Raw genomic sequence first — 56,286 nt, 5'->3', positions numbered from 1 at the left:
CTTTCGCTGAGAGAACAGAGAGATCTGATGGGGCTGATGGATTTGTCCATGAGGCGCATGGCTTAGGGTCTGGGCTCGGATTTTGATTGTGGTTATTTGATTGCATTCACAACGTCCTCAGCACAGTCACTTGCGCCCGGGCCTCGCCTTCAATGAATCGCTTCATGACCGCCCCTGCTTCGATCTCGACGATGAAAAGGTTAGACGATTACTGGCCCTTTCTCACAGCCTAGCCCCAAAGAGGGCGTAAGATCGCCCCTCATCGCGTGGCATAGCAGCATAGTGAGAATTTACTCCCTCGCTATCATCTATCACGCGCCTCCAAGGCAAACATGTCCATAAATCTTGATGAGCTACTGAAAACCGTAGACGACGAACAATCATTCATCGGCTTCATTGAAGCTCTAGGTATGGATTTTGCCGAGGAGCGTTTGCTGCGGGAGACCTCTCCGCCGTCTCCCTATGGACCGGGGGCGCTGGGGTGGGAAAACGGCTCTATTAATACCTTTCTTGATGCTGCCGCAGCGTGGGGGACTGCCAGCTCACGCAGTTCCCCTCTGAGTCCAAATAGACCAAATGTATGGCAACGCTGTGCGGCAATTTTGCTGGCCGGTAAATTTTATGAATGAGCCCAGCTATTGCTGTTCGAAGGACCACGACCGAACGAAGGCTGGCGGTAGTGAAAAGTCCACTATCGACTCATACTGTTTTAAACCGCAGGTCTTGAACTGCTCGGCGGTGTTTTCACACAGCCTGGGACGATTGCTGCCTCCCGCGAAGGGCTGCAATCGGCCAAGAACGGACTTTTTGGGCTACCCCTCGCTCCGGTAGACACCTGCATGAGACGCTTCGACCTCAGTAGACCTATTCCTGCCGTGCGGCGTAACTCACTTGCAATAGACACGCTCAGTGCGAATCGAGTAGTGTCTCAGACGAATTAGCTTAATCGTTATGCACAATTTGATTCCGGAAAATGAGTGAAGAGACTAGAAATTGGTATATCTATATTTTGAAGCTTGAACTGAACTCATGGTACGTTGGCACAGCTAAGGGGTTGAGATCAAGGCTGCGAAGCCATGGTAAGAAAAGTCCTTATTCTACATTAAAGAAAAAGGGCGTTTTCAAATATATGGAGAGCGGCCTCACGGGAAAGAGAAAAGCAACTCATTTACATGCGGCTTTTCGATCAGTTGGCGATTGTTTCTGGGTTACAGAGATTGAAAATACTATCACCGTAGCCTTGGGGCAAAAGTATGGTTTCGATAAAGTTAGGGGTGGTTCCATAATTCATTCTTGGAATTGCGAGCTAAGTGACATCGAGGTGGAAGATCTAATTCGACGATTTAGCTGCAGTGATATTAGGTTTAAATACAAGCTAAACGAAATAAATTTAACTCAAGAAAAGCCATTTGTCTTCCCGCTTACTCGGCGAAAGAATACGTAGCAAGGCATTCAAGCACGCTCGCTGGGAGGCGCTTTCAGCTCGCCAGCCCAGCCCCAGTGAAACTGTCCGCTTTTGGCCGATAGCGGTCTCGTCTGGGACGCAGAAAACGACCAAAGCCCGGAAATAGCGCTGAGCGGAGGCTGACTGTCCCCGCCCTAAGTTATGGCAGAAAGGAGGTATAATCGCACGCTGTCTATTATAGGGTTGGCCTAATAATCACCTGCCTCGCCTGCTATCAGGTGGCAATCCTCGTGCAAGATGCCTCGCAACCGTTTGGAAGGTTTCTTCCTGACTTTTTAGCAATGCAGCGAAGTCAAAATAGTTTACCGTGAAGTTCCCGGCATGCCATTGGCCTTCAAGGTAGTCCTTAAAAGCCGCTGTCTTCTTGTACCTGTCGGATATAGCAAAAGAGGCTGCAAATTTTGAAACCTCTTCCCGGGTAGCCTCATCAAAAATCGGAGTGTCGGTGGACATGGCGTCAAGGAAAGCGAACGAACCTGCCCAATACCTGATGTGATAGATCCCGATGGATGTAGCCCTAAAATAGAAATCTTCAGGGTCTTCGCTGTCCTGGACGTGAATTTCTCTGTAGTGACCATGCGGTGTTTCAATGAGTCTGCGCTTCGCCAGTCCTTTCAGCGACTTCGCGATTTGATCGCTGACGAAACCTTGAGTTGCGACTTCAGCACCGATTATCCTCCCGCTTACGAAGCCGTCATTGTCAGCCACCCCTTGGCTCGAAGCTAGATAGGCGACAATCAGCGATGCTAGAAAGTGCTCACGGGGGTCTGCCATGCTCTGAATATCAAAAAGGTTGCAGGCGACAAAAGACGACTGTGCGTTGAAATATGCGTATTCACCCAGCAAAGCGTGTTTGGTGAACTCGTGCAACGGTATTCGATAGTTTCCTCGTTCTTCCTCAATGTTGACGATCTTCTGCGAGTCGACGTTAGGGCTCCCAAAAAAGCCAGTGATCAACTCAATCACCGAGCGGGTATTGCCACCAGTGATGTTGCTGAGAAATGTTTTGATCTGATCGTTTGCCCGTATCGAGCGGAGCGTCGCGTTTAAGAAGGCCACAACGCTTGTGAGGTGCACCCTGATGTCAGTCAAGGTCGCCGGAGCAACGCTGCCTTCCGCGACACGGCCAGCAAATATCAGACGTTTCTGCACTACCTCATCAGCAGGGGGCGGAGAGATCGTCAACACTTTGTTTTGATACCCGGACAGCGCACCCGTCGTCTTCGAGAGAAAGAATGTGCTCGGACGTAAGGCCACAAAAACAAGCAGATTGCGCGTCGAAGCGAATTCCTGCGCGATTAAGAAGGTTTCCTGCTGTACTTCGAACGACCGCTGATCAGCATTGTCGAGGACTAAAATTATCTGTTTTCCTCGCCCTCTTGATAAGTGACCTAACGATGCTCGCAGGTGCATATCCGTTTTCTTGGTCAAGTCGATTAAAAAACTGGCGCGTTCATCGTCATATTTGGCGCGATTGGTTTCCTTAAATCGACCAGGCGTTGTTTTATCGAAATCGAGCAAGTCACGATGATAAATGGACTCAACAAAAGAGGCTTCGTAGATATCTAATGCGTAACTTTCTTTCAGGGCGCGCGGTATTTCTGATAATAAAAAGTCTTTGACTGAAGTGCTGAGTGTCGCCTTGTTCCCTAGATTGAGGTTCAGAAAATACGTCTGAGCCCGTTCTGATATGCTCAGGCTTTCGTAAAGGTTTTCAAAAAATGAGGTTTTGCCGACCCCAACATCACCGATGATCACAATCGGTCTTGATCCAGCCGCGGCTACTGATGGGTCGCTAAATTGCAAATTGCCCCCATCCACCACCGCTATTTCGTCAAAGGCGGAAGGCGCCACCCCGACTTCTCCAGCACGCCGGTAACGGGCCTGGATAACCTTCCTGCTCAGCAGCAGGTGGCGGTTATTCGCTTCCAGCTTGATGTAGCATTCCTTGTAAAAGTCTGTCTTGAGCTCTGGGTTGTCCTCGATCTCTTCCAGCAAGAGCGACGATAAGGATCGCAAGTTTTCCTGAAACTGGTTTCGGTACCTGTATTTGAGTGGTTCAGGTATTACCGTCGATGCTTTTGGCGGGATGCGGGGATGACGATGATGGTCCAATTCACGATAGGCTCGATTTTCGGAAATGCCTTCTGGAGACATCAGTTTCCAGAGCATCGCAAAATTCGCTACATAGGAATCGAAGCCGTTGAAGATGTAGCACTCGCCATCCAAAGGTTGGTAACCAGGGGATATCGCTTGAAAGATAGCCAACTGCGGCCCATTGCAGACGATTGCGATGGAAGCACCACTGATCGCACAGTAGGGAATTACTTGTTTGACAGCGGCTTCGAATATTTTTGAAGAAAGAATCAAGGAGGGCATCTTGCGTAGCAGATTACCGCCAATCGAAGGGAAATCGAAATAAGCCGATTCGCGTTTAGCCTCTAGTATGGCTTTCGCTGGTTTTCCAAAAATGTAGTCTGCACGACCGCCCAGCTCGTCAGTCTTCTCTACGGTCACGTTGGGGTGTGCCCATCCGAGGCACTCGAAGATCAACCTATCTATGAACTGAAATCTGTTCTGTGCTTCGTTCCAGTGAGGGCTGTCAGCTGGGAGCTCCGCAAGGATTCGTTTTAGGTTCTCCAACCCTTCAGACATTTCGATAAGCGCCTGCATCAAGCCTCCATGCTGTGGGTACTCAAAGTCCGATCATATCGAATCGTCGAGGCGTTTCAATAGAAATTGCTGCCCGGAACTGGGTCCAAATACTTTTTCCTAGAGTGTGACGGCTTGGGTCGATCTTGGGCCGGTGTCAATAGCTACCACCGCATGGGCAGCTTTCGACCCAAAGCAGCCGGTGGCGATAGACAGAAATCGGCCAGAAGCGTGCCTTGGGTGGCACATGGCGATATATTCCGGGCATAGCAGTCCACCTTCCTTCACGATACTCGCTAAAGACAATGGTCAGGAAAGACATGAACTTCACCGACGAATTAGTAGCCGCCTTCCCGGCAAGCAATCCGGTACCTCCAGTATTACGACAAACCATGGAATTTCTGGAAGCACTAGGCTGCGTCCGTCACTATAGGACCGGGGGCCGCTACATGACTTTGCATCCCGAACCTGAATACAACAACAGCGCTATCACTGCCTTTCACGTTCCTGACTCCGCCGATACTGCTCGATGGACGGCCTGCGAAGATCCTAGAGTAAACGAGCGACTATCAATATTCCTCAGGACTGGTGGCGATGGATCGTGGGCAGGGTTGTGGCTGGACGACCACGATCAGCAGCGAATCGTCCATCTTGGCTCGGGCTCGGGATCAGACATGCTCTGCGTCCTGACCAATAGTACGCAAGACCTGATTCGCTTACTGGCCATCGGTTACAACGAGCACTGCTGGCCAGAGGAGTTTACGAGAACACCGGCCGAACTGCGGGAGCAGCAATACGCGGATGATTACTACCCAGCACCACCTAGGGCATTGCGGGCGTACGTGGAACGCACGCTTGGCCTCAGCGTCCCGGCGCGCGCATCAGATCTCATCTCAAGCACAACAAGCATGGACGCTCATGAATCCAGTGATCCTTTCTGGAACTGGCTCAAACAGGTAAGAAATGATTGAAAGGTCCCGTCACGATCTCGACCACCAGAAGGTCAGAGAATCGCAGGGTTTTTCATCAAGCCTTGGATTAATTGGCCGCTCGCAACGGGCGTAGACCAGCAAAAAAATCGACATTAGACACGTAATCGCGAGCTGCCTAATCCAAGCTTCGAAGCCACGATAGGGGAAAGATATGGCAGGAGGGAACATCATCTGCGGCACCTTCCAAAGTGCTGACAAATCCGGATCAGCCTTGGAGGCTGTGTTAGAGGCACTCCCGTTGCAGGCTCACGAACTGGTCGAAAACGTTAAACAGCAACTCGATACAGCAGAATTTGTCCTCATAGAGGTTGAACAGGCGAAAGGCTTGCTTCCATTCTTACAGGTCTATCAGGCTCAATTGATCGCTGAGATCGGGCATGATGATTGGGCTCGCGCAACGCAGGAGGAAGAGTCTTCGCTTGAACCTGTCGCGGCAAAGTGGGGATCAGGTAAGGGATGGAGGCTTCACTGTGTGCGAGATCTCGTAGGTGCCTGTGAAAATTCGGTGGTAGAGATGGAACCAGTCTGCATCACGTTTGGTTAACTGCTTCCAGCTCGTTTTCACACAACCCGGGTCGATAGCAGCCCTTTGCCAAAGGCAGCCACCGACCAACAGCACCCCTTGGGCTCCTTCCGCGTTGCGGGTTCAACAAAGGTGAGACCGCTCAGCGAGGATATCCAGGGGTAAAGCATGGTCCTTAGGCCGATGCTTACAGACCGACCGCTAACGGCCAGAAGCGGTCAATCGGATAAGCTACACCGAAGTCCTGTCAGAGATTACTTACATGCTGATTGAGTGCCAAAGGTGCGGTCAAGGTTACGTTCGAGCAATGCGGGTTCGCTCTACAAAAATTTTGCTGTGGGTGTGCGAAGAATGCGAAGCGACGTGGACGAGTCAGGCTAAGGTAAATGTCTGTAAATTTGAAGATTACGGAACGTTAATGGTCGGCATTGGCTGCAGTTGTTTATGGTCAGACTTGGAGCCACAGTGAAAAGTTAGTTATCGAGTACTTACGGTCAAATGCCCGCTTTGAGTCGAAATCAGCCTACTGACACAAACAGGCCTCGCAACGTTTCCCTATTCCTCTTATCCTGTCTCGGACTCGTATTACCGCGGCTGCTGACCCCGGTACCCACGAGGAAATCATCATGGAAAGAACCAGAGCCTGGAGACGCCAGCAAGTCCGCAAACACGGCAAGAACCAGGCAGCACAACCACTTGTGCTCAAGCCAGAAAAAAATTGGAAGCTGCTGTACAGACGTGCTCAAAAGTTGAAGAGGGCGCGCCAGCTCGGCATGTGCTATCCCGTTCGCACCACCCGCCAATTACTGGACCAATAATGACCAACCTTCTGTTCATTTGTAGTCGTAATCAATGGCGCAGTCCTACTGCGGAAATTCTGTGGCGCCGCCGACCGGGCTTCGAAGCCCGCTCGGCAGGCACCAGCTCAAATGCACGCAGGCCGGTCGGCCCGGCGGATATACGCTGGGCTGATGTCATATTCGTCATGGAACGTAAGCACCAGCAGCGCCTCCAGGCGGAGTATTCACGTCTGCTTGAACACAAGCGGCTGTACGTCCTGGATATTCCCGACGACTACCGCTACATGGACTCTGAACTGATCTCCATCTTGGAAGACACCGTGGCGCCCTACCTCAAGGGCTAGCCTTAACGCCCATGGAATTTCTCCCTGAGCATTGTTATAGGCATACCTGCGTGGCGGCGCAGTCGACGACAATGTCACGCAACTGCTCACTAAAATCAGCCAAGGCGAGGGTGCCGATGATCAAAGTAATCCACCACTCTGAAGTTGAGGCCCTGTTGAGCATGGCACAAGAGGCCGGGCTGGAACTAACCGGGTTATCGGTTTACTGCCGGGATCTAGGGCTGCGCCCTGCCGAACTTCTGAATGCTCTCTCGATCGAAGTTGCCCGACGATTTGTTCTGGGGGAAATGCCGTATGAGGTTGGCGATGACATGATGAACGGTCTGTTCACTGCCATTTTCGATGTAGGTATGGAGGAGGCGATGCCGCAGCCAGCATTCAACATCTATCTGGCTTTTGATGAGGGAGAGTATCAGCACTTGGGGTAATCGGAACACATAGCCCCATCTGAACGACACATACGACCGTACCTGGCGGAGATACTGCGAAGGTTGGTCGACACCGCATGACCGCTTGGGCGGAAAACGGCCAGTGTCCAACGACAGCCGTCGGCCAGAAGCGGTCATTACCGCCCCTCGATAGAACTCTTGAGCCAACCTATCCGTCTAGTGCAGTCTCGATCTTTTCAGCTTGGGTTCCTGCTTGTGGGCAGACGACGGGACGTTCCTCGCAACGCCTTCGGTTCTGCCAACGGACCTAAAGGCGGATGCGACAGGTTCAGGCCGCTCACTTTTTCAGCTGCGCAATATCTTTAGTCGGATAGATGACCTCCCTAGTATCTAGATTGCGAATTTCGGACTTGATGGTGATGCTCAACATCTCGCGCCCCGGAGGTCCGATGATGTCGTCTCTGGTAGAGAAGTCCACGACGTAACGCTGGCCCGCGCGGAACTCGACATCGCGAGCACCGAAACCGCACTTGGCGCCGCCGGTACCCAGCGCGTTCATCGATACCCAACACCAGTCCAGCGTGTGCTTGCCCGGTGTCAGACGAAGCGCCTGCATTCCGGAAATGTCGAGAATTGACCTGCGTCCAGCACCAGGCAACGGAGTGTTATCCACTTGCGTTGCCAGCAACAGCCTGTGGAACGGCACCCCGATGGAGCGAAATTGGGTGGTCGCGAAGTACACGACAGGGGCGTCGGCGGCATTATCTGAAAGGTCGTAAGGAGTCATCGTCTCCGGGACCCACTCGCCCTGATAATCCTTATAGTGATAGTTGGAGCAAGCGGTGGAGAGAGCGGCGGCCAGCAAGACAGCGGATAGTTTGAAATACGAAATGAGACGCGACGATTGCATTTGTCTTCCTGGTTGAATGCTTACATGCCACGAAATAAAAAGCAGTGGTTATGAAGGGCTGAGAGAGGTGTCATTATGCCATCGCCCTGATTCTGATCAAGACATCACTCAGATTCGAGGTAGTGCTAATTCCTCTGAAAAACCACGACTATTGCGGTCGACAATCTCAAGGTCGTCAGAGCAAATACAATCCTGCTGTATCCTATTCGTGCAACTTGGTGGGCGCTACGATCGGGTCATCACACACTCCTTACCGCTTTAGCCGTCTCTGCCTATTTCGCTTGCATGAAGATGCAGCCCAACGGATAGGCATTCCCAGCCCGTTCAAACCCGACTGAACTGTGAAGCCCTCACGGGGACTGAACTTAACACCCCTTGAAGGAGCCAGCCCCATGAACAGCGATCAACTCAATCAACACGACGCCGAGCGCCTTCACCAGCGAGTGGCGACTGAACTGGGCATTACTGCCGAAGAGTTGACCACCTGGATGATCAACGATATCGAGCGCGTGACCGAGGGCGGTAAGGACGTCGGGCACATGGTGGTCTTTCGCGAGTCGACCCCTGCGCAGATTCTCGACAAGGTTCAGCACAAGCAAAGCCATTTCACGGCCATGACTGGCGTGATTGATCTGAGCTAAGTGCAGCGGGCTTTGATGCTCAAAGCCCGCAGACTCAATAGCCCGCCCCCGTACCCGCGCCTGTCACGATCGCAATCCCGGAACTGGTGCCCAGGCGTGTTGCGCCAGCTTCGATCATCGCTCTGGCCGTGGCCACGTCACGCACTCCGCCAGACGCCTTGACGCCGATGTCGGGGCCTACCACGCGGCGCATCAGTGCCACATCCTCAAGCGTCGCGCCACTGCGGCTGAAGCCGGTGGAGGTCTTGACGAATGCCACGCCCAATTCGCGGCAGATCTCGCAGGCGCGCACCTTCTGCGCTTCATCGAGCAGGCAGGTTTCCAGGATCACCTTGAGCGGCACCTTGCCACAGGCCTGCAACACCGCGGCGATATCGTCGCGGACCTCATCGAACAGGCCGTCCTTGAGCCAGCCGATGTTCAGTACCATGTCGATTTCCTGCGCTCCGGCGGCGATCGTCAGGGCTGCTTCCGACGCTTTGCTGGCACTCAGCCCGGCGCCCAGCGGAAAGCCCACCACCGCGCAGACCTTTACGGCAGACCCGGCCAGTTGTCGAGCGGCAAAAGGCACCTGGCTGGAGTTCACGCACACCGAGTAGAAACCGTGTTCTCGGGCTTCGGCGCAAAGTGTGGCAATCTGCTCTCGGCTGGCATCCGCGGCCAGCAAGGTGTGATCGATGGCTTGGGCCAGTGCAGCGGGTTCGAGTGAATTCATCAAAGTATTCCTGTCATCATTAAAAACACTTGGGTGGATACCCGTAAGTTATAAAATTAACACTTGGTGTTACTCTAGCGACACCAACAACGGATTGCCGGGATGCCCGTGGACGTCAAGAAAACCGACCGCATCAAACAGATTCAACAGGCCCTTCAGGATCAGAAAGCCATCCATCTGCGGGAGATGGCGGCGCTGCTCGAGGTGTCCGAAATGACCTTGCGTCGCGACCTCAGCCGGCACCCCGGGCAGTTAAGGCTGCTGGGCGGCTACATCACCCGCGCCCACGATGATCCTGAACCGGGGGATTACCGGGTCAGCGAGCAGGACACCCGCCATGTCGAGGAGAAGCGCCGCATCGGCAAGCTGGCCGCCGCTTTCATCAGTCCTGGCGACACGGTTTTTTTCGACTGTGGCACGACGATCCCTTTCGTGGTCGACTTCATCCCCGACGAGCTGGAGTTCACCGCGGTGTGCAACTCGCTCAACGTGCTGCTCAAGCTGCAGCAGAAACCCAACTGCAGCATCGTCCTGTGCGGCGGTGTATTCCACCGCAAGAACCAGGTGTTCGAGAGCCACGCCGAAACCAGCATTCTCGATGGTGTGCGCCTGACCTGGGCCTTTGTCTCGGCGGCCGGGGTCAGCCTGGATTGCGGCGTCACCTGCTTCAATTTTCACGAGGTGGAGGTCAAGCAGAAGGTCATGCGCCAGGCTCGGCAAAGTCTGTTGCTGGCCGATCATTCCAAATTCGATGCCGTACGCACTGCGCATTTCGGTGCCTTGAGCGATTTCCATTGCGTGGTCAGCGATAAGAAAATCCCGCGTAGCTACCGCGAGGCCATCGAGGCTGGCGGGGCGCAGCTTGTAATCTAGAGGCATCACGGTTGCAGCGCCCGGCGTTCGGCTGCGTTCAGGTAACCGGTGGTCACGCTGAACTCGGCGCTGGCACCGGGCGCGAGGCTGCGCACGTTGCCTTTGGCGAGTTCGGCGCGGTAGCCCTCCGGTTCACAGGTGGCCGGCAAGATGAAGGCCGCCACCTGCTGATCGGTGTTATGCAGGATCCAGCGCGCGGCATGTTCAAATTGCCGGGGGCTGTAGCGGGTGTAGAACGCCGCGCCGTCGGGATGATCAAGGAAGAAGTGCGCCTGTCCCTGGGCGTCGCTGCGCACATCGTCGAAGAAGCAGACGATCTCCGGGTCATACAGCGCAGGCGAGTCGAGCACCTTAAGGCGAGTCGGGTCCTGGCTGAGTTCGGCGATGTAGGCGCTCCAGGCCGGCGTCGGCCGCACATGGGCCGGCACGCTGGCGCGCACCCTTGTGCGCTCGCAGCCCAGCGGCTGGGTGAGGAGGGCGTCGTCGACGTAGGCGTAGTTCATGTGCGCCATGTACATCAGGTCCATGGCCTTGCCGGCCAGATTGACCACCTGCATGCCGATCTCGAACAGCCCGCTGGCCGGGCGCAGGGTCACGCTCGGGCTGGCCCGGTAATGGTCGCCGAAGCCCTGGACGTATTCACAGGTGCCGCCGAGGCGCAGATAAGCGCCGTGCTCGTCTTCGCCTGTTTGCAGCCAGGCATCGTCCATCGGTGCGCAGGGCATTTCGCCGTGCAGCGCGTGATCATCCTCGGGCCCCGGGCAACCGTTGCGCAACAGGCCGCTGTGAAACATGAAGCAGCCGTAGGTGCCGATCACGCTGGCACTGGGCCGCGGCTGGGTGAACATATTGAGCATGGTCAAATCAACGCCGTCGAATTCGGCCGACCAGATCATTTGCCCTTGCCAGGGCAGGATCACCAGTTTGCCGCGGCTGTTTTCCAGTGACAGCGCCTTGACGCCGCTGGGGTAGGTCCAGGCACGCACGCTGAAATTCGCTGATTCGAGCAGCAGCCTGCTGGTCTGGTCCCAGAGCTGTGGGTAGAGCGGCAGGCGCAACGTTTCGCTACTCATTGCACCACCGCCGTGGCCGAGCCACCCAGCACCGGTTGCGGCTGACGCATGCAGTGCACCGCGTACATCACGATGACCACGAAGCACAGCAGCGGCACGCTATAGGCAATCTGCATGTTGCCGCCATTGGCATCGCTGAGCAGGCCCTGGAAGATCGGCATCACGCCACCGCCGACGATGCTCATCACCAGCAACGAGCCGCCGACACCGGTGTCCTCGCCGAGCCCATCAATGGTCAGACCATAGATGGTCGGCCAGCAAGGCCCGAGAAACACACTGACCCCCACGGCGGCATACACCGCGGTGATGTTCGGCACCAGAATGGTGTAGGCCAGCAGCACGATGCACAGCACGCCATACACCGCGAGGACTTTGGCGGGGTGCATTTTGCGCATCAGCAGGTTGGCGATCATCTTGCCGATAAAATAGGCGGCAAAGGTGGTCAGCAGGAACCACGAGGCACTGCGCTCGTTCATGCCGCCCATTTGCATGGCCAGGCGAATAGTGAAGCTCCACACCCCGACCTGCGCGCCGACGTAGAGGAACTGCGCCAGTACACCGAAGCAGAAGCGCGGATTGCGCCGCAGGCGGCCCAGGCTCTGACCGATGCTCGTCCGCGGTTCGCTGACGGTGCTGTTGCCCTTGCACGCGGGAAAGCGGGTGATGGCGATCAGAATGAACATCAATATGAGTACCGCAATCATCCATTTGTATGGCAGCAGGGTCGACTGGATCATTTGCAATTGCTGTACAGCCGCCTCGCTGGCGCTCATCTGGGCCAACTGTTCCCGCGTGGCGTCGGTATCCTTGAACATCACGAAGCTGCCGACGTACACCCCGGTCATGGCGCCGAATGGGTGGAAGGTTTGCGAGATGTTCAGGCGCCGTGTGCCGGTTTCCCGCGGCCCCATCAGTGTCGAATAGGTGTTGCACGCGGTCTCGAGAAACGACAGGCCGGCGGCGATGACGAACAGCGCCATCAGGAACATGCCGTACTTGGCGGTCGACGCCGCCGGAAAGAACAGGGCGCAGCCGAACAGGTACAGCATCAGGCCGATGAGGATGGTGGTCTTGTAGCTGAAGCGGCGCACCACCAGTGCCGCCGGAATGGCGACGAAAAAGTAGCCCAGGTAGAACGCCGACTGAACGAAAGCGGTCTGGAAATCGCTGAGCATGAAGGCTTTCTTGAAGTGCGCGATCAGCACGTCGTTCATGCTCGCGGCCGCCGCCCAAAGGGCGAAGATACTGCAGAGCAGGAGGAAGGCGAACCACGGCGTGCGGTTCAGGTAGAACCCGTCCGGGGTTTGTTGCAGCGCAGGCTTATTCATTATTGTTCTCCGCGAGATGCTGGTGAGTGTCAGTTGGCCGATGCATCGAGGAATCGCGCAAACGTGGACGCATCGGGGTAAGAAGATTGCGTGCCAAGGCCGGTGACCGAGCAGGCGGAGTAGGCCACCGCCTGCTGCATGGCCTGGCGAATATTGCCGCCCTGGCTCCAGTGTCGGGCGAAGCAGCCAATGAAGGCGTCACCGGCACCGGTGGTGTCACGCGCCTGAACCTTGACCCCTGGCACCTGCCACTCGCCTTCGGCGCCGACGTACAGCGCCCCTTGTTCGCCCAGGGTAACGATGACGTGGCGTACGCCCTGCGCGACCAATTGGCGCGCAGCCTGAGCCGCTTCCTCGGCGCACGTGACCGGCTGGCCGCTGATCAGTGCCAGTTCGCTCTCGTTGGGGATCAGGAAATCCAGCTGCGCCAGGTGCTCGCGGCTCAGGCCGGCCAAGGCTGGGGCGGGGTTGAGCAGCACCGGGATGGCATGCCGGTGAGCGAAGGCGATGGCGTGGTAAACGGTCGCCAGCTCGACTTCCAGTTGCAGCACAATCAAAGCGCAATCGCGCAGCTGCGCCTCGGCACGGTCGATATCAGCCGGGCTCAGGTGGGCATTGGCACCTTTGACGATGAGGATGCTGTTGTGAGAGTCCTCCTGGACGAAGATCGGCGCCACGCCGCTGGACACGCCCGGCACCCGTTCGACGAAGCGTGTATCAATGCCCAGCCGTTGAAAATTGGCGAGGGTGGTATCGGCAAAAGCATCGTCGCCGACCTTGCTGAGCATCAGCACGTCGGCGCCCAGCAGCGCCGCAGCAGCGGCCTGATTGGCACCCTTGCCGCCGCAGCCCATGGCAAAACGCGGTGCTTCGAGCGTTTCGCCCTGGGCGGGCATGCGTTCGATGTAAGTGATCAGGTCGACCATGTTGCTGCCGATGACTGCAATCTTGCTCATTGTTATTTTGACCTCAACAGCGCCGACGGAAGCTTCGGCGGCTTTTATTTTTGTTATTTAAATAACATTTTCTGTGAGGATTCAATCTTTATTTTTTGATGTGAGCGTGCGCTATCAAAACGCCTGCAGGGCGTTTCGGTGGTCGTTCCGGATCGGAGAAAGGGGGGGTGTGTTTCAAGTATGGCGGTGAAGCAGGGGTTCGAACCTGTCCGATATAGGACTCGGAAGGAAAAGGTTGTCTAAATTAGTGCAATCTTGGACGTTTTAGTCGGATGCACCTGAGCGCTTTTTAAGTCGTCAACAATTTCTTGGATACATCTGACCGACAGCTTTTGGTCGACTCTTCTGAACATGTCGTTTTTCTTCGAAATCGTCAGTAGGCTGGCCAGGAAACTTTGGCGGTGCACGTCACGTTTTCATATCACTGCTTTTCGCGCAAATACAGCGCGGAGAAACATTCTGCTGGTGAACCGATTATTGATCCGATCAGCCAGCGACCACGCACGTTCTGTCCGATCCGTTATCGGCTGCCCAAGCAGCTGTCAGCATTGATCCTTGGTCTGATTCACCGAAGTGCAAAGTGAGCCAGAACAAGGGGCTACGAAATTGGGCATACTCCCTGCAAATAAACGATCCATCGGGGCCGTAGTACGTCATCTTCCAGATCCGCAAGCGGTGCAGCCAGGACGGCAGGAACAGGATCTGACAATCAGAAAAGCTTGTGGACGCGTGTGCTGCCTGACCTTGTGGCATGAGGCTATTAGCCCATTTGTGCTATTGATCGTATTAGGTTTCAGTACTCAAATGTGCCATAGAGAAGCGCATCTCTAAATCAAAAATCATGCAGCTGACTTAGGGTCGCTGTTTGCCTGGTCACGGTTTAGGGCCGCGGCAGTGTACCTTGAGTGCCGATAATAAAGCGTTAAAGCGGTAGGGTATTGTGACGTTCATGCGGCCTTTACAGGCTCGCATTACCTGCTAAAACTATGGAGCATTTATGAAAGACAACATGAAGAAAGTGCGTTCGCGAAATATTGGAATCGCCTTGGCGCTCGCATTGGGCGTTGCATTCAGCGGCACTGCAAGTGCGTTTACATTTGAACACGGGTGGAGTTGCCAGAATAAATGGTATCAAATGGGACTTATTGAACTGATTTCGTGCGGCGGTGGCGGCGAAGGTTGAGTTTTTTACGATACACGCTATATGCGGTAAAAATAACATGTGCTTCAAGCCTTACATGCCGGTGAAGATGCGGTCACACGACCGCATCTTCACGCCGCATCATCGTGTCGATGATGCTGGAAGACGGCGAGCAAATTGGACGGTTCAAGGTGCGAGGCCTGATGCGGGAACTGGAGTTGGTCAGCGAACAGCCTGAATCACACGCCTACAAACCAGCGACGGTTGAGCGGTCTTATATTCCGAACATCTTGAGTCGAGAGTTTGATGTGCCGGTGCCGAATCGGGTCTGGTGACATCACCTACATCTGGGCTCAAGGGAAGTGGCTGTCGTTGTGGATCTCTTAATATTAGAAATAATTGCCGAGTAGTCATTTTCTGGAGATATCAAGTCATAACCGATTAAAAAAACGCCCATCGAACTCTCCTTGGGAGGCTAAATGCCACCGGCTGGAGAGCCGTAGCCTACGTCCTTGGCATTGCCACCCTTAATTTCTGCTCTGTCCCAACAGATTTCCGGGGTCGTCCTTACGTAACGCTGCAAGGTGGAGTCAATCAATTCATGGAACCCCAGTTTTCATTTGAAGATGCAAAAGACCCTACTATAGCTCAGTTGCAAAAGGGTAGTCGCATTACTCTGGCCTGCACCGGCAGGGGCGACATTGCCAAGACGCCTATTTCTGAAGACTGCCAGTTCGTACGCTGAACAATCTGAATCTGAATCGGGATCGGAAGCACCGCACTATCATTAAGCTGTGCTCGACTGGCCCCCCCCCCGTGCGCTCGGTTTAGCAGCGCTGAAGCTGACCCGACCCCAACGATATTTCCAGTCAGCGCAGTCAATCGCCGTCGAATGTAGCGCGAGCATGCAGCATGGGAATTGGAAAACAGGGAAAACGACCTCCCTGTTCCGTCAGCGTGGGAATCTTAGTATCATGCTAGCCCTTGCGAAAACCTTAAAAGGAATTAAGTATGTCATTTGAAGCCTACCTACAAATCGAAGGTATTCCCGGAGAAACGCTCTCCGAAGGTTACGAAAACTGGATTGAGCTACAGGATTTCGACCTCTCGGCCAGTCAGACAGCGTCCGCTACAGCTACGTCCGCTGGCGGTGCAACTTCTGGTCGCGCTTACTTAAGTGATTTGCTTGTCCGCAAACCTGTAGATAACGCTACCCCCAAACTTCATGAGGCTTGCTGTAGTGGAAAACATTTTAAGCAGGTGTCGGTTCATATATTTAGGGCTGGCGATCCGAAAGTTAAATACCTTGAGATAGTGCTTGAGGAAGTTATAATTAGCTCTTTCGCTTTAACGGGCAATGGCGATCAGTCTAATGCGTTTCCGAGTGAGCTGATTGCGTTAAATTATGGCCGCATCAAATTAATCTACTCCAAGCAAAGTCGGAAGACTGGGCAAAGCGCAGGGCAAATTGCGGGTGGCTGGGATGCCATCAGCAATAAAATTTACGCCTGATCCTGTGCGCGTTTGGAAGAGAGCAAGCCATGAACTATGAAATTCCAGAAGCGATACCTCCCGGCGTTAGTGTCGATGTGCACATGAAGCTTGCGAACGATCAGTGGAAGAAGGACCCCGCTGTCGGTGCATTCATGAGTTGGTTTTATTACAAAGTACGTAATCATGGTCCATGGGACTATAAGCAGCAGAATCATGCGTGGGAAGATTTCGGCAATTTTCACTACGGCGCCGTGGGCAGAGCTGGTCAGCTGCCTGATCAGATTCTGCTGAGGGCTGCGGGGTTTGCTCAGAAACGTTCAGGGACGCAGAGCACCAAGGTGGATTGGGGGAAGTGGTACTGGCGTGCGCCGTATGGCGATGATCCAACTGACCAATATTGGATAGAACAAGGTATTGAATATGCAAAGTCAAAAGGATACTAAGTCGCGCAATGTGTACAAAATTCTGTTCTGGTGCCTGTTAGGTCTTTTAGTTATTGATTACTTTCTTGACTCGGTGGTCGGTGGCATTGCAGATGCTGATGAGCTTGTTATTAAGCAGGAGGTTAAGGGCGGGGCGTGGGTATACGTAACTCGCTACGGTGCACCTGCTACTGATTTGGATACTCTGAGATTCTACATCGACAATCAGATTCAAGGAACCGATCAGGAGATTTTAAAGCAGTTAAACAAACAGGCTTCTTTTATGATTACGGACAGTAATGTGCAGGATGTCGTAATTCGCGATACTCAGAGTGGAGTGGGTATTGATGTAAAAGGCGCTGTTTACAATTATTACAGCAAGCAATACACCGACGGCGAAAAATTTAAAAGTTACCGCGTCAGCTTGAATCAGCAAGATGAGCGACGCTGAGTGCAAATCCTCTAATGCTTTTGTCTTTCTACATCTGTCTTATTGAATATCGGTCTTACTACCGGTCGAATTCCGTCTACCCCGGATAGACGATTTCCGACCATGGCGAGATCGAATTTAGGCTACGTTTCTCATCCATTCCGGCTGATCTTCGAAGTGTTCGTCGTACGCGATAACGCTGGGCGCCGGTGCAATCTGCGCCGCTTTTGGCAAGGGAGCAGGGGTGTACTCAGGCACACGTTTGCCTCTTGGGTTTGGCGTGACCGCTACAGGCTTAGGGATGGCCTCCAGCGGCGACATGGACGCCAGAATAAGGTCGCGAGTGATCGTCATCGAGTTGGAATATGCGCTGCCATGAATACGGCGCTTCTCGATGGTCAGGTATCCATGCTCACGCAATTTCTTGATGAACGCCTTTGCAACAGTAAGGCTGCAAGCACACGCGCTGGCGATGTGGTTCTGATTGTCGAACCACAGCTTGCCTTCGCCGGTGAAGTAGTCGTGCCGATCTTTCATGAGCACCCACAGAATCTTGTCCTGTGCAGAAAGTGCGACGGGCTGGCGAGTAGTCAGGCTGAGAAGCTGGCGGGCTTGGAGAAGGGTGTGCGGGCGTCGAGAATGTATGCACATCCCCAGCCATCGGGGGAGGGGAAGCGCTGACCGGCGAGAACTTGCAGCACTGTGAGTAGTACAAACAAAAAACCCCATGAATTCTAAGCAACTGAATTCACAGGGTTTTCTTAATATGGCGGTGAAGGAGGGATTCGAACCCTCGATACAATTTCTTGTATACACACTTTCCAGGCGTGCTCCTTAAGCCACTCGGACACCTCACCGTATCTCGACGACAACGTTGTGTCTGTCGAGGCGCGCTAATGTAGTCGAAACCTTTTCCTAACGCAAAACTTTTTTTCAGATTTTTCATGCGGTTAAGCAAATAAACGCTTATGCGCCACTGAAAAGCCCGAGAAGGCGGTGCGGCGCTGAGGCGCAGCGCCGCTCGTCTCGTTAAGTTCAGGCGCTGAAGCCGCCGTCGATGGTCAGGCTGGCACCGGTTATGTAGCCGGCTTCCGGGCCTGCCAGGTAGGCAACGAAGCTGGCAATTTCTTCGCTTGTGCCGTAGCGGGGCAAGGCCATCAGTGCTTTCAGGGTTTCGGCGAATTCGCCCTGTGCCGGGTTCATGTCGGTATCCACCGGGCCGGGCTGGACGTTGTTGACGGTGATACCTTGCGGGCCGAGGTCGCGGGCCATGCCTTTGGTGAGGCCAATCAGCGCCGATTTGCTCATGGCGTAGGTTGCTCCGCCTGCAAAAGGCATGCGGTCGGCGTTGGTGCTGCCAATGTTGATGATGCGGCCGCCTTCTTCCATGTGCCGAGCGGCTTCCTGGCTGGCGATGAACACGCTACGCACGTTGATCGCCAGGGTTTTGTCGAAGTCCTGCATGCTGAATTCATTGAGCGGCGCAATGGCCAGAATGCCGGCGTTGTTGACCAGAATGTCCAGCCTGCCGAGGGTTTCAGCGGTGGTCTGCACGGCCTGGCGAATGGCTTTCTCATCGGCGCTGTCTGCGCGAATGGCCAGTGCCCGACCGCCATTGGCGACGATGCTGTCTTGAATCTCCAGGGCGTTGACCTCGGAGCTGACGTAGGTAAACGCCACGGCAGCGCCTTCTTTGGCCAATCGCTGGACAATGGCTGCGCCGATACCACGTGAGCCGCCCTGCACAAGCGCTACTTTGCCGGCGAGTTTAAGGTGTTCGATCATGATGTTCTCCTTGGGGGCAGGTCTCGGACAGGCCTGAGCCTGTTGACGATTGCGACCAGAATAGACCTTGATTGCGATAGTCTTGCTGAACCAAAAGTTCGGACTGATTCATCATGGATATTCAAGGCAACAGCGCGCTGATCCTGATCGACATGCAGCAGGGCATCAATCACCCCAAGCTGGGGCGGCGTAACAATCCGCAGGCCGAGGCGAATATAGGCGCGCTGCTGAGTGCCTGGCGACAATCCGGGCGTCCGGTGATCCACGTCCGGCATTTCTCGACGTCGCCGCAATCAGTGTTCTGGCCCGAGCAGTCGGGGGTCGAGTACCAGCCAGCGTTCTTGCCGCACGCCGATGAGCGGGAGTTGAGCAAGCAGGTGCCTGACGCGTTTTGCGGGTCGTTTCTGGAGATGTGGTTACGCTCGGACGGGATCGGGCAGGTGGTGATTGTCGGCGTGATCACCAACAATTCCGTCGAGTCCACAGCGCGCAGTGGCGGCAATCTTGGCTTTAACGTGATGGTCGCGCATGACGCCTGCTTTACCTTTGATCAAGCAGACTTCTTCGGCACGCCGCGCAGTGCCGAAGACGTGCACGCGATGTCGCTGGCCAACCTGCACGGTGAATACGCGACGGTCCTGTCCACGGCGCAGATCCTTCAGCATATTGCTGCCGAATAGCGCCGGACGGGTTTACTTGCGGGTTTTCTTCGGGGCTGCGGGAAGCGGGGCGAACAGGGCCTGCAGGTCTTCGTCGCGCAGTTTCCAGTCGCCGGTTGTACGGCCATCAAGCACACCGGCTGCCAGCGCTGACTTTTCCCGTTGCAGGCGCTGGATTTTCTCTTCCACAGTGCCGCGCGCGATCATCTTGTAGACGAATACCGGCTTGTCCTGACCGATACGATAAGCACGGTCGGTCGCCTGGTTTTCGGCTGCCGGGTTCCACCACGGGTCATAGTGGATCACGGTATCGGCGGCAGTCAGGTTGAGGCCGGTGCCGCCGGCTTTCAGGCTGATCAGGAAGATCGGCAGCTTGCCGCTCTGGAAGTCATGAATCGGCGTGCGTCGATCGCGGGTCGATCCGGTCAGCAGCGCGTAAGCGATGCCGCGTTGCTTGAGCTCTTCTTCGATCAGGCTCAGCATCGACGTGAACTGCGAGAACAACAGAATCTTGCGGCCTTCAGCCAGCAGTTCTTCGAACATCTCCATCAGGCTGTTGAGCTTGCCTGAAGTGCCTTGTTTGCTGTTGACCGGCATGTCCTGATTGACCAGCCGCAGGTCGCAGCACACCTGACGCAGCTTGAGCAGCGCTTCAAGAATGATGATCTGGCTACGCGCCACGCCCTTGCGGGTGATTTCGTCCCTGACCTTCTTGTCCATCGCCAGGCGTACGGTTTCGTACACGTCGCGCTGCGCGTCGTTAAGGTCGACCCAGTGGATGATCTCGGTCTTGGGTGGCAGCTCGGTGGCCACTTGCTCCTTGGTGCGGCGCAGCAGAAACGGCTTGATACGCGCATTGAGGTGGTGCAGGCGATCCTGGTTGCCATGCTTTTCGATGGCGGTGCGGTAATTGCTGTTGAATTCCTTGCTGTTGCCCAGCCAGCCGGGCATCAGGAAGTGGAACAGTGACCACAGCTCGCCCAGGTGGTTTTCCAGTGGCGTACCGCTCAGGCACAGCCGCTGACGTGCGTTGAGGTTGCGTGCGGCCTGGGCGGCCTTGCTGTTGGGGTTCTTGATGTACTGCGCTTCATCGAGAATCAGCACGTGGAAGGGCTGTTTTTCGAGCAGTTCCAGATCTCTTGGCAGCAATGCGTAAGTGGTCAGGATCAGGTCGTAATCCTGCAGGTTGCCAGCGTCCTGATGACGATTGGCGCCATACAGGGCCAGTACCTTCAGGTCCGGAGTGAAGTGCTCGGACTCGTCCAGCCAGTTGGGGATCAGGCTGGTGGGCATGACAGCCAGTGCAGGGCGGTCGAGGCGTCCGGCCTGTTTTTCCATCAACAGGTGAGCCAGGGTCTGCAGCGTTTTGCCCAGCCCCATGTCGTCGGCCAGCACGCCGCCGACTTCCAGCTCGCGCAACGACTGCATCCAGCTCAGGCCTTCCAGCTGATAAGGGCGCAGTGTGGCATTAAGGCCATCGGGCAGGCTGACCGGCGCGTCCTTGATGTTGATCAGGCGTTCGGCGAAGTGGCGCAGACGGTCGCCACCCTGCCAGGTCAGCGGCAGGTCTTCAAGCTGGGTCAGGCGTGCTGCATCGGCCTTGCTCATGCGCAGCGCGTTGTTGCCCTCCTGCCGCCAGTAGAAATCGCCCAGCGTCGCCAGTACCGGCTTGAGCCTGCCGTAGGGCAGGGCGATCTGCACCGGGCTGCCGCCGCTCTGGGTGAAGTGGTTGAGCTGCACCAGCAGTTGTTCTTCGTCGCCCCGCTTGGCCACGGCCGAGGGGCTCATCAGTTCGGGATGGCTGCGGATCAGGTTGATCAGGATCGGCAGCAGGCTCAGGCGTTCGCCGTTGACGATGATGCCCAGTTCCAGGTCGAACCAGTCGCGCTCGTTCTCTTCATCAATGACGGCATACCAGTCTTCCACGGGGGTAACGTCGAAGCCGAACTCGTCCTGAATGTCGATTTCCCAGCCTTGCTCGCGCAGCCGTGGCAGGTCGTCGAGGACGAAATGCAGCCAGGCCTTGTCGTTGGGCAGTTCGTACATGTCGCCAGCGCTGTCGGGCAGGGCCTTGCTCTGCCGGGTGGCAACCTTGAAGCCCAGGTCGGCCAGTTCCTGACGCAACTGCCGCTCCCGCTCGCCCTGACGACGAATGCGCAGGGTTTCGGTGTCGGTGTGCTCGATGATGTCGCTTTTCTGATTCACCAGGTCGCTGCCCAGCGAACTGACCAGAATGCTGACGTTGGTGGTGCCGACCGCGTAATGCTTGCCGTAGGCAAAGGCCAATGCAGCACGGTGCTGAATATGCCGCTGCATGCGTCCGTTGCGTGGCTCGTAGGCGCTGAACTCGATGCTTGCCAGAATCAGTCTTGGTCGCGGTTGCAGGTTATCGATCAGGCGTTCCGGCAGCTTCGGCTTTTGCTCGACATGCTTTTCCATTTCCTGCTGGTGCGAAGCCAGCGCGGCTTGCAGCAGCGGCCGGTTCTGCGGGTCCTGGAGAAAATGCAGCGCGGCCACACAGTGCTTACAGTCGTTGCGGACCGGGCAGGTACATTTGCAGGTCAGGTAGTTCTTGTAGCGATCCGGGTCCTTGAACAGCAGGGTCTGGGTGTAGATTTCCAGACCCGAGCCGCGGCATGCGGTACGGATGATCTGCGGGCTGGAGTCTTCCAGCACGATGCGTTTTTGCCGGGCGTAGTCAAGCCCTCGCTCAAGCGTTCGATCGTTGAATAAGTCTGTCCAGGCCGAGGCCAGGACTTTTTCGAGAATGGACGACAAGTTTTAAAAGGCCCTACGCCGCAGCGATGCTCAAAAGAAAGGGGGCGCCTTGGCGTCCCTTGCGTACGTAAAGATCAAAGAGGAGAAACTTTGATCAGCAACGCGAGGTTGCCATTGTCCAGATAGGTCAGCTCACCGTTTTTTACCCTGGCGGTCTGCTTCAATCGTTCACTGCTGATGACCACGCCATGCGGGTCCAGCTGATTGACCCAGAATTGTGCATCAATATCGGTAAAGCGTGCCATCGCCAGACTCACGGTGCCCTCGATCGGGAAGTGCCCGAGCCGCTCGTCACCACTGGTGACGGCGACCTTGCCCGGCTCGGTGCCGATGCTCTGCTGCCAGGCGCGCTGCATCAGCACCTGGTAGTTGCCGCTGCCCTGCAGTTTGCTGGCCAGATCATTGAGGGCGGGGCTTCGTTCATCGTTCGCGGCGATCTTCTGCGCGTCCTTGTCCCAGTTTTCCGGGACAAGCTGACGGGTCGAGGCGGGTTCGCCGTTCTGCCGGAACAGTAAAATCTCGACCTGATACAAGCCATCGGCGAACGCGGTCGGCGCGATCAGCGTCAGAAGCAGGATCAATGAACGAAACAGACGCATGCGTGAATCCTTCAAGCAGTTTTCGGGGTCAGGCGCTCAAGCAGCGCTTCGATGGTATTGAAACGCTCTTCCGGGCGCTCCATGGGGACCAGGAATTTGAACAGCGTGGCACCTTCGAACTTGTAACGGTTGGGCTGGCTCTGGATCAGCTTGATCAGGGTCAGCGGCTCAACCGGAGTCTCGGTCGCGAATTCGATGCGGCCACCTTGCGGGCCGCCGTCGATTTTCTTGATACCCAGCTGTTCGGCGTGCAGTTTGAGCAGCGTGATGCGCACCAGGTTCTTGGTCGGCTCCGGCAACAGGCCGAAGCGGTCGATCATTTCTACCTGCAAGTCTTTCAACGCCTCTTCGTCTGCTGCGTTGGCGATGCGCTTGTAGAGAATCAGGCGGGTGTGCACATCCGGCAGGTAGGCTTCCGGAATGAGTGCCGGTACGCGCAGGTTGATTTCCGGTCCTCCGCCCAGCGGCTGATCGAGATTGGGCTGTTCGCCCTTGCGAATCGACTTGACCGCTCGCTCGAGCATTTCCATGTACAGGGTAAAACCCACGGCCTGGATCTGACCGCTCTGGCCGTCGCCGAGCAGTTCGCCTGCGCCACGGATCTCCAGGTCATTGGTCGCGAGCACGAAGCCCGCGCCAAGGTCCTGGGTATTGGCAATCGCTTCCAGACGCTTTTCGGCGTCGGGGGTGATTTGCTTGCGCGGCGGGGTCAGCAGGTAGGCATAGGCCTGGTGGTGACTGCGTCCGACGCGGCCGCGCAGCTGGTGCAACTGGGCCAAGCCGAACTTGTCGGCGCGCTCGATGATGATGGTGTTGGCGCTTGGTACGTCGATGCCGGTCTCGATGATGGTCGAGGCGATCAGCACATTGAAGCGCTTGTGGTAGAAATCGCTCATCACCTGTTCGAGTTCGCGCTCGCGCATCTGGCCGTGGCCGATGCCGATACGGGCTTCCGGCACCAGTTCGGCCAGGTCCGCCGCGCATTTCTCGATGGTCTTGACGTCGTTGTGCAGGTAGTAGACCTGGCCGCCGCGCAGCAACTCGCGCAGCAGGGCTTCCTTGATGGTCGGCTTGTTCTGCTCCATGACGAAGGTGCGTACCGACAGCCTGCGCGCCGGTGGCGTGGCGATGATCGACAGATCACGCATGCCCGACACGGCCATGTTCAGGGTTCGCGGAATCGGCGTTGCGGTGAGGGTCAGAATGTCGACCTCGCTGCGCAGTGCCTTGAGCTGTTCTTTCTGGCGGACACCGAAGCGGTGTTCTTCGTCGATGATCACCAGACCGAGATTCTTGATCTTGACGTCATCCTGCAACAGCTTGTGCGTACCGATGACGATGTCGATCTTGCCCTCGGCCAGATCGGCAACGGCGGCACTGACTTCCTTGGCCGACTTGAAGCGGCTCATCACTTCGACGGTCACCGGCCAGTCTGCGAAACGGTCGCGGAAGCTGTTGTAGTGCTGCTGGGCGAGCAGGGTGGTCGGCACCAGAATGGCCACCTGACGCCCGCCGTGCACGGCAATGAAGGCGGCGCGCATGGCCACTTCGGTCTTGCCGAAGCCCACGTCGCCACACACCAGGCGATCCATCGGTTTGGGTGCCAGCATGTCGGCGCGCACGGCCTCGATGGTGGTCTGCTGATCCGGCGTTTCTTCGAACGGGAAGCCCGCGCTGAAAGTGGCGTAGTCGGCTTTCGGGTCGGCGAAGGCATAACCCTCGCGGGCTGCCCGGCGTGCGTAGATATCCAGCAGCTCGGCAGCCACGTCGCGAACCTGTTCGGCCGCCTTGCGCTTGGCTTTCTGCCAGGTTTCCGAGCCCAGGCGGTGCAGTGGCGCGCTCTCGTCGTCGCTGCCGGTGTAGCGGGCAATCAGGTGCAGGTTGGCGACCGGGACGTACAGCTTGGCGTCCTCGGCGTAGGCCAGCATCAGGAATTCGGCGACCTGGTTTTCGACTTCCAGGGTCGCGAGCCCGAGATAACGGCCCACGCCATGATCGATGTGCACCACCGGCGCGCCTTCGCGCAGTTCGGTCAGGTTCTTGATGACGGCGTCGTTATTGCCGCCATCGGCGCGCTTTTCGCGGCGGCGGCGCTGCATGACCCGTTGGCCGAACAGCGGGCTTTCAGCGACCAGCGCCAGTGCCGGTTGCTCCAGCAGCAGGCCGTCGTCCAGCGGGGCGATGGTGATTGCCAGCCTGTCCTTGCCATCGACGAAGTCCTGCCAGCTGTCGACCGTTTTCGGCCGCAGCTTCAGGCGTTCAAGCAGTTCCAGCAGTACTTCACGGCGACCGGCGGACTCGGCGGTAAACAGCACGCGACCGGGGAAGTCATCAAGAAATGTCGACAGTGCCGCCAATGGCTGGCTGGCCTTGGCTTCAATGGACAGGTCCGGCAGGGTCTGGGCCGGGAAGCGTTCGCGCCCGGCTCCGGCATCGACATCCTGCTGGCTGGCCACCACGCGCGGCCAGTTTTTCAAGCGTGCAAAGCAATCTTCCACCGGCAGGAACAGCTCGGCCGGTGGCAGCAGTGGTCGTGCAGGGTCGACGCGACGTTCTTCATAGCGGTTGCGCACGTCGTTCCAGAAATTCTCTGCGGCCTGCTCGATACCCGGCAGGGAAAACACCTGAGTGTCCTGCGGCAGATAATCGAACAGCGTCGAGGTTTCCTCGAAGAACAATGGAATGTAGTACTCGATACCGGCGGGCGTGATGCCGCTGCTCAAGTCCTGGAAAATCGGGCTGCGCCGGAAGTCCACGTCGAAGCGCTCGCGAAAACGCGCCTTGAAGCGCGTGACTTCTTCTTTCTGTAGCGGGAATTCGCGGGCAGGCAACAAGCGCACCGACTCGACCTTGTCGATGGAGCGTTGCGTGTCCGGATCGAAGGTGCGCAGGGTTTCGATTTCATCGTCGAACAGGTCGATACGGAAGGGCAGCTTGCTGCCCATCGGGAACAGGTCGATCAGTGCGCCGCGCACGGTGAACTCGCCGTGCTCGTAAACCGTGTCCACGTAGCGATAGCCGCTGGCTTCCAGGCGCGTGCGCATGGCCTCCACATCAAGCTTCTGGCCGACATCCAGCACCAGGCTGCTGCCGAGCAGGAATTTGGTCGGCGCGAGTCTGTGTAGGGCGGTCGTGATCGGTACTACCAAAACGCCATGCTCCAGCTCCGGCAGGCGATAAAGGCTGGCGATGCGCTGGGAAATGATGTCCTGGTGCGGCGAAAACAGGTCGTAGGGCAGGGTTTCCCAGTCCGGGAAGTGCAGAACCGGCAGCGTGGGCGCGAAAAACTTCAGCTCTTGCTCCAGCCGCTCGGCGCTCTGGCTGTCGGCGGTCAGTAGCAGGGTAAAGCGCTTGGCTGCGCTGGCGGCCTCGGCAATGGCCAGGCTCAGTGCGGCACCGGGAAGATTGCCCCAGTGTTGTTTGCCTGCAGCGGCAGAAAGATGCGGTAGACGCAGAACTGGCACGGGAAGGTCGGGCTCCAGGCGTTGCAACAGGGGCGGCGATTGTAACGGGGGAAGGTGGTGGCTGTCAGTTTTCCGGAGTGTTACCGCGTATTTACGGGCGAAAATTATGTAGTGCCCACTGATATGACAGTCGCGCATTGCTCATAAACAAAGGCGCGGTCATAATGTAGCCCCTTTTTTCAGCCCCTACATGTGGAAGGTTCCCGTGACTCAGAAGCCCGACCAGTGTCTTGGTGAATGGATCGATCGTGAAGCTCTCGCCGAAGCGATGATCCCGCTCATCGGTCAGCTCTACCGCAATAATAATGTGGTGAGTTCGATCTATGGCCGCAGCCTGATCAACCGTTCAGTCATCGCGATTCTCAAAGCTCACCGCTTTGCGCGTCATCGTCAGTCCGATGCGGTTGAGTTGTCCGTACACGAGACGTTCCCGCTTGTAAAAGCGATGAGCGAGCTCAAACTGGGTGCCGCTTCGGTGGACCTGGGCAAGTTGGCCGTGAAGTTCAAGACTGAAGGCAACGGCCGCACGCCCGAGCAGTTCGTACGTGAAGAACTGGCCAGTGTAGTGGGTCAGCAGGGCACTAGCCCGCGCAAGGGCACCGATGTCGTGCTTTACGGTTTCGGTCGTATCGGTCGCCTGCTGGCGCGGATCCTGATCGAGAAGACCGGTGGTGGCGACGGTCTGCGCCTGCGTGCCATCGTGGTCCGCAAAGGCGCGGAAAACGATCTGGTCAAGCGTGCCAGCCTGCTGCGTCGTGACTCGGTACATGGCCCGTTCGATGGCACCATCACCATTGATGAAGCCAACAGCACCATCACCGCCAACGGCAACCTGATTCAGGTGATCTACGCCAAGAACCCGTCCGAGGTGGATTACACCCAATACGGTATCAAGGACGCTCTGCTGGTGGACAACACCGGTGTATGGCGTGATGCCGACGGTCTGGGTCAGCATCTGGCCTGCCCTGGCGTCGACCGAGTTGTATTGACCGCGCCGGGCAAAGGCAAGCTGAAGAACATCGTGCACGGTATCAACCACGGTGAAATCACCGCGGATGACAAAATCGTCTCGGCGGCATCCTGCACCACCAACGCCATCGTGCCGGTGCTCAAGGCTGTCAACGACAAGTTCGGCATCACCAATGGTCACGTTGAAACCGTTCACTCGTACACCAACGACCAGAACCTGATCGACAACTTCCACAAGGGCGATCGCCGTGGCCGCAGCGCCGCGTTGAACATGGTCATCACCGAAACCGGCGCAGCCACCGCTGCGGCGAAGGCGCTGCCTGAGCTGGCCGGAAAGCTGACCGGTAACGCGATCCGCGTTCCAACGCCGAACGTGTCCATGGCCATTCTCAACCTCAACCTCGAGAAGCCGACCACTCGCGAAGAAATGAACGAGTACCTGCGCTACATGGCGCTGCACTCGGACCTGCACAAGCAGATCGACTTTGTGAACTCGCAGGAAGTGGTGTCCACCGACTTCGTCGGCTCGCGTCACGCTGGTGTCGTGGATGCCGAAGCCACCATCGTCAACGATAACCGCGTTGTGCTGTACGTCTGGTACGACAACGAATTCGGCTACAGCCATCAGGTTGTTCGCGTGATGGAAGACATGGCAGACGTCAATCCGCCAGCTTTCCCGCAGTAAATGTTGAACGCTTGAACTGCCCGGTCTGAACGGGCAGCAAATAAACGGGCCGAACCCTGCGCATGCAGGCTTCGGCCCGTTTTGTTTTGTTGCGTGTCATGAGAACCTGTCAGGCACAGCCCTTGTGGATGACGGAGTAGCCAAGGATGAGCAGTTCGGCCATGGACGGATCGCAGCAACACCTCAAAAGCAGCTTCTTTTTCCTGTTCCTGACGATTTTCGTCCCCTTTGGTCTGGGGCATTTCGTTTCCTACCTGTTTCGTACCGTCAATGCGGTGATCTATGTCGATCTGCAGGCCGACCTGAGTTTGCCTGCGAGCAGCCTGGGGTTGTTGACCGGCGTGTATTTCCTTACCTTCGCTGCCGCGCAGATTCCCCTCGGCGTCATGCTTGATCGTTACGGCCCGCGCAGCGTGCAGGCGCCGATGCTGTTGTTTGCGGTCGCCGGTTCGGTCATCTTCAGTATTTCCAGCAGCGAAACCGGGTTGTTGATCGGGCGAGGTCTGATTGGCCTGGGGGTAGCGGGTTCGCTGATGAGTGCCATCAAGGCGTGTGCCATCTGGTTGCCAATCGAGCGTTTGCCGCTGAGTACCGCCTGCCTGCTGTCAATTGGCGGGCTGGGCGCGATGGCGTCGACCACGCCTTTGCATGCGTTGCTGAGCTGGCTGACCTGGCGAGAAGCGTTTCTGGCGCTGGCGCTGCTGACCTTTTGTGTGGCCGTGGTCATACACCTCAGCGTTCCCAAAGCCTACGAGAGCAAAAATACTCGCTACGCCGATATGTTCGCTGCGGTCGGCAAGCTGTACTCGTCGTGGACGTTCTGGCGTCTGGCGTTGTACTCGGTGTTCGCGCACGCCATCTATATGTCGGTACTGTCGCTATGGATGGGGCCGTGGTTGCGTGACATGGCCGGGCTGAGCGATTCAGGCATGGCCAATGTACTGCTGTTCGGCGCCATCGCGATGGTGGCAGGGTCCCTGACGTTCGGCACGATCACTGATTATCTGCGCAGGTTCGGTGTACAGCCGATCATGGTCTGTGGCGCTGGCATGGTGATCTTCATCGGCTTCCAGATGCTGATGGCCAGTGGTCTACCGGTGTCACCTTATATTGTTGCGATGGGCTTCAGCTTCTTCGGCACGTCGACCACCATGAATTACGCCATTGTGGCGCAATCGGTTGCACCGGAGCTGGCGGGCAGGGTCAGCTCTTCCTTCAATCTGGTGGTGTTTGTGCTCGCGTTTTTCCTCCAGTGGCTGATGGGTGTGGTGCTCAACCTGTGGCCGGTTGTGCAGGGTGCCGGTCATCCGCTTGAGGCCTATCAGTGGTCGCTGGGTTTAATGATTGCGTTGCAATTGCCTGGGGTGCTGCTCTGGCTCGGCTTTCGACCCTGGAGGCGCGCTGTCTGAAAAAGCAAAACCCCGGCCGAGATCAACTCGTGCCGGGGTTTTGCTTTTAGCCGTTACAGCCATCTGATTGATCAAGCGATGAATCAGGCGGTTGCAGGTGCTCCAGGCGCTTCAAGCTTCTGTCCGCCTTTGCGGAACAGCACCAGCGTAGCAACCAGACCCAGCACAGCGGCACCCGTCAGCCAGATACCGGGCGCTGCCTTGTTACCCAATTCGTGAATCAGGTAAGTACAGGCCGCCGGGGTGAAGCCACCAAAGGTTGCGGTCGCCAGGCTGTAGGCCAGCGAGAAACCGGTGGTGCGGACTTCGACCGGCATGATCTCGGTCAGCGCCACGACCATTGCGCCGTTGTAGGAACCGTACAGGAACGAGAACCACAGCTCGACCATCAGCAGATGGCTGAAGCTTGGGTGCTCTACCAGCCACGACAGCGCAGGGTAGGCGGTGGCGATGGCCAGCACGGTCGCTGCAATCAACAGCGGCTTGCGGCCGATGCGATCCGAGAAAGAACCCATGATCGGCAGCCAGATGAAGTTGGACACGCCGACGCAGACGGTCACCAGCAAGCTTTCCAGGTCGGTCAGGTTCAGTTCGTTCTTGCCGAAGGTCGGGGTATAGGCGGTAATCAGGTAGAACGACACCGTGGTCATCACTACCAGAGCCATGCCGCCCAGCACCAGGCCAAAGTTCTGGCTGATGGAGCGCACCACTTCACGCAGCGTCGGGCGGTGCGTGCGGGCTTCGAACTCCGGTGACTCTTCCAGCGAACGGCGGATGATGAAGATCGCCGGCACAATCAGGCAGCCGATCAGGAACGGCACGCGCCAGCCCCATTCGCCCATTTGCTCCGGGCTCAGCCAGTGGTTCAGACCCACGCCCAGCAAGCCGGCGAATACCACGGCAGCCTGTTGACTGGCGGACTGCCAGCTGACGAAGAAACCTTTGCGACCCGGTGTCGAGATTTCAGCGAGGTACACCGAAACACCACCCAGCTCGACGCCAGCCGAGAAGCCTTGCAGCAGGCGACCGAGCAGCACCAGCAGCGGCGCAACAACGCCCAGAGTGGCGTAGCCCGGCACACAGGCAATCAGCAAAGTGCCCATTGCCATCATCGCGAGGGTGATAATCAGGCCCTTGCGACGTCCGTGACGGTCGATATAGGCACCGAGAAAGATCGCGCCCAACGGGCGCATCAGGAAGCCTGCGCCGAAGGTCGCCAGCGACAGCATCAACGAAGCGAATGCGCTGTCGGAGGGGAAAAATGTCTTGGCAATGGCCGTGGCGTAAAAGCCGTAGACCATGAAATCGAACATCTCGAGGAAGTTACCGCTGACAACGCGAAAGATCGCTTTGCCCTTACTTGTTGTGGAGGCCATTTAGTTACTCGCTCAGGCTCGTCGGCTTGGAGTCCGTTGTCGTTGTTATCCCGTTTACATCGCCATTACGTGTGTGCGACTGGCGATGCACATTTGTAACAGTATGTGTAACAGGGCTCAAAAACAACCGTTTCGGCGATTTGCTATCACTTAACAGACGCTTGACAGGTATGACCGGTCGATGCGTGCACGGCGTATCAACCAGATGAAACCGGATGAACAGACATGCTGTATGGGAACCATAAGCCCGACACTGACCACTCAATACTTTGGTCGACCTCGTATGGGTGAAGCCCGGTCCCGGTCCGAGTGGGCCGCTATGGACGGTTTTCTGTCTTGTTTGCCAATGAAGGCAAGTCACTCTGAATGGTTTTTTTAGTGCGGGGCATGAGTTTGCGTGGGTTTTGCAGGGTTGCAGGGTGCCTGGTGCTGCTGGCGTGCGCTGGTTGCGGTCAGGAACGCAAGCTGGAGAGCTTTGGCGGGCCGGCCATGGGCAGTCACTATTCAGTGGTATACGTGCGCGCTTCCGGGCAGCCTGAACCTGAGGTCGTGCGCCCGCAGATCGAATCGATTCTGGCCGAAGTCGATCAACAGATGTCACTTTGGCGCAGTGACTCGGATATCGAGCTTTTCAATGCATTGCCTGCCAATAGCTGCCAGACCATGCCCGAACCGGTTTTGAAACTGATCGGTGTTGGCGAGCAGCTGTCACGGGACAGTGATGGTGCGTTCGACCTGACGGTGAAGCCGCTGATGGACCTGTGGGGGCTGGGCGCTCATGCACTGTTTGAGCAAATGCCGCTGGTGCGCCAGTTGGCCCGCACTCGGGCGACGGTGGGCTATCGCGGTCTGCGTGTCGTCGGGCAGCAGTTGTGCAAAAGCGCCGCTGTGCAAGTGGACCTCAACAGTATTGCCGCCGGTTATGCGGTAGATCGCATCAGCGAGCGCATGGAAAAGCTGGGGTTGCACGATTATCTGGTGCAAGCCACGGGTGAACTGAAAGTCAGCGGTCTCAAGCCCGACGGTTCGCCCTGGAGGGTGACGCTGGACGCGCCACTCGATGATGGCAATGTCACGCAAAAAGTATTTCCACTGAAGGGCTACGCCGTGTCTACGTCGGGCGACTATCGTCGTTACGCCGACCATGACGGGTGGCGCATTTCCGATACGCTCGATGCCTTGACCGGTAAGCCGATCAGCCACAGCCTGGCATCGGTGACGGTCATTCATCCCTCGGCGCTGATGGCTGACGGACTCTCCTCACTGCTGTTGATTCTCGGCCCGCGGCGCGGCTGGAATTATGCGCAAGAACATAAAATCCCTGCTTTTTTTGTGATTCGTGCCGATAAGCGCTTTATCATCCGCAGCAACGCGTCGTTTGATCGTCTGGCGGTGGAGCAGCCGCGGTAAGTCAAGAGGCCGGAACTTCCGGTCAATTGCCACTCGGCACAGACAAAAATTGGCCTTCGACGCGACCAAGGGTTAATGTTCGCCGCCTCGGTGCAGCGCTAGACTGCGCCGCGTGATTTAGCCAGAGATGCCAGAGTGGCGCCTCGGTCTGTTTAAAGGAGTACGCATGGCTGTCTACAACTACGACGTAGTGGTACTGGGTTCCGGCCCTGCCGGAGAAGGCGCGGCAATGAACGCCGCCAAGGCGGGGCGCAAGGTCGCCATGGTCGACAGCCGTCGGCAAGTGGGCGGTAACTGCACCCATTTGGGCACCATTCCGTCCAAGGCTCTGCGTCACTCGGTCAAGCAGATCATCCAGTTCAACACCAATCCGATGTTCCGGGCCATTGGCGAGCCGCGCTGGTTTTCGTTTCCGGATGTGTTGAAAAACGCCGAAATGGTCATTTCCAAGCAGGTGGCCTCGCGCACCAGTTACTACGCCCGCAACCGTGTCGATGTGTTCTTCGGCACCGGCAGTTTTGCCGACGAGACCAGTGTCAACGTGGTCTGCTCCAACGGCGTAGTCGAAAAGCTGGTGGCCAACCAGATCATCATCGCCACCGGTTCGCGCCCTTATCGGCCGGCCGACATCGATTTCAGTCACAAGCGCATCTACGACAGCGATACCATCCTCAGCCTGGGCCATACCCCGCGTAAGCTGATCATTTATGGCGCGGGCGTGATCGGCTGTGAGTATGCCTCGATCTTCAGTGGTCTGGGTGTTCTGGTCGAGCTGGTGGATAACCGTGACCAGTTGCTGAGCTTCCTGGATTCGGAAATCTCTCAGGCATTGAGTTATCACTTCAGCAACAACAACGTGATGGTTCGCCACAACGAAGAATACGAGAAGGTCGAAGGTCTGGATAACGGCGTTGTCCTGCACCTCAAGTCCGGAAAGAAAATCAAGGCAGATGCCTTGCTGTGGTGCAATGGCCGTACCGGCAACACCGACAAGCTGGGGCTGGAAAACATTGGTCTCAAGGCCAACGGTCGTGGCCAGATCGAGGTGGACGAGAACTATCGCACCAGCGTTTCCAATGTCTATGGCGCAGGCGACGTTATCGGCTGGCCAAGTCTGGCGAGCGCTGCCTACGATCAGGGCCGCTCGGCGGCTGGCAGCATGGTCGACAACGGCAGCTGGCGCTATGTCAACGACGTACCGACCGGGATCTATACCATTCCGGAGATCAGTTCGATCGGCAAGAACGAGCACGAGCTGACCCAGGCCAAGGTGCCGTACGAAGTGGGCAAGGCGTTCTTCAAGGGCATGGCGCGTGCGCAGATTTCCGGCGAGCGGGTCGGGATGCTGAAGATTCTGTTCCACCGCGAGACGCTGGAAGTGCTGGGCGTGCATTGCTTCGGTGACCAGGCGTCCGAGATCGTGCACATCGGTCAGGCGATCATGAGCCAGCCGGGTGAAGCGAACACCATGAAGTACTTCGTCAACACCACGTTCAACTACCCGACCATGGCCGAAGCCTATCGGGTAGCGGCATACGACGGTCTCAACCGGCTTTTTTAAGCGACTCCGGCCGGTGGCCTGAGCCGGCCGGGGAGACCGATTTCAGCGACTCCCGAGCGTGGCGGTGGCCAAACCGGGAAAGTCTGTAATCAGGCTGTCGACGCCGAAATCAGCGAGTCTGCGCATCAGTGCAGGCTCGTTGACTGTCCACACAGACACATGCAGGCCCTGACGCTGTGCTTTCTGCAGGCGCTCCGGGGTACACAGTGTCCAGTTCAATGCCAGAATCTCACAGCCGTAGCTTTGCGCGACCTTCAACGGGTCGAGCCAGGCGTACTCGGCCACCAGCCCGCGCGAAATGTCCGGCGTCAGGTCGAGGGCGGCGCGCAGCACTTCACGAGAGCTGGAGGTGATGGTGACCTTGTCGAGCAAGCCATGACGCTGAGCCATTTCACGAATGGCCAACACGGTGTTGGCGGCGCGGGTGCGCGAAGCGCTTTTGACTTCCAGTTGCCAGTGCTCGAAATCGCATTGCTCGAACAACTCTTCAAGGCGCGGAATAGGGCAGGGCGAGACCCAGCCGGGGCCACCTTTGCGCGCGTCATAGGTCACCAGGTCGGCGGCCAGATGCTCATTGACCTTGCCGCGTCGGTCGGTGGTGCGCTTGAGGGTCGGGTCGTGAATGACCATCAACTCTCCGTCCAGTGACAGATGCAGGTCCAGTTCACAGCGGCGCACGCCGTGCTTGATGCATTCCTGGAAGCTGACCAGGGTGTTTTCCGGTGCTTCGCCCTTGGCGCCGCGGTGGCCGTAGATAAGGGTCACGTTTACTCCTGGCCGTTAAGGCACCCACTGCTGATATGAAATGATGAGGTGAAACCAAGCATCCCGGAAACTCAATTGCCGGATGGCTGACCCTGTTCAAGGGCCTGACGTCGATGCTGAGCCTGACGCTGCAGCACGTGACGTGCGAGCAATTGGCGTTGAGCGTCCGGCAGGTTGACGAAGTCGGTGCTGATGTCAAAACCGCCATCTGGCCGTGCATCGCACTGGCTGACCCTGGCGCGCAGCATCAGACCTGCAGCCTGGGGCATCAGCACCATCTTGATCGACAGCTGTTCGCCCACGGCAAAACCTTGTTGTGAATTGAATTGAATGCCGCCCTCGGACAGCTTTACCGGTTGCGGAGCGCCCAGTTTGCCCAGTGCCGTGTGTGCAACCACTTCGCCCAGCAGGTCGATGCGCTTGCTCAGCGACTTGAGAAAACTGTTCAGCACCCGGTCGCGCTCGTCGAGTTGGCGCATCAAATGCTGTGATTCGAACTCGCTGACGTGCAGCTCGCTGAGCAGGTCGAACAGTGTCGAGGTGTCCTGCATGGCGTCCTGACTTGCCTGGTCGGCACCAGACAGGGGGTTAATTTCCAGTGCGACGCTGTCGTCGATACGGTAGTATTCGCGGCGTCCTGCTTCATCTAATGTCGACATGGCGAACCCAAGCTAGCGGCGGTGGTCTGAGAGTTTCGAGTGTAAAGCTGCACGTCAAGGCCCGCCACATGGACGTCCTCATTCCTGCGAACAAATTCCTACATGTTCAGACCTCTTTTTGTATTTATCGGCACGCGCTACACACGTGCCAAGCGACGCAACCATTTTGTTTCGTTCATCTCCCTGACGTCCATGATCGGCCTCGCCCTTGGCGTGGTAGTGATGATAGTCGTGTTATCGGTGATGAATGGCTTCGATCACGAAATGCGTACCCGCGTGCTGGGCATGGTGCCGCACGCGACCATCGAATCGGCTGACCCGATCACCGACTGGCGTGGCCTGGCCGCGAAGGTTCAGGAAAACCCGCAGGTGCTGGCCGTTGCGCCATTCACCCAAATGCAGGGTTTGCTGACCCACGACGGCAAGGTTCAGAAGGTGCTGCTCAATGGCATCGACCCGGCCGAGGAGCGCAAGGTCTCGATCATTGACCACTTCATCAAGCAGGGCCAGCTCGACAGCCTGTCTCCCGGCAGTTTCGGCATCATGATCGGCGACAAGGCGGCTGCCAAACTGGGCGTCGTGGTCGGCGACAAACTGACCTTTGTCGCGCCTGAGGTGACTGTCACGCCTGCCGGTATGTTCCCGCGCATGAAGCGTTTCGAGGTGACCGGTATCTTTCATGTCGGCGCTGGCGAAATCGACGGCTTTCTGGGGCTGACCAACCTCGATGACCTGGCCCGTCTGCACCGCTGGAAGCCCAATCAGGTGCAGGGCTTGCGGCTCAAGTTCGACGATCTGTTTGCAGCGCCGCGCACCTCGTGGGAAATCGCCCAGAAGCTGGGCGAAAACAATTTCTATTCCCGTGACTGGACACGCACTCACGGCAACCTCTATCAGGCCATCCGCATGGAAAAAGCCATGATTGGCCTGTTGCTGCTGCTGATTGTGGCCGTTGCGGCATTCAACATCATTTCCACGCTGGTGATGGTGGTCAATGACAAGAAGGGCGATATCGCCATTTTGCGCACACTGGGCGCGACACCGCGGCAGATCATGGCGATCTTCATGGTGCAGGGCACGGTGATCGGTGTGGTCGGCACGCTGATCGGCGCGGCGCTGGGCATCCTTGCAGCGCTTAACGTCAGTGCAGCCATCGCTGCGCTGGAAGGGCTGATCGGCCACAAGTTTCTCAACGCCGACGTCTATTTCATTGATTACCTGCCTTCGCAACTGATGGCCCAGGACGTGTTCCAGGTCTGCGGTGCGGCGTTGGTCCTGAGTTTCCTCGCCACCCTGTATCCCGCCTGGCGTGCTGCGCGCACCCAGCCGGCGGAGGCGTTACGTTATGAGTGAGTCGGGCATGTCTGATAAAGCAGTATTGAGTTGCCGCAACCTGGGTAAATCCTACGAGGAAGGCCCGGAGTCGGTCGTGGTGTTGTCCGGTCTGCAACTGGAGCTGCATCCCGGTGAGCGGGTCGCGATTGTCGGCAGTTCGGGGTCGGGCAAAAGTACTTTGCTCAATCTTCTGGGCGGTCTGGACACACCTTCCGAAGGCAGTGTCTGGCTGGCGGGCGAAGAATTGTCGGCGCTGGGCGAAAAGGCGCGTGGCCTGCTGCGTAACCGCGCGTTGGGTTTTGTCTACCAGTTCCACCATTTGCTGCCCGAATTCACAGCGCTGGAAAACGTCTGCATGCCCTTGCTGATCGGCCGTACGGCGATACCCGAGGCCCGCAAACGCTCCACCGCGTTGCTCGAACGTGTCGGCCTCGGCCATCGTCTGGCGCACAAGCCTTCGGAGCTTTCCGGTGGCGAGCGGCAGCGTGTGGCCATTGCTCGTGCCTTGATCAATCAGCCGGGCCTGGTGATGCTTGACGAGCCGACCGGCAACCTCGATCACCACACCGCGCAGGGCATTCAGGACCTGATGCGTGAGTTGAGCACGTCATCGCGCACGGCGTTTCTGATCGTGACCCACGACATGAGCCTCGCCAGACAAATGGACCGCGTCCTGCGTCTGGAAGACGGCCGCCTCGTCGAGGCCTGATTGACCCGGCCCGGCGCAACTCATCGCGTCGGGCTCTACGTTTTTTATACGGTGTTTTTTCCCACGGTGCTTCGCGAATGTTCAGACCGTTACCCATCTTCATCGGCATGCGCTATACCCGCGCAAAACGCCGCAAAAGCTTCATCTCGTTCATTTCGATGACTTCGATGATCGGGCTGGCACTCGGTGTGCTGGCGATGATCGTGGTGCTGTCGGTCATGAACGGTTTCCAGCGGGAAATGAGTTCGCGAATCCTGGGCATGGTGCCGCATGCGGTTATCGCCGGTGCCACACCGGTGGATGACTGGAAACCGCTGGCCGACGCTGCGTTGAAAAATTCTGAAGTCACCGCTGCTGTACCGTTTACCGACATGGAAGGCATGCTGTCCTACAAGGGCTCGATGCAGCCGATCCAGATCAGCGGCGTTGACCCGGCGCTGGAGCATGAGGTGTCGATCGTCACTCAACACATTACGCGTGGAAGTCTTGAAGACCTGAAGCCGGGCGAATTTGGTGTGGTACTTGGCGATATAACCGCGCGCCGCTTTCGCCTGAGCATCGGCGACAAACTGACCCTGATCGTACCGGAAGTCAGCAGTGCGCCGGGCGGCATCACGCCGCGCCTGCAACGTCTGACCGTCGTGGGTATTTTCAAGGTCGGTGCCGAGCTGGACGGCTCGATGGGCTTGATCAACATTGCCGACGCCGCGCAGATGCAACGCTGGCAACCCAATCAGGTTCAAGGCGTGCGACTGGCGCTCAAGGACCTTTACAAGGCGCCTCAGGTGTCCACAGCCATTGCTGTCGGTCTGGGTGCCGGGTATCACGCCGATGACTGGACCCACACTCAGGGCAGCCTGTTCAGCGCCATGAAAATGGAAAAGACCATGATCGGCCTTTTGCTGTTGATGATCGTTGCGGTTGCGGCGTTCAACATCATTGCCACGCTGATCATGGTGGTCAATGACAAGGGCGCGGACATCGCCATTCTGCGTACCATCGGCGCCACGCCCCGGCAAATCATGGCGATCTTCATGGTCCAGGGCACGGTGATCGGTATTGTAGGCACCCTGATCGGCGGCGTGCTGGGCATTATTGCCGCGCTGAACGTCAGCAGTCTGGTCGGTTGGGTCGAGCGGGTCAGTGGTCAGCACATCTTCAGTTCCGACGTGTACTTCATCAGCAACCTGCCTTCCCAATTGCAGGGCGGCGATGTGCTGCTGATCTGCAGTGCCGGTTTTATCCTGAGCTTTCTGGCCACGATCTATCCAGCCTGGCGCGCCGCGCAGATCCAGCCTGCGCATGCATTGCGTTATGAGTGATCAGAACCGGGTCGCCCTCGTCGAGGCTGCATTGCGGCCCGCGACGGCTGCGGGCTGAAGCGGATTTTCGCTGAAAGCCCTGCGCAAACGCTATAAACTCGCCGCGTTAATTCATGATCCAGGTATCGCCATGCATCCCGCAGCCGAACACTCGCCGCTGGGCAAGTCCAGTGAGTACATCGCCACCTATACGCCATCTTTGCTGTTCCCGATCCCCCGTGCTGCAAAGTGGGCGGAGCTTGGGCTGACGGCTCAGACGCTGCCTTATCAGGGTGTCGATTTCTGGAATTGTTACGAGTTGTCCTGGCTGCTGCCGTCCGGCAAACCAGTGGTGGCCATTGCCGAGTTCAGCATTCCGGCCGATTCGCCGAACATCATCGAATCGAAGTCCTTCAAGCTGTACCTAAACTCGTTGAATCAGACCGCCTTCGCTACCGTTGAGCAGGTGCAGGCAACCCTTGAGCAGGATCTGTCAGCTGCGGCCGGCAAGCCGGTTGGCGTGCGCATTCGCAGCCTGAGCGACATTGAGGGGGAGGGTGTGGCGACTTTGCCGGGCGTCTGCATCGACGATCTGGATATCACGGTCAGTAGCTACGATCGCCCTCAGCCTGAGCTGCTGCGCTGCGATGAGTCGCGAATTTTCGAAGAGAGCGTGCACAGTCATTTGCTCAAATCCAACTGCCCGGTCACCAGTCAGCCCGACTGGGGCAGTGTAGTGGTCGAGTATCGCGGGGCGGCGCTGGATCACAGCAGCCTGTTGGCGTACATCGTCAGCTTCCGCCAGCATTCGGACTTTCACGAGCAGTGTGTGGAAAGAATCTTCCTCGACCTGCAGCGTTTGCTCAAACCGGAAAAACTGACGGTGTATGCACGCTACGTGCGCCGCGGGGGGCTGGATATCAACCCGTATCGCAGTACAGAAACGCTCAATGTGGACAATCGCAGGCTGGCGCGGCAGTAGCAGCGTCTGCCGCCAAGGGCATGGACGCAGAGCGTCCGGAACGGCATTCCCACGCGGAGCGTGAGGAACGATAGGTGTGTGGGCATCCGTGCGGGTGCAACTCGCAGGCACCCACTGATTGATGCTTCCGGATTTAGCGTGCGGACTGACAGGTTTTCAGGATTATCGTGCCGACGCTCCGCGTCGGCATGCGTTGGGTGACGCTCTGCGTCACAACTCTACGCCTCACCATGCAGCAGTGGCCGGACGCAGAGCCAGCAGAGCGGCATTCCCTAATCAGACTCCGATATTGCCCAGCGTCTGCACGATGTTGCGCAAGGTGCCAGCGATGGTCGGATGCTCCAGCTCGAAACGCTCGACGGCCAGGTTTACGCCGTCAGCCAGACTGCTGTCCTGTTCATGGGTGGCGTGTTCCAGCTGAATTTTAGTTTCGATTTGTTGCATGAGTTCGTGCAGGTTTTCCCGCTCAGACTCTGAAAGCGGCGGGTTATGCTCCAGTTGCTCGCGCAGGGTATTGAGTTGTTCTTGCAGTTCGCGGGCGGGCATGATGTGCTCCTTGATTGATAAGTCTGTCTCATGGACTTCGCCGAAGAGCTAAAGGTCCATGATCACTCAAGACTAATCCAGTCAGTGCCTGGCTGCATGTGTATCAGGGTTTTTCGCCTTTGCTGCGGCGCAGTGCGATATCGGCCAGGCAGGACTCCAGGTCACCAAGGTGATCAATAACCGAGTGCACCCCCAGCGAATAGAGTTTGAGCGTGGCCTGCGCGCGTCGCTGCTCGCGTTCGGCGTCACTCAGTGTTTGCCACTGCGAAGGCGAAAGTCCGCACAGTGGCCCGCAAGACGCCAGGCCAATGGTCCACAGCCCGGCATTGAGCCCGGACTGTAGCAAGCGCGGGTCGCCGCTGATCAGCACGCAGCCATCCAGCTGGCTGACCTTCAGGGCCATCAGCGCCATCCAGCAAGCATCCGGGGCGGGCCATTTGGCGGTCGGGCGAGGGGCGGGAATCATCCAGTCATTTACTGGCTCAGCCAGCGTAGCGCTAACGGTTTCAGGCAGCTCGTCAAGCCAGGCGCAAGGCATTCCCTGATCACGCAGAGTCCGCAGAATATCCTTTGCGCCAGGTGTGAGCTGCGTGTGCTCATGGCCGGGTGCAAGCGAGATCGCGGCCTGTGCACCGAAGTCCACCAGACAGCCGCTAAGGCCGAACAGCAGGGCGGGAAAGGTTGGCAGGGGCGTGAGGACCGGCGCGAGCATGAGGAACTCTCTGAAATATCCAGAAACGCTACCGGTATTTTGTGACACTTCAATGAATGTGCGATGACGGGGTTTATCCGGAACCCTTTGCTGACAGACCTGCCTTATTCATGACAGAAGGCTTTATACTCCCTGTCCTAGCGTGTGGGGCGTAGCACCCGCGTCATTATTTCGATATCTCGATCAGGAGTGTCAGCTATGCCCGTGACCGGTGCAGGCTTTATCAAGCGTTTGCTGCAATTGTCCCTCTGTGCCGGCATTGCGCTGGTTCCGGTAGCTGTTCAGGCCGCCGAAGATGACCCATGGGAAGGCATCAACCGCTCCATTTTCAGCTTCAACGATACCCTCGACGCTTACACGCTCAAGCCGCTGGCGAAGGGTTATCAGTACATCGCGCCGCAATTTGTCGAAGACGGTATCCATAACTTCTTCAACAACATCGGCGATGTCGGCAACCTGGCGAACAACGTGCTGCAAGCCAAGCCTGAAGCGGCCGGTGTCGACACTGCGCGTCTGATCGTGAACACCACGTTCGGTCTGCTGGGCTTCATCGACGTGGGTACCCGCATGGGCCTGCAACGCAACGATGAAGATTTTGGCCAGACACTGGGCTACTGGGGTGTGCCGAGCGGCCCGTTCGTGGTGATTCCGCTGCTGGGTCCAAGCACCGTGCGTGATGCCTTCGCCAAATACCCGGACACCTACACGTCTCCATACCGCTACATCGATCATGTGCCGACCCGTAACACGGCGCTGGGCGTGAATCTGATCGATACACGTGCCAGCCTGCTGTCTGCCGAGCGTATGGTCAGCGGTGATCGTTACACCTTCATCCGTAACGCATACCTGCAGAACCGCGAGTTCAAGGTCAAGGACGGAAAGGTCGAAGACGATTTTTAATCGACACTTTGCATCTGCATGAATCAATAAAGGCGACCCTGGGTCGCCTTTATTATTTTTTGAAAGTGTGAAGTAATTCCGCCTGCAGTCAGCGCATCGAGACGATGGAAAGCCCCAGTTTCTGTCCGCCGCCTTCTTCGTCATTCACCCACACCACCTCGGTTTCGGCCTCAAGTCCCTTGAGCGCAGGATGATCAGAGTCGATGCTCACGCTAAGCTTGTCCCCGACCTGGAATGAGCGTGGTGCCTGGACCTGCATGCCTGAGCTGGAAAGGTCAATGCATACGGCGGGAATCACCTGGCCCGCGTGGATCAGGTTGACGTCTGCTTCGACGCGCATGCGGATGTAATCCCGCTTTTCCTCGTAGTTGCGATCATTTCCACTCATGTACAGTCCTTCGTTTTAGTTGCTGATTTGTGAGTTCTTATAACTCCGGGTGATTTGCGATGTAAAGAGCGCAAAGTGAGGATAGGAGCATGCTTGAAACACCCGTCGGATGGGAGTACCGTCTGCGCCTTGAAGGGCACCTCTGAGACACGCCACGCACATCCAGTTGTCGCGTGTTATTACGGAGAGGCTAGAAGCGAATCCAGTAAGCTGGTTCCGGAAACACCGGGCCGCCTACGCCAACCTGATCTGGCGCCGTTTGCCCCCATGCCAAAAACCAGTGCCAAGCTGCTGATTATCGATGACGACGACGTAGTGCGCGCGAGCCTTGCCGCCTACCTTGAAGACAGTGGCTTCAGCGTTCTGCAAGCGAGTAATGGCTTGCAGGGAATTCAGATGTTCGAGCAAGAGAACCCCGATCTGGTGGTCTGCGATCTGCGCATGCCTCAGATGGGCGGGCTTGAGCTGATCCGTCAGGTCACCGCCATTGCTCCGCAGACGCCTGTCATCGTTGTATCCGGTGCGGGCGTGATGAGCGATGCGGTAGAGGCCTTGCGCCTCGGCGCTGCCGATTATCTGATCAAGCCCCTTGAAGATCTTGCCGTGCTGGAGCATTCAGTGCGTCGGGCGCTGGACAGGGCTCGCCTGCTCACTGAAAACCAGGTCTACCGCGAAAAGCTGGAAAAGGCCAATCGCGAACTCGAAGCCAGTCTTCACCTGTTGCAGGAAGACCAGGACGCAGGTCGGCAAGTGCAGATGAACATGTTGCCGATCACCCCGTGGTCGATTGACGAGTTCAAGTTTGCGCATCAGATCATTCCGTCGTTGTATCTGTCCGGCGATTTTGTCGATTACTTCAGGGTCGACGAACGGCGTGTTGCCTTCTACCTGGCAGATGTTTCAGGTCACGGTGCTTCATCGGCATTCATCACGGTGCTGCTGAAGTTCATGACCACGCGGCTGCTGTTTGAGTCCAGGCGCGGCGGAACGCTGCCGGAATTCAAACCGTCGGATGTGCTGGGGCATATCAACCGCGGGCTTATCAGTTGCAAACTGGGCAAGCACGTTACGATGGTCGGCGGTGTCATTGATGAAGAGTCAGGTAAACTGACATACGCCGTGGGTGGTCATCTGCCGCTGCCGGTGTTGTATTCCGAAGGGCAGGCGCGTTATCTGGAAGGCCGTGGGCTTCCGGTCGGTTTGTTCAACGAAGCGACCTATCAGGATCACGAAATCGACCTGCCAGCATCCTTCAGTCTGACCATGCTGTCTGATGGCATACTGGATCTGTTGCCCGGTGATACACTCAAAGAGAAAGAAGCCGTCCTTCCCGAGTTGGTCAAGACGGCGGGCGGCAGCCTGGATGGCTTGCAGCGGGTTTTTGAATTGGCAACGCTAGGGGAGATGCCGGATGATATCGCCTTGTTAGTGTTAAGCAGGAATCTTGAATGAGTACCGGTAGAATCCAGTTCGCCGAGCAGGAAGGCACCTTCGTTCTCAAGTTCGTGGGTGAAGTGCGGTTGACGCTGTGTTCGGCCCTGGATGCGACTATCGAGCGTATCTTCACTGCGTTGAATTTTTCGGCGGTGGTCATCGACCTTACCGAGACGCGCAGCATTGACAGCACCACGCTTGGCTTGCTGGCCAAACTTTCGATCCTGTCGCGTCAGAAGGTCGGGCTGTTGCCGACTCTCGTGACCACTCACGAGGACATCACGCGGCTGTTGCAGTCTATGGGCTTCGATCAGGTGTTCAACATCGTTGACCGGCCTCTGCCGCGGCCTGAGTGCCTGACTGACCTACCGTCGCAGGATCAGTGTGAGGAAGTGGTCAAGGCCAAGGTACTTGAGGCGCACAAGATCCTTATGGGCCTCAACGACTCAAATCGTGAAGCCTTCCACGATCTGGTCAATGCACTGGAAGGTCAGCGCTAGGCACCATTGGCGTCTGTCCTTCTGATCACCGAACGACAGGCAGCAAAAAGGGCGACACCCGTCAAGGTGTCGCCCTTTTTTTATTATCAGGCTTTTGCGGAGAGCAGCGCTTCCAGCTTTTCCTGATCGCGAGCGAACTGACGAATGCCTTCAGCCAGTTTTTCAGTGGCCATGGCATCTTCATTGGAGGCCCAGCGGAACTGGCTCTCGGTCAGGCTCTGGCGAGCCTCACCGGCATTGCCCGGTGCAAGCTTGCGTTCCAGCGTACCGGTATCTTCAGCCAGTTTCTTGAGCAGGTCGGTGCTGATGGTCAGGCGATCACAGCCCGCCAGCTGTTCGATCTGGTTCAGATTGCGGAAGCTTGCCCCCATGACCACGGTTTTGAAGTCGTTGGCCTTGTAGTAGTTGTAGATGCGCGTCACGGACTGCACACCCGGATCCTCTGCGCCTACATAGTCGGTGCCTGAAGATTTCTTGTACCAGTCGTAGATACGGCCCACGAACGGCGAAATCAGGAACACGCCTGCCTCGGCACAGGCGATTGCCTGGGCGAATGAGAACAGCAACGTCAGGTTGGTCTGAATACCGTCCTTCTCTAGCTTCTCAGCGGCACGGATACCTTCCCACGTGGCTGCCAGCTTGATCAGCACCCGATCACGTTTGATGCCGGCGGCATCGTAAAGGCCGATCAAGCGCTCGCTGCGCTCGATCAGGGCATTGGTGTCGAACGATAGGCGTGCGTCCACTTCAGTGGATACGCGGCCCGGAACCACCTTGAGAATTTCCTGACCGATGGCGACTGCAAAGCGGTCGCAGGCCAGGCCGATGTCACCCTTGGCACCGCTGAATGCGTCGGCGAGCATCTGAGCGTTGTTGACGTCGGATGCGGCCTTGAGCAACAGCGAAGGGTTGGTGGTGGCGTCCTCTGGTTCGAGGCTTTTGATTGCGCCGAAGTCGCCTGTGTCAGCAACAACGGTAGTGAATTTCTTGAGTTGATCCAGCTTGGAAGTCATGAGCGTGCTCTGTCCTGTGCGGTTGGATGACATTACCCGAGCGCTGCCGACCACTCAAGGCCGCAGCGTTTCCTGCTGCCGATGATAGGCCCTGAGGGACGGCATTGTCGTGAATACCTTTGTCGAGACTGTTTTTGAGCCTCGCACGCACTGCTTGTTCCCTTGATGTGAATTTAACGGCTATCAAGCAGCCAGCAGTCTGAGAGATTCAGAGTGACCATTTCAACGAGACCATCAGGTTGCGCGGGTCGCCGTAAACGCCGCTGCCGGTCGCCAGGGGAATGCCCTGCCAGTATTTTTCGTCGAATACGTTGTTGAGGTTGACCCGCGCGTCCCAATGCTCGTCGAAGCGGTAGCCTGCCATCAGTCCAACAATCGCATAGGCCTCCTGCTCGGAGTGACCGGTGCCGACCCGGTTGTACGTCTCGCTTTGCGCCAGAACGTCGGCACCCACGCGCCATTTGTTCAGGTTGCCGGGCAGGTGATAGGACGTTGCTGCCTTGAACAGGTGCTTCGGCTGATTGGGCGCAAACAGGTCGCCCTTGTCATTGGTGCGGTCCTTGACGTACTGGCTCAACACCAGTGTGTAGGACGCGGAGGCTTGCCAGTCAGGTGTCAGCTGGCCGCTGATTTCTGCGTCGATCCCTCGGCTGCGCACTTCACCGGCTGCTTCGTAGCAGACGCGATTCTGCTGCTGGCAAGTGACTGGCGGATTGACGATGGCGTACGCGCGGTTTTCCTGGGTCATGTCGAAGACTGCCAGCGATGCGTTCAGACCACCGTCGAAGTATTCGCCTTTCAGGCCGATTTCGTAACTTTCGCCCGTCATCGGGTCCAATACGCCGCCTCCCACATCCAGCTGGTTCTGCGGCTTGAAGATCTCGGTATAGCTTGCGTAGGCCGAGTAGGTATCGTTCAGGTCATAGACGATGCCGGCATAAGGCGTGACCTCTCGGATGACTTTGTAGTCACCATTGCTGGCCGACCGATTCTGATAGTCGTACCAGCTCACCCGGCTGCCGACGATAACGTGCAACGGATCAATCGGGTTGAAACGCGCGGCTGCGTAGACGCCTTCCTCGGTGGCGGTGTTCTGATTGACATAGGCGGTACGCGTGGCAGGGTCCGGTTTTGCAATGAGATTGGGGTTGAAGGTGTAGATATCGACCGGTGTGGAGCCGTAAAAGCCGCCTTTCTGATCAAACTTTTCTTCGCGCCGACTGACGCCGAGCATCAGCTCGTGCTGCCGGCCAAACAGCTGGAATGGACCGGACAGCGAACCATCCAGACTGGTCTGCACGTCTGTGGTGTCGTACTCGCCAGCCGCCTGGCCGTAACCGGTGCCACTGGCGGTCAGGTAGTTGGAGTACATGTCGGATTCAGCCCAGATTCTGGTCGCCGCCAGTTTGCTGCTCCAGCCGTTGTCGAAGCGATGAGTCAGGTCCGTGAAAACACTGACGTTTTCCCTGTCCCAATACGCCCAGTCGTTACTGAGGAAGGTGGAACGTGGCAGGTGAAGGTTTTCACCGTTAGGGCCGGATGGCAGGCTGCCCCAGTCCGACGTTGCGTCATCGCGCTGTTTCGAGGCTCCGATGGTCCAGGTGGTCGATTCGTTGAGGTCGGCTTCCAGAACGCCATAGAACGTCTGGCGCTCCTTATCGCGTTCATCGACAAAACTGTTGCCCGTTTCATAGGCTGCCACCACCCGGCCACGTAACGTACCGGAATCGTTGAGCCTGTTCGACGCGTCCACCTCGGTACGGTAGCGGTCCCAGCTCCCGGCGCTGGTGGTCACGCTGACTTGCGGGGTAGCAGTAGGGCGCTTGCGGATCAGATTCAGTGTCGCCGACGGACTGCCTGCACCGGTCATCAGCCCCGTAGCGCCGCGTACCACTTCAACGCGGTCGTACAAGGCCAGGTCAGCGCCGGAGATGGTGTCCAGTGTAAAGGTGCTGACGATGGTCGGCAGACCGTCATACATCAGGTTATCGATGGTAAAGCCGCGCGCCAGAAACTGCTGACGGTCCGAGCCGAATTTGCGCAGCGTCACGCCGGGTGCATATTTGACGACATCATTGAGATCGTTCATGCCCTGATCTTCAATTCGCTGGCGGGTGATCACGCTTACCGACTGCGGCGTCTCGCGAATCGAAAGGGGCAGCCCGGTCGCGCTGCTCATCGAGCCCGAGGTGTAAGAACCGCTGCCTTCTGTGGTGGCCATTCCTGCAATGCCCGCCTGAGCGCTGATGTCCACGTTGCCCAGCATCATCGAGCCACCGCTCGATGGCTGGAATACCCTCGCAGCATTGCCCTGCACCTGCGCATCAAGGCCGCTGCCCAGCAGTAGCTGATTCAATGCCTGAGCCGGTTCCAGGCTGCCTGTGATAGCTGGAGCCTGCTTGCTTGCAAGCAATTGGTCATCCACCGATATCTGCATACCGCTCGCCTGACTCAGTTGTGCGAGCGACCTGGAAAGCGCCTGTGCAGGCAGATCGAGTTGAACGGGGCTGGCCACAGCGGCGGCCGACAGACCTAGAGCCACAAGGCTGGCCAACGAAGGTAGAAACGGACGAAGCATTGGGGTAATTCCTGCAGGGACTGGGACGTGGCGGGAAACCTGGGTGATGGCGTGCTGGCTGGCAGGTCGTGACAGGCGGCAGCGGAGGGCGAGACTAACAAATTTTTCACATCTTATTAAATGCTAATCACTATCAGTTACATTCTCATACATATTTGTCTGATGAGACTCGCTTGTGGCGTCGAGCAGTGCATTGGGGTAAAGATGCTGTTCAACTCGCGATGATCTGAAGGAACCAGCATGCATTCACGACGTTTCCCCATCACGGCCGCAATCGGCTTTTCATTGTTTTCCATGGGCGTCATCGCCGCTGAGCTGCCATCTGATCTGTTACTGAAAAAAGCTCAGGCTGAACAACACTCCTACCTCGAAACCGTCCGGCAACTCGTGGATATCGATACGGGTACCGGCCAGGCACCCGGACTGAAAACCGTCAGCGCGATGCTGGTGGAGCGTCTCAAGGCATTGGGTGCCGAAGTTTCCACCACGCCGGCAGACCCTTCTGCGGGTGACAACATCGTTGGCAGGTTCAAAGGCAATGGCACTCGGTCCTTTCTGCTAATGGTTCATTACGACACGGTCTTCGGGCCGGGCACTGCCGCCAAACGCCCGTTCAGGCTCGACGGCGAACGCGCCTATGGCCCCGGTGTGGCAGATGCGAAGGGCGGCGTGGCGATGATTCTGCATTCGCTGCAACTGCTGCAGGACCAGAATTTCAAGGATTTCGGCACGCTCACCGTGCTCTTCAATCCGGACGAGGAAACCGGCTCCAGCGGGTCGAAGAAAGTCATAGCCGAACTCGCTCGCCAGCATGACTACGTGTTTTCGTATGAGCCGCCTGACAAAGACGCCGTGACTGTCGCCACCAATGGCATCAATGGCTTGCTCCTCGACGTCAAAGGCAAGTCGTCACACGCAGGTTCGGCCCCTGAAGCCGGGCGCAATGCGGCGATCGAGTTGGCGCACCAACTGCTGCAACTCAAGGACCTTGGCGATCCTGGCAAGGGTACGACCGTCAACTGGACGCTTGTCAAAGGCGGTGAGAAGCGCAACATCATCCCGTCCAGCGCTTCGGCCGAGGCGGACATGCGCTACTCCGATCCAAGCGAGAGCGACAGGGTGCTCGCTGACGGTCAGCGGATTGTGAAGAAAACCCTCGTTGATGGCACCGAAGTGACCTTGCGCATGGAAAAAGGCCGTCCGCCACTGGCCAGGAATCCGGGTTCCGAGCAACTGGCGAAAACCGCGCAGACGCTCTATGAAAAAATCGGTCGCAGTGTCGAGCCGATCGCCATGCGCTTCGGTACCGATGCGGGCTACGCCTACGTACCGGGTAGCGCAAAGCCTGCCGTGCTGGAAACCATGGGTGTTGTCGGGGCCGGCTTGCATGCGGACGATGAGTACATCGAACTGTCGAGCATCGCGCCCAGGCTTTACCTGACGGTGGCGCTGATTACCCGTTTGTCGCAAGGTGAGGCGCCCTGACAGTCCGTGAACGTTAACCTCGCGTCGGGTTGAGGCCACGCCATTTGTCGATGGGTCAGCTAGTGGAGATTGACCTGACGCCTGATAAACGATTAACTGTATATGTATACAGTTAATCATAAAAGGCTCGTCCCATGAGTGTCACATTCCTTGGCCCCCTGTCGGCAGGGGGCATCAAGCTACCTTTGCTATCCTTGTCATCCGTCGGCCCCAGGTCGCCAGTGGTCGAGAAGCATGTCTCTATCGCAGAGCTTTGTGAGGTCCGTGAGCCGCACGTTTATCTGGCCAGGGTCGAGGATGAAGGCATGCAGGGAGGCGGCATGCGCACCGGTGACATGCTGGTTGTCGACCGCAGTCAGTACGCCGAGCATGGTGACATCGTCGTCGCCTCACTCAACGCAAGGCAGATTTGTCGGCGTTTGCACATGCGTGGCGATGTCGTGATCCTCAAATCCGAACACCCGGATTATCCACCGCTGCACGTCACTGACCACGACGACCTGATCATTCTGGGGGTGGTGACCTACAGCCTGAAAAACCTTCTTGAAGGGCGCACCGCCTCTTCAGCTCATCGATGATCGGGTTCATGGCCTTGCATTGCACGCTTCACCGTGATCTGCTGCCGACCCTATGGTTTTAACCCGGAAATTGAGCGAATGCAGGAACAACTTGACCAGTTACGGCTCCCCAAGGCTGTCCAGGGGGCTATCAGTGATCTGGTGAGAGCGCTCGAGGCAACCAGCACCCGCGCTGACGTGGAGGCCGAAGGGGCGTTGCAGATCGAATACATTCACGGTCTTGAGACAAGCAGAAAGCTGCGTCCCGCCGATGCCGAGGCGCTTTACATCATTTTTGACGACGCTGTTCAGGCTCGTCTACAAGCGCTGTCCGATTAGATCCGGGCCTCGATATTTTCGCGGCCTGCGTGAAATTCATTTAACAAATGTATCCGTCTTTTTGATCGGGATTGGTGTTTAACTCGCCCCACGAATCTGCAATTCGCGGGGTTCACTTTCAGGTTTTTATTGCTATGCGGTTATCGGGCTTCATCCTTGAGAACATCGAGCCTATTGTGCGGGACTGGACCGACTTTGCGCGTACCATTTCCACGCTCGGTGAGCCTCTGGATACCAAGGAGCTCAGGGATCACGCCGAGCAGATGCTTCGAGCCATTGCCACTGATCTGAGGACGGATCAGTCGTCGCAGCAACAGGTCGAAAAATCTCAGGGTCAGGTCGTATCGCAAGAAGACACCGCTGCGAAAAGCCATGCGATCACTCGTTTGATGTCAGGCTTCACCATCGATCAGGTGGTCTCGGAGTTTCGAGCGTTACGCGCGAGCGTGATAAAACAGTGGATGATGCGCCCGACCTCGGACACCCAGCAGCAGATGGATGACATGATCCGCTTCAACGAAGCAATAGATCAGGCTCTCGCGGAATCCATCTCCAGCTATACCGGTGCGGTTCAAGCCTCGCGCAATATCTTTCTGGGCATCCTCGGGCACGACTTGCGCACACCGTTAAGTGCCATATTGCTGGGTGCAGACGTGCTGTTGCGTACCAATGACCTGGGCGCGCGGCCAACCAAGGTGGCATCAAGGATCTACTCAAGCGTGAAACGAGCCAATCAGATCGTTGGCGATCTGCTCGACTTCACACGGTCACAGATCGGTCCCGGCATTCCGTTGAAAAAGACCCATACAGACATTCAGCCCATCTGTGCTCGCATCGTTGACGAATCGCGTACGGTCAATCCAGAGGCGGATATTCACCTGACTTCCAACGATCCGGTCATTGGCAATTTTGATGGTGATCGCCTGGAACAGGTCTTCTCGAACCTCATTGGCAATGCGATACAGCACGGCAACAGCCGCGATCCTGTCGAGGTAACGCTGGCAGCTTCTGACGGCACGCTTCAGTTCACCGTGCATAACACAGGCAGTCCGATTCCCGAAGACGTGCTTCCTTTCATCTTCAACCCGATGGATCGCTACTCGCCCGAGAAAATGACTGACAACGGTCCCTACTCAAGCCTTGGTCTTGGCTTGTTCATCGTCGCCAAGATCGTCGATGCCCACGGCGGGCGTATTGAAGTGACGTCAAAAGCGGACCTTGGGACTACGTTTGCGGTGTTTATTCCGTTGCATGCGGAGTGAGCCCCCGACAGATGGAGTGCGTTTACCGTGTTAGTTACCAACTGTGCAGTTTTGCCAATCCAAGTGTTCTCCAAGCCAAATAAGTGTAACAACCTCACTCAACGAATACTCATGCGCTTCAAGCAGATAGTCTGTCCTGGCTGTGACGATAAAATAGGCATTAGGCGCATGGACTGCCTAACTGGCAGCACGCTTCCCTCACACCACGCATTGGGCATGACGAATAACTCATCGCGTTCATGTGGTTTTCTGAATGCTTGAGTAGTGTTCATGGCGACTCCCTGAGAGCGCAATGTGAGTACCTTTCACAATGAGCAGGATTAAAAAGTTGAAGGGAATTACAAAGGTTGAGCAGGCAAAAGGCAGCGCATATGAAATGCTTTTATTCACTTTGCCGTACGTGCGTCGGCTGATGAGAAGAATGGTTTCTGCCGACTTGTTTTTTGCTTCCTGTGCCACTGTCTTAATGGTAGCTGCCTTCCAAGTGCTTACTACTCCAGCGGCGCGTCTGTGCGTGAAGGCCATTGTATGGACCCACGCTACGGCGATGCAAATGCGCCATTTTTTATTCGTCGTCTTTCAATGAGCGTCTTTCAGATGCCTATTCGTCGCGCCACTGAAGCTTTCGTGGCAAGCATGACTCAGTATTTCAAACGACTGCCCAATGTGATCGGGTTTTTATTGTCGATATTTTTTCCCGCAGCTGCCAAAAAATCATGAACTATGGAAAGCGCACCGCTAAACATTAACGTCATGATGATATAACCAATAACCTCGACGTGCTGGTTAGGCAAAAGTTGAACGGTGTTTTTAAACAAAACGACTGCGTAAAAGCCCATGAGTGCGCCCAGTCCTGTCCTTAGCATTGTCAAAAAGCTTGCGCCAACCTCTGCAAAAACCTTGTAGATGAATCGGAATCTTTCCACCGCGGCGTCTGACCTAAAACGCAGCACGAATTTTAAAGCGCACACCAAAAAGTAGGGGATTAAAAGTATGAAATAATGCTTTATCAATACTTCGGGCGCCAAGAGCATAGAGAAGGCATCTTCAATTTCTTTTTCCGTGCTTGAATACTCCAGAAAGGGAATGGTTCCAAGCAGAAAACCCACGATGAGCTCTGTTGGGAGCTTTTTTGCGTAGGCAATACTTTCGGTTTTTAAATTGTTGGTTTTTTTTCTCATGACTCTCCTGAATGGGCTTGTCAGCCTCAAATGTTTGTACTGGCTGAAGAGGTGACTGAGACGATTGCCGCAGCGTTCGACCAATCCACTGTCCTCTCAGCTTACTCTTGCAAGTCCAACCATCGCCTCTGCTCTATGCTTTAAGTGGAGCTCAGCGCCTCGTTCGTACCCTGTGAGGGCTTGCTTTGGCCCTTTGGCTAAAAATACGTAACACCGCTCATACGCCTCCGGCGTCAGATCCAATCAGGTCAATACGTTGGTTTCGTGCATTTCCTGCCACTGCTCTGACGCGGCACCATTTGAACTACCGATAGGCTTACAGCTGTCATAGGCTACACCTGTAGCGCGTGTCGGCCTGTCAAAATGTAGCCCGCTCGCCGATCTGCATCAGCACGAAGGCCAGCGTTTACCATTTGAGATATCGAGCAGAATTTGACTTCTATCCCCACTGGCCCTTGACCTGAGCCACCTACTGCACTCCACAGCCTGCCTTCCTGTTAAACTGCCGCGCATTCCTGACAATCCGTATCTGCGCCGTGAGACCAGTGGTTTTACCTTCGCGTTTACGTGCTGTGATCGTACCCATCTCAAATTGCAACATTTCCAGCGTCGATTGCTACATTGTGACGACCGCTTGCTGAAAATGAATCAACCCGGGTAGAAGCGGCTGCATAAAAGATCAATTCACATGACAACTGAAAACCACGAAACCCCTACAACCATTAGCCAATCAGCCACCACACTGTCCCGCCGCTTCTCCGTTGCGCCGATGATGGATTGGACCGATCACCATTGCCGATACTTCATGCGCAAGCTCTCAAAGCATGCCTTGCTGTACACCGAAATGGTCACCACCGGTGCCTTGCTGCACGGCGACCGTGAGCGGTTCTTGCGTCATGACGAGACCGAGCACCCGTTGGCGTTGCAGCTGGGCGGCAGCACGGCGGCGGACTTGGCTGCCTGTTCCCGGTTGGCTGAGGAGGCGGGCTACGACGAGGTTAATCTGAACGTCGGTTGCCCGAGCGATCGGGTGCAGAACAACATGATCGGCGCGTGCCTGATGGCGCATCCTGAGTTGGTGGCGGATTGCGTGAAGGCGATGCGCGATGCGGTTGGTATTCCAGTTACGGTCAAGCACCGGATCGGTATCAATGGCCGCGACAGCTACGCCGAGCTGTGTGATTTCGTTGGCAAGGTTCAGGAGGCGGGTTGCGGGAGTTTTACGGTTCACGCGCGTATCGCGATTCTCGAAGGACTGTCTCCCAAGGAAAATCGCGATATTCCGCCGCTGCGTTATGACGTGGTCGCGCAGTTGAAGTCTGATTTCCCCGATCTGGAAATTGTACTCAACGGCGGCATCAAGACGCTGGAGCAGTGCAGCGAACATTTGCAGACCTTCGACGGCGTCATGCTGGGCCGTGAGGCTTATCACAACCCGTATCTGTTGGCGCATGTTGATCAGCAGTTGTTCGACAGCTCTGCGCCGGTTATCAGTCGTTACGATGCGTTGGAGTCGATGCGGCCGTACATTGCGGCGCATATTGCCAGCGGTGGCAACATGCACCATGTCACTCGGCACATGCTCGGGCTTGGTTTGGGTTTCCCCGGCGCACGGCGTTTCCGTCAGTTGCTGTCGGTTGATATACACAAGGCCGAAAATCCCATGCTGTTGCTGGATCAGGCAGCGGCGTTCCTTGAGGGGCATTGAGTTAATCGGACGAGCTGAACGGGTGGATTTGGCGGGCTGATCTATGCTCAGGTCTACCGCCCACCAGATCTACCCCCACCAGGTCACTTCCCACCATGTTGAATCGACGAAACTTTCTCGAGTTTTCTTCGATATCTGCTCTGTTGTTCGTATCAGGTATCCCTTCTTCCTCACAGGCTGACGAGCCGCTGAAAATGGGCGATAGCGAGCCCTTTTCGTTTGATCTTTTAGTGCAGCGCGCAAAAGAGGCCGCCTCACAGCCGTACATTGTGCCGTCAACTCTTTCGGCGGAGGTACTGGCGAAACTGGACTATGACGCTCACGGCAAGATTCGCTTCAAGCCGGAGTACGCATTGTTCGCGGAGGGACCGGGCCAGTTTCCGATCACTTTTTTCCACCCGGGGAAGTTTTTCCCCAAGCCGGTGCGGCTCTATGTCGTCGATAAGGGTGCTGCCAGGGAAATTCTCTACGATCAGGCGTATTTCGACATGCCCGAAGACAGCCCTGCGCGTCAGTTGACTCAGGGTGTTGGCTTTGCCGGGTTTCGCTTTCAGGAAAGTCGAACAGGCGATCAGAAAAAACTGGATTGGCGTAATAACGATTGGACGGCTTTTCTCGGCGCTGCCTACTTTCGTGCCATTGGCGAGCTGTATCAATATGGACTTTCCGCACGGGGTATTGCGCTGGATGTCGCCCAGCCCGAGCGTGCGGAAGAATTTCCCGACTTCACTCACTTCTGGTTTGAATCGCCGGACAGCAATACATCCGACTCGGTCGTTGTCTATGCACTGCTTTACGGGCCGAGTATCTGTGGGGCGTATCGCTTTGCCATACAGCGGGGCAAAGGGGTGGTGATGGAGGTCGAGGCCGCACTGTTCATGCGCGGCGAAGTGCAAAGGTTCGGCATCGCGCCGATCAGTTCGATGTACTGGTTCAGCGAACAGGCCAAGAAAACAGCTGCTGACTGGCGGCCCGAGGTGCATGACTCCGACGGACTGGCGATCTGGACCGGTGCAGGCGAGCGAATATGGCGACCGTTGAACAACCCGCCGAGAACCATGGCATCTGCGTTCAGTGACAATAACCCGCGAGGTTTCGGTCTGCTGCAGCGGGATCGCGAATTCAGCCATTACCTGGATGGCGTGCATTATGAACGGCGGCCGAGCCTGTGGGTCGAGCCCTTGGGCGATTGGGGGAAAGGCGCCGTACAGTTGGTTGAAATTCCCACTGACGATGAGATCCACGACAATATCGTCGCCATGTGGGTGCCTGAAAAACCGGCAGGCCCCGGAACAGATTACCGGCTGCGTTATCGTCTGCACTGGCTGGCGGATGAGCCGTACCCCGGTGAATTGGCACATTGCGTGGCGACGCGCTTCGGTAATGGTGGCCGGCCCGGACAGACGCGGCCGCAAGGCGTGCGAAAATTTGTCGTCGAATTTCAGGGCCGCACTCTGGAAAAAGTGCCGTTCAATACGTTTCCGGAAGCGGTATTGTCCAGCTCAAGAGGGACTTTCTCCAATATTTTCACTGAGGCGGTGCCTGACGGTATGGCGGGGCATTGGCGGGCGCAATTCGACCTGACGGTAGAAGGTGCAGAACCGGTAGACATGCGTCTGTATCTGCGGCTGGGTGAGCAGACGTTAACCGAGAGCTGGCTGTACCAATACCATCCATTCTGACGGATGAGGCCCGATGCGGTCAGTGCTCTGGATGATAGTCCTGCGGCTCGGTGATTTTTTTGAGTACCAGATAACCCGTATTTTCAGACAGGTGAACGCGATAAAGCGGCCTGATCAGCACCGGGGGCTGAAGATGTTCACCGACTGGCGGCTCGGTATATTTATGGACATTGATGATGCCGGTTCTCGGCAGTGCTTCCGGCAGCGTCAGGTAATGAGTATTCAGTAGGTAACCCAGTACCGGTAAGACGTTTGAGGCCGACTGCGCCGCGGGCAACCAGTTTTGCAAATAGAACCCTCGCAAATGTATACGCTCCAGCGTTCTCGACTGTGATAGCGCGTCGATGTCGTAGGCAATGCTTCGTGCAACATGCTGGCCCAGCTCTTTTTGCGCGCTCAGAACATTC

Annotated in this window: 53 protein-coding genes, 1 tRNA gene and 1 pseudogene (2 of these 55 running past the window's edge); 33 read left to right on the top strand and 22 right to left on the bottom strand. The window is 56.8% G+C overall.

Annotated features, from left to right (window positions below; all coding sequences use genetic code 11):
- From AO068_RS24770 to AO068_RS29885, 3 genes are all read left to right on the top strand, one after another.
- A protein-coding gene (locus AO068_RS24770; protein ID WP_058409734.1) for a DUF1652 domain-containing protein crosses the window boundary here: on the top strand, positions 1-66 show its end. It extends 192 nt beyond the left edge of the window; the window shows 66 of its 258 coding nt (coding positions 193-258); the start codon falls outside the window, past its left edge; it ends in the stop codon at positions 64-66.
- Between the two features lie 266 nt (positions 67-332).
- Positions 333-629 (top strand): DUF7660 family protein, encoded by a 297-nt coding sequence (locus tag AO068_RS27670; RefSeq protein ID WP_080395077.1) that lies wholly within the window; start codon positions 333-335, stop codon positions 627-629.
- Between the two features lie 344 nt (positions 630-973).
- Complete coding sequence (locus tag AO068_RS29885) at positions 974-1,444, top strand: GIY-YIG nuclease family protein (RefSeq protein WP_122265286.1); 471 nt, start codon at positions 974-976, stop codon at positions 1,442-1,444.
- Between the two features lie 216 nt (positions 1,445-1,660).
- Here the strand turns inward: AO068_RS29885 and AO068_RS24765 are convergent, their stop codons facing one another.
- Entirely contained in the window at positions 1,661-4,138 is a 2,478-nt protein-coding gene (locus AO068_RS24765; protein WP_058409733.1) for a hypothetical protein, read from the bottom strand.
- A 299-nt stretch (positions 4,139-4,437) separates the two neighbouring features.
- On the opposite strand from AO068_RS24765, the gene AO068_RS24760 reads away from it, so the two are divergent.
- From AO068_RS24760 to AO068_RS24740, 4 genes are all read left to right on the top strand, one after another.
- Positions 4,438-5,088, top strand: coding sequence for a hypothetical protein (locus tag AO068_RS24760; RefSeq protein ID WP_058409732.1), 651 nt, complete (start codon positions 4,438-4,440; stop codon positions 5,086-5,088).
- Positions 5,089-5,260: 172 nt separating this feature from the next.
- A complete protein-coding gene (locus AO068_RS24755) occupies positions 5,261-5,653 on the top strand; it encodes a hypothetical protein (RefSeq protein ID WP_058409731.1) in 393 nt (130 codons plus the stop codon).
- Positions 5,654-6,449: 796 nt separating this feature from the next.
- Positions 6,450-6,776 carry a low molecular weight protein tyrosine phosphatase family protein gene (locus tag AO068_RS24745; RefSeq protein WP_058409729.1) on the top strand — a complete coding sequence of 109 codons (327 nt, stop codon included), beginning with the start codon at positions 6,450-6,452 and terminating at the stop codon, positions 6,774-6,776.
- 116 nt (positions 6,777-6,892) lie between these two features.
- Positions 6,893-7,204, top strand: coding sequence for a hypothetical protein (locus tag AO068_RS24740; protein WP_058409728.1), 312 nt, complete (start codon positions 6,893-6,895; stop codon positions 7,202-7,204).
- Positions 7,205-7,502: 298 nt separating this feature from the next.
- Here AO068_RS24740 and AO068_RS24735 read toward each other — a convergent pair whose 3' ends face one another.
- Entirely contained in the window at positions 7,503-8,075 is a 573-nt protein-coding gene (locus tag AO068_RS24735; protein ID WP_058409727.1) for a hypothetical protein, read from the bottom strand.
- A 392-nt stretch (positions 8,076-8,467) separates the two neighbouring features.
- On the opposite strand from AO068_RS24735, the gene AO068_RS24730 reads away from it, so the two are divergent.
- A complete protein-coding gene (locus AO068_RS24730; protein ID WP_058409726.1) occupies positions 8,468-8,716 on the top strand; it encodes a hypothetical protein in 249 nt (82 codons plus the stop codon).
- Positions 8,717-8,750: 34 nt separating this feature from the next.
- Here AO068_RS24730 and deoC read toward each other — a convergent pair whose 3' ends face one another.
- Positions 8,751-9,431, bottom strand: a complete 681-nt coding sequence (gene deoC / locus AO068_RS24725; RefSeq protein WP_003436656.1) for a deoxyribose-phosphate aldolase — start codon at positions 9,429-9,431, stop codon at positions 8,751-8,753.
- A 102-nt stretch (positions 9,432-9,533) separates the two neighbouring features.
- Between deoC and deoR the strand changes: the two genes are divergently transcribed.
- A complete protein-coding gene (deoR, locus tag AO068_RS24720) occupies positions 9,534-10,304 on the top strand; it encodes a DNA-binding transcriptional repressor DeoR (protein ID WP_057401080.1) in 771 nt (256 codons plus the stop codon).
- 5 nt (positions 10,305-10,309) lie between these two features.
- Here the strand turns inward: deoR and AO068_RS24715 are convergent, their stop codons facing one another.
- From AO068_RS24715 to rbsK, 3 genes are read right to left on the bottom strand one after another with little or no spacing between them, the layout of a single operon-like run.
- Positions 10,310-11,377 carry an aldose 1-epimerase family protein gene (locus tag AO068_RS24715; RefSeq protein WP_058409725.1) on the bottom strand — a complete coding sequence of 356 codons (1,068 nt, stop codon included), beginning with the start codon at positions 11,375-11,377 and terminating at the stop codon, positions 10,310-10,312.
- Entirely contained in the window at positions 11,374-12,705 is a 1,332-nt protein-coding gene (fucP, locus tag AO068_RS24710; protein ID WP_058409724.1) for an L-fucose:H+ symporter permease, read from the bottom strand. Before fucP ends, AO068_RS24715 begins: the two co-directional genes overlap by 4 nt.
- Positions 12,706-12,734: 29 nt before the next feature.
- Entirely contained in the window at positions 12,735-13,661 is a 927-nt protein-coding gene (rbsK, locus tag AO068_RS24705) for a ribokinase (protein ID WP_058409723.1), read from the bottom strand.
- 997 nt (positions 13,662-14,658) lie between these two features.
- Between rbsK and AO068_RS24695 the strand changes: the two genes are divergently transcribed.
- The 5 genes and pseudogenes from AO068_RS24695 (at position 14,659) to AO068_RS24675 (ending at position 17,169) form a co-directional block, all read left to right on the top strand.
- Positions 14,659-14,844 carry a hypothetical protein gene (locus AO068_RS24695; protein ID WP_004664555.1) on the top strand — a complete coding sequence of 62 codons (186 nt, stop codon included), beginning with the start codon at positions 14,659-14,661 and terminating at the stop codon, positions 14,842-14,844.
- A 101-nt stretch (positions 14,845-14,945) separates the two neighbouring features.
- Positions 14,946-15,168, top strand: a pseudogene (locus AO068_RS24690) (IS3 family transposase); the annotation flags it as partial.
- Between the two features lie 645 nt (positions 15,169-15,813).
- Positions 15,814-16,314: an Hcp family type VI secretion system effector gene (locus tag AO068_RS24685; RefSeq protein WP_057401578.1), complete on the top strand. Its 501-nt coding sequence runs from the start codon at positions 15,814-15,816 to the stop codon at positions 16,312-16,314.
- 29 nt (positions 16,315-16,343) lie between these two features.
- A complete protein-coding gene (locus AO068_RS24680) occupies positions 16,344-16,739 on the top strand; it encodes a polymorphic toxin type 44 domain-containing protein (RefSeq protein WP_058409721.1) in 396 nt (131 codons plus the stop codon).
- The gene (locus tag AO068_RS24675) at positions 16,717-17,169 is read left to right on the top strand and encodes a hypothetical protein (protein WP_044323915.1); all 453 of its coding nucleotides are present in this window, start codon (positions 16,717-16,719) and stop codon (positions 17,167-17,169) included. Before AO068_RS24680 ends, AO068_RS24675 begins: the two co-directional genes overlap by 23 nt.
- Positions 17,170-17,286: 117 nt before the next feature.
- Here AO068_RS24675 and AO068_RS24670 read toward each other — a convergent pair whose 3' ends face one another.
- The 3 genes from AO068_RS24670 to AO068_RS24660 form a co-directional block, all read right to left on the bottom strand.
- Positions 17,287-17,685 carry a hypothetical protein gene (locus AO068_RS24670; protein WP_058409720.1) on the bottom strand — a complete coding sequence of 133 codons (399 nt, stop codon included), beginning with the start codon at positions 17,683-17,685 and terminating at the stop codon, positions 17,287-17,289.
- Between the two features lie 230 nt (positions 17,686-17,915).
- Positions 17,916-18,005, bottom strand: a tRNA-Ser gene (locus AO068_RS24665).
- Between the two features lie 178 nt (positions 18,006-18,183).
- The gene (locus AO068_RS24660; protein ID WP_005744370.1) at positions 18,184-18,933 is read right to left on the bottom strand and encodes a 3-oxoacyl-ACP reductase family protein; all 750 of its coding nucleotides are present in this window, start codon (positions 18,931-18,933) and stop codon (positions 18,184-18,186) included.
- Positions 18,934-19,046: 113 nt separating this feature from the next.
- Between AO068_RS24660 and AO068_RS24655 the strand changes: the two genes are divergently transcribed.
- Positions 19,047-19,613, top strand: a complete 567-nt coding sequence (locus AO068_RS24655; RefSeq protein ID WP_058409719.1) for a cysteine hydrolase family protein — start codon at positions 19,047-19,049, stop codon at positions 19,611-19,613.
- A gap of 12 nt (positions 19,614-19,625) precedes the next feature.
- Here AO068_RS24655 and AO068_RS24650 read toward each other — a convergent pair whose 3' ends face one another.
- From AO068_RS24650 to mfd, 3 genes are all read right to left on the bottom strand, one after another.
- Positions 19,626-22,370 carry a DEAD/DEAH box helicase gene (locus AO068_RS24650; RefSeq protein WP_057401581.1) on the bottom strand — a complete coding sequence of 915 codons (2,745 nt, stop codon included), beginning with the start codon at positions 22,368-22,370 and terminating at the stop codon, positions 19,626-19,628.
- A gap of 74 nt (positions 22,371-22,444) precedes the next feature.
- On the bottom strand, positions 22,445-22,969 hold the full coding sequence (locus tag AO068_RS24645; RefSeq protein WP_002552880.1) for a CsiV family protein: 525 nt from the start codon (positions 22,967-22,969) through the stop codon (positions 22,445-22,447).
- An 11-nt stretch (positions 22,970-22,980) separates the two neighbouring features.
- Entirely contained in the window at positions 22,981-26,433 is a 3,453-nt protein-coding gene (gene mfd, locus AO068_RS24640) for a transcription-repair coupling factor (protein WP_058409718.1), read from the bottom strand.
- A 190-nt stretch (positions 26,434-26,623) separates the two neighbouring features.
- Between mfd and AO068_RS24635 the strand changes: the two genes are divergently transcribed.
- Positions 26,624-28,087 (top strand): glyceraldehyde-3-phosphate dehydrogenase, encoded by a 1,464-nt coding sequence (locus AO068_RS24635; protein ID WP_005734450.1) that lies wholly within the window; start codon positions 26,624-26,626, stop codon positions 28,085-28,087.
- Between the two features lie 146 nt (positions 28,088-28,233).
- Positions 28,234-29,496: an MFS transporter gene (locus tag AO068_RS24630; RefSeq protein WP_058409717.1), complete on the top strand. Its 1,263-nt coding sequence runs from the start codon at positions 28,234-28,236 to the stop codon at positions 29,494-29,496.
- 83 nt (positions 29,497-29,579) lie between these two features.
- Here the strand turns inward: AO068_RS24630 and AO068_RS24625 are convergent, their stop codons facing one another.
- Positions 29,580-30,872, bottom strand: a complete 1,293-nt coding sequence (locus AO068_RS24625; RefSeq protein ID WP_002552884.1) for an MFS transporter — start codon at positions 30,870-30,872, stop codon at positions 29,580-29,582.
- A 387-nt stretch (positions 30,873-31,259) separates the two neighbouring features.
- Here AO068_RS24625 and AO068_RS24620 point away from each other — a divergent pair, with 387 nt between their 5' ends.
- Complete coding sequence (locus AO068_RS24620; protein ID WP_161936615.1) at positions 31,260-32,282, top strand: FAD:protein FMN transferase; 1,023 nt, start codon at positions 31,260-31,262, stop codon at positions 32,280-32,282.
- A gap of 166 nt (positions 32,283-32,448) precedes the next feature.
- Positions 32,449-33,843, top strand: a complete 1,395-nt coding sequence (gene sthA, locus AO068_RS24615; protein ID WP_058409715.1) for a Si-specific NAD(P)(+) transhydrogenase — start codon at positions 32,449-32,451, stop codon at positions 33,841-33,843.
- Between the two features lie 42 nt (positions 33,844-33,885).
- On the opposite strand, the gene AO068_RS24610 is transcribed toward sthA, so the two are convergent.
- Positions 33,886-34,608, bottom strand: coding sequence for a glycerophosphodiester phosphodiesterase (locus tag AO068_RS24610; RefSeq protein ID WP_010203821.1), 723 nt, complete (start codon positions 34,606-34,608; stop codon positions 33,886-33,888).
- A 71-nt stretch (positions 34,609-34,679) separates the two neighbouring features.
- The gene (locus tag AO068_RS24605) at positions 34,680-35,267 is read right to left on the bottom strand and encodes a PilZ domain-containing protein (RefSeq protein WP_058409714.1); all 588 of its coding nucleotides are present in this window, start codon (positions 35,265-35,267) and stop codon (positions 34,680-34,682) included.
- 102 nt (positions 35,268-35,369) lie between these two features.
- Here AO068_RS24605 and AO068_RS24600 point away from each other — a divergent pair, with 102 nt between their 5' ends.
- The 4 genes from AO068_RS24600 (at position 35,370) to queF (ending at position 39,594) form a co-directional block, all read left to right on the top strand.
- A complete protein-coding gene (locus AO068_RS24600; protein WP_004659831.1) occupies positions 35,370-36,620 on the top strand; it encodes a lipoprotein-releasing ABC transporter permease subunit in 1,251 nt (416 codons plus the stop codon).
- 7 nt (positions 36,621-36,627) lie between these two features.
- Positions 36,628-37,311 carry a lipoprotein-releasing ABC transporter ATP-binding protein LolD gene (gene lolD / locus AO068_RS24595; RefSeq protein ID WP_011168252.1) on the top strand — a complete coding sequence of 228 codons (684 nt, stop codon included), beginning with the start codon at positions 36,628-36,630 and terminating at the stop codon, positions 37,309-37,311.
- 77 nt (positions 37,312-37,388) lie between these two features.
- Entirely contained in the window at positions 37,389-38,633 is a 1,245-nt protein-coding gene (locus AO068_RS24590; RefSeq protein WP_058409713.1) for a lipoprotein-releasing ABC transporter permease subunit, read from the top strand.
- Positions 38,634-38,763: 130 nt separating this feature from the next.
- Positions 38,764-39,594, top strand: coding sequence for an NADPH-dependent 7-cyano-7-deazaguanine reductase QueF (gene queF / locus AO068_RS24585; protein WP_058409712.1), 831 nt, complete (start codon positions 38,764-38,766; stop codon positions 39,592-39,594).
- Between the two features lie 276 nt (positions 39,595-39,870).
- Here the strand turns inward: queF and AO068_RS24580 are convergent, their stop codons facing one another.
- On the bottom strand, positions 39,871-40,140 hold the full coding sequence (locus AO068_RS24580) for a DUF4404 family protein (RefSeq protein ID WP_005744385.1): 270 nt from the start codon (positions 40,138-40,140) through the stop codon (positions 39,871-39,873).
- A 103-nt stretch (positions 40,141-40,243) separates the two neighbouring features.
- Complete coding sequence (locus tag AO068_RS24575; protein ID WP_058409711.1) at positions 40,244-40,852, bottom strand: hypothetical protein; 609 nt, start codon at positions 40,850-40,852, stop codon at positions 40,244-40,246.
- 198 nt (positions 40,853-41,050) lie between these two features.
- On the opposite strand from AO068_RS24575, the gene AO068_RS24570 reads away from it, so the two are divergent.
- Complete coding sequence (locus AO068_RS24570; protein ID WP_004659844.1) at positions 41,051-41,752, top strand: MlaA family lipoprotein; 702 nt, start codon at positions 41,051-41,053, stop codon at positions 41,750-41,752.
- 88 nt (positions 41,753-41,840) lie between these two features.
- Here the strand turns inward: AO068_RS24570 and AO068_RS24565 are convergent, their stop codons facing one another.
- Positions 41,841-42,140: a PilZ domain-containing protein gene (locus AO068_RS24565; RefSeq protein ID WP_002552896.1), complete on the bottom strand. Its 300-nt coding sequence runs from the start codon at positions 42,138-42,140 to the stop codon at positions 41,841-41,843.
- 267 nt (positions 42,141-42,407) lie between these two features.
- On the opposite strand from AO068_RS24565, the gene rssB reads away from it, so the two are divergent.
- Both rssB and rssC read left to right on the top strand, forming a co-directional pair.
- Positions 42,408-43,592 carry a two-component system response regulator RssB gene (rssB, locus tag AO068_RS24560; RefSeq protein ID WP_002552897.1) on the top strand — a complete coding sequence of 395 codons (1,185 nt, stop codon included), beginning with the start codon at positions 42,408-42,410 and terminating at the stop codon, positions 43,590-43,592.
- Complete coding sequence (gene rssC / locus AO068_RS24555) at positions 43,589-44,074, top strand: anti-sigma factor antagonist RssC (protein ID WP_003315067.1); 486 nt, start codon at positions 43,589-43,591, stop codon at positions 44,072-44,074. The genes rssB and rssC overlap by 4 nt, the downstream gene beginning before the upstream one ends.
- A gap of 86 nt (positions 44,075-44,160) precedes the next feature.
- On the opposite strand, the gene tal is transcribed toward rssC, so the two are convergent.
- Positions 44,161-45,087, bottom strand: a complete 927-nt coding sequence (gene tal, locus AO068_RS24550; protein ID WP_004659848.1) for a transaldolase — start codon at positions 45,085-45,087, stop codon at positions 44,161-44,163.
- Between the two features lie 208 nt (positions 45,088-45,295).
- Entirely contained in the window at positions 45,296-47,665 is a 2,370-nt protein-coding gene (locus AO068_RS24545) for a TonB-dependent siderophore receptor (protein WP_058409710.1), read from the bottom strand.
- A 240-nt stretch (positions 47,666-47,905) separates the two neighbouring features.
- Here AO068_RS24545 and AO068_RS24540 point away from each other — a divergent pair, with 240 nt between their 5' ends.
- The 5 genes from AO068_RS24540 (at position 47,906) to AO068_RS24520 (ending at position 51,894) form a co-directional block, all read left to right on the top strand.
- Positions 47,906-49,150 (top strand): M20/M25/M40 family metallo-hydrolase, encoded by a 1,245-nt coding sequence (locus tag AO068_RS24540; protein ID WP_058409709.1) that lies wholly within the window; start codon positions 47,906-47,908, stop codon positions 49,148-49,150.
- Positions 49,151-49,284: 134 nt separating this feature from the next.
- Positions 49,285-49,728, top strand: a complete 444-nt coding sequence (locus AO068_RS24535; RefSeq protein WP_058409708.1) for a LexA family protein — start codon at positions 49,285-49,287, stop codon at positions 49,726-49,728.
- A gap of 78 nt (positions 49,729-49,806) precedes the next feature.
- Positions 49,807-50,046: a hypothetical protein gene (locus tag AO068_RS24530; protein WP_002552903.1), complete on the top strand. Its 240-nt coding sequence runs from the start codon at positions 49,807-49,809 to the stop codon at positions 50,044-50,046.
- Positions 50,047-50,180: 134 nt separating this feature from the next.
- Entirely contained in the window at positions 50,181-51,308 is a 1,128-nt protein-coding gene (locus AO068_RS24525) for a sensor histidine kinase (protein ID WP_058402039.1), read from the top strand.
- 328 nt (positions 51,309-51,636) lie between these two features.
- Complete coding sequence (locus AO068_RS24520; RefSeq protein ID WP_147467853.1) at positions 51,637-51,894, top strand: hypothetical protein; 258 nt, start codon at positions 51,637-51,639, stop codon at positions 51,892-51,894.
- A gap of 55 nt (positions 51,895-51,949) precedes the next feature.
- Here AO068_RS24520 and AO068_RS24515 read toward each other — a convergent pair whose 3' ends face one another.
- On the bottom strand, positions 51,950-52,489 hold the full coding sequence (locus AO068_RS24515; protein WP_057401593.1) for a hypothetical protein: 540 nt from the start codon (positions 52,487-52,489) through the stop codon (positions 51,950-51,952).
- A 688-nt stretch (positions 52,490-53,177) separates the two neighbouring features.
- Between AO068_RS24515 and dusA the strand changes: the two genes are divergently transcribed.
- Positions 53,178-54,197 carry a tRNA dihydrouridine(20/20a) synthase DusA gene (gene dusA / locus AO068_RS24510; protein WP_058409706.1) on the top strand — a complete coding sequence of 340 codons (1,020 nt, stop codon included), beginning with the start codon at positions 53,178-53,180 and terminating at the stop codon, positions 54,195-54,197.
- Positions 54,198-54,391: 194 nt separating this feature from the next.
- The gene (locus AO068_RS24505) at positions 54,392-55,879 is read left to right on the top strand and encodes a glucan biosynthesis protein (protein ID WP_058409705.1); all 1,488 of its coding nucleotides are present in this window, start codon (positions 54,392-54,394) and stop codon (positions 55,877-55,879) included.
- A gap of 19 nt (positions 55,880-55,898) precedes the next feature.
- Here the strand turns inward: AO068_RS24505 and AO068_RS24500 are convergent, their stop codons facing one another.
- Positions 55,899-56,286, bottom strand: partial view of a glucosyltransferase domain-containing protein gene (locus tag AO068_RS24500; protein ID WP_058409704.1) — the 3' portion only. It continues 1,019 nt past the right edge of the window; the window shows 388 of its 1,407 coding nt (coding positions 1,020-1,407); its start codon lies beyond the right edge, outside the window; the stop codon is at positions 55,899-55,901.

Origin of the sequence: Pseudomonas sp. ICMP 3272, from assembly GCF_001466905.1 — a bacterium.
Lineage (GTDB): Bacteria > Pseudomonadota > Gammaproteobacteria > Pseudomonadales > Pseudomonadaceae > Aquipseudomonas > Aquipseudomonas amygdali.
The sequence above is the reverse complement of the archived record's forward strand: the minus strand, read 5'-3'. Positions and strand labels throughout refer to the sequence as shown.

Coding starts and splice junctions, on each gene's coding strand:
- AO068_RS27670 (WP_080395077.1), top strand. CDS start 333: ATGTCCATAAATCTTGATGAGCTACTGAAAACCGTAGACGACGAACAA.
- AO068_RS29885 (WP_122265286.1), top strand. CDS start 974: ATGAGTGAAGAGACTAGAAATTGGTATATCTATATTTTGAAGCTTGAA.
- AO068_RS24765 (WP_058409733.1), bottom strand. CDS start 4,138: ATGCAGGCGCTTATCGAAATGTCTGAAGGGTTGGAGAACCTAAAACGA.
- AO068_RS24760 (WP_058409732.1), top strand. CDS start 4,438: ATGAACTTCACCGACGAATTAGTAGCCGCCTTCCCGGCAAGCAATCCG.
- AO068_RS24755 (WP_058409731.1), top strand. CDS start 5,261: ATGGCAGGAGGGAACATCATCTGCGGCACCTTCCAAAGTGCTGACAAA.
- AO068_RS24745 (WP_058409729.1), top strand. CDS start 6,450: ATGACCAACCTTCTGTTCATTTGTAGTCGTAATCAATGGCGCAGTCCT.
- AO068_RS24740 (WP_058409728.1), top strand. CDS start 6,893: ATGATCAAAGTAATCCACCACTCTGAAGTTGAGGCCCTGTTGAGCATG.
- AO068_RS24735 (WP_058409727.1), bottom strand. CDS start 8,075: ATGCAATCGTCGCGTCTCATTTCGTATTTCAAACTATCCGCTGTCTTG.
- AO068_RS24730 (WP_058409726.1), top strand. CDS start 8,468: ATGAACAGCGATCAACTCAATCAACACGACGCCGAGCGCCTTCACCAG.
- deoC (WP_003436656.1), bottom strand. CDS start 9,431: ATGAATTCACTCGAACCCGCTGCACTGGCCCAAGCCATCGATCACACC.
- deoR (WP_057401080.1), top strand. CDS start 9,534: ATGCCCGTGGACGTCAAGAAAACCGACCGCATCAAACAGATTCAACAG.
- AO068_RS24715 (WP_058409725.1), bottom strand. CDS start 11,377: ATGAGTAGCGAAACGTTGCGCCTGCCGCTCTACCCACAGCTCTGGGAC.
- fucP (WP_058409724.1), bottom strand. CDS start 12,705: ATGAATAAGCCTGCGCTGCAACAAACCCCGGACGGGTTCTACCTGAAC.
- rbsK (WP_058409723.1), bottom strand. CDS start 13,661: ATGAGCAAGATTGCAGTCATCGGCAGCAACATGGTCGACCTGATCACT.
- AO068_RS24695 (WP_004664555.1), top strand. CDS start 14,659: ATGAAAGACAACATGAAGAAAGTGCGTTCGCGAAATATTGGAATCGCC.
- AO068_RS24685 (WP_057401578.1), top strand. CDS start 15,814: ATGTCATTTGAAGCCTACCTACAAATCGAAGGTATTCCCGGAGAAACG.
- AO068_RS24680 (WP_058409721.1), top strand. CDS start 16,344: ATGAACTATGAAATTCCAGAAGCGATACCTCCCGGCGTTAGTGTCGAT.
- AO068_RS24675 (WP_044323915.1), top strand. CDS start 16,717: ATGCAAAGTCAAAAGGATACTAAGTCGCGCAATGTGTACAAAATTCTG.
- AO068_RS24670 (WP_058409720.1), bottom strand. CDS start 17,685: ATGAAAGATCGGCACGACTACTTCACCGGCGAAGGCAAGCTGTGGTTC.
- AO068_RS24660 (WP_005744370.1), bottom strand. CDS start 18,933: ATGATCGAACACCTTAAACTCGCCGGCAAAGTAGCGCTTGTGCAGGGC.
- AO068_RS24655 (WP_058409719.1), top strand. CDS start 19,047: ATGGATATTCAAGGCAACAGCGCGCTGATCCTGATCGACATGCAGCAG.
- AO068_RS24645 (WP_002552880.1), bottom strand. CDS start 22,969: ATGCGTCTGTTTCGTTCATTGATCCTGCTTCTGACGCTGATCGCGCCG.
- AO068_RS24635 (WP_005734450.1), top strand. CDS start 26,624: ATGTGGAAGGTTCCCGTGACTCAGAAGCCCGACCAGTGTCTTGGTGAA.
- AO068_RS24630 (WP_058409717.1), top strand. CDS start 28,234: ATGAGCAGTTCGGCCATGGACGGATCGCAGCAACACCTCAAAAGCAGC.
- AO068_RS24625 (WP_002552884.1), bottom strand. CDS start 30,872: ATGGCCTCCACAACAAGTAAGGGCAAAGCGATCTTTCGCGTTGTCAGC.
- AO068_RS24620 (WP_161936615.1), top strand. CDS start 31,260: ATGAGTTTGCGTGGGTTTTGCAGGGTTGCAGGGTGCCTGGTGCTGCTG.
- sthA (WP_058409715.1), top strand. CDS start 32,449: ATGGCTGTCTACAACTACGACGTAGTGGTACTGGGTTCCGGCCCTGCC.
- AO068_RS24605 (WP_058409714.1), bottom strand. CDS start 35,267: ATGTCGACATTAGATGAAGCAGGACGCCGCGAATACTACCGTATCGAC.
- AO068_RS24600 (WP_004659831.1), top strand. CDS start 35,370: ATGTTCAGACCTCTTTTTGTATTTATCGGCACGCGCTACACACGTGCC.
- lolD (WP_011168252.1), top strand. CDS start 36,628: ATGTCTGATAAAGCAGTATTGAGTTGCCGCAACCTGGGTAAATCCTAC.
- AO068_RS24590 (WP_058409713.1), top strand. CDS start 37,389: ATGTTCAGACCGTTACCCATCTTCATCGGCATGCGCTATACCCGCGCA.
- queF (WP_058409712.1), top strand. CDS start 38,764: ATGCATCCCGCAGCCGAACACTCGCCGCTGGGCAAGTCCAGTGAGTAC.
- AO068_RS24580 (WP_005744385.1), bottom strand. CDS start 40,140: ATGCCCGCCCGCGAACTGCAAGAACAACTCAATACCCTGCGCGAGCAA.
- AO068_RS24575 (WP_058409711.1), bottom strand. CDS start 40,852: ATGCTCGCGCCGGTCCTCACGCCCCTGCCAACCTTTCCCGCCCTGCTG.
- AO068_RS24570 (WP_004659844.1), top strand. CDS start 41,051: ATGCCCGTGACCGGTGCAGGCTTTATCAAGCGTTTGCTGCAATTGTCC.
- AO068_RS24565 (WP_002552896.1), bottom strand. CDS start 42,140: ATGAGTGGAAATGATCGCAACTACGAGGAAAAGCGGGATTACATCCGC.
- rssB (WP_002552897.1), top strand. CDS start 42,408: ATGCCAAAAACCAGTGCCAAGCTGCTGATTATCGATGACGACGACGTA.
- rssC (WP_003315067.1), top strand. CDS start 43,589: ATGAGTACCGGTAGAATCCAGTTCGCCGAGCAGGAAGGCACCTTCGTT.
- tal (WP_004659848.1), bottom strand. CDS start 45,087: ATGACTTCCAAGCTGGATCAACTCAAGAAATTCACTACCGTTGTTGCT.
- AO068_RS24545 (WP_058409710.1), bottom strand. CDS start 47,665: ATGCTTCGTCCGTTTCTACCTTCGTTGGCCAGCCTTGTGGCTCTAGGT.
- AO068_RS24540 (WP_058409709.1), top strand. CDS start 47,906: ATGCATTCACGACGTTTCCCCATCACGGCCGCAATCGGCTTTTCATTG.
- AO068_RS24535 (WP_058409708.1), top strand. CDS start 49,285: ATGAGTGTCACATTCCTTGGCCCCCTGTCGGCAGGGGGCATCAAGCTA.
- AO068_RS24530 (WP_002552903.1), top strand. CDS start 49,807: ATGCAGGAACAACTTGACCAGTTACGGCTCCCCAAGGCTGTCCAGGGG.
- AO068_RS24525 (WP_058402039.1), top strand. CDS start 50,181: ATGCGGTTATCGGGCTTCATCCTTGAGAACATCGAGCCTATTGTGCGG.
- AO068_RS24515 (WP_057401593.1), bottom strand. CDS start 52,489: ATGAGAAAAAAAACCAACAATTTAAAAACCGAAAGTATTGCCTACGCA.
- dusA (WP_058409706.1), top strand. CDS start 53,178: ATGACAACTGAAAACCACGAAACCCCTACAACCATTAGCCAATCAGCC.
- AO068_RS24505 (WP_058409705.1), top strand. CDS start 54,392: ATGGGCGATAGCGAGCCCTTTTCGTTTGATCTTTTAGTGCAGCGCGCA.